Source organism: Streptomyces sp. NPDC054047 (assembly GCF_055585065.1).
The window spans coordinates 305,428-349,949 of record NZ_JBVJKV010000012.1 but is presented as its reverse complement, the minus strand read 5'-3'; the positions used below and the strand labels follow the sequence as shown (position 1 = coordinate 349,949).

Annotated in this window: 34 protein-coding genes and 1 pseudogene (1 of these 35 running past the window's edge); 23 read left to right on the top strand and 12 right to left on the bottom strand. The window is 69.8% G+C overall.

Translation table 11 applies throughout. The annotated features are described in order from the left end of the window. The first annotated feature begins 283 nt into the window (after nt 1–283). Nucleotides 284–427 carry a hypothetical protein gene (locus ACZ6ZP_RS35575; RefSeq protein ID WP_383822225.1) on the top strand — a complete coding sequence of 48 codons (144 nt, stop codon included), beginning with the start codon at nt 284–286 and terminating at the stop codon, nt 425–427. Between the two features lie 1,119 nt (nt 428–1,546). Here the strand turns inward: ACZ6ZP_RS35575 and ACZ6ZP_RS35570 are convergent. Together ACZ6ZP_RS35570 and ACZ6ZP_RS35565 are read right to left on the bottom strand one after the other, a co-directional pair. Then, a complete protein-coding gene (locus ACZ6ZP_RS35570) occupies nt 1,547–1,990 on the bottom strand; it encodes an ATP-binding protein (RefSeq protein ID WP_469409932.1) in 444 nt (147 codons plus the stop codon). Between the two features lie 98 nt (nt 1,991–2,088). Beyond that, the gene (locus ACZ6ZP_RS35565; protein ID WP_469409930.1) at nt 2,089–2,829 is read right to left on the bottom strand and encodes a GntR family transcriptional regulator; all 741 of its coding nucleotides are present in this window, start codon (nt 2,827–2,829) and stop codon (nt 2,089–2,091) included. Between the two features lie 81 nt (nt 2,830–2,910). Between ACZ6ZP_RS35565 and ACZ6ZP_RS35560 the strand changes: the two genes are divergently transcribed. Further along, entirely contained in the window at nt 2,911–4,041 is a 1,131-nt protein-coding gene (locus ACZ6ZP_RS35560) for a DUF1152 domain-containing protein (protein ID WP_469409928.1), read from the top strand. Between the two features lie 324 nt (nt 4,042–4,365). Beyond that, a complete protein-coding gene (locus ACZ6ZP_RS35555; protein WP_469409925.1) occupies nt 4,366–4,815 on the top strand; it encodes a DUF6228 family protein in 450 nt (149 codons plus the stop codon). Nucleotides 4,816–4,840: 25 nt separating this feature from the next. Here the strand turns inward: ACZ6ZP_RS35555 and ACZ6ZP_RS35550 are convergent. Beyond that, nucleotides 4,841–5,698, bottom strand: a pseudogene (locus tag ACZ6ZP_RS35550) (IS5 family transposase). A gap of 597 nt (nt 5,699–6,295) precedes the next feature. Further along, nucleotides 6,296–6,502 (bottom strand): hypothetical protein, encoded by a 207-nt coding sequence (locus ACZ6ZP_RS35545; protein WP_469409923.1) that lies wholly within the window; start codon nt 6,500–6,502, stop codon nt 6,296–6,298. Between the two features lie 299 nt (nt 6,503–6,801). On the opposite strand from ACZ6ZP_RS35545, the gene ACZ6ZP_RS35540 reads away from it, so the two are divergent. The 10 genes from ACZ6ZP_RS35540 (at nt 6,802) to ACZ6ZP_RS35495 (ending at nt 17,647) form a co-directional block, all read left to right on the top strand. After that, nucleotides 6,802–7,161 (top strand): sigma factor-like helix-turn-helix DNA-binding protein, encoded by a 360-nt coding sequence (locus ACZ6ZP_RS35540; RefSeq protein ID WP_469409921.1) that lies wholly within the window; start codon nt 6,802–6,804, stop codon nt 7,159–7,161. Between the two features lie 90 nt (nt 7,162–7,251). After that, on the top strand, nt 7,252–7,788 hold the full coding sequence (locus ACZ6ZP_RS35535) for a hypothetical protein (protein WP_469409919.1): 537 nt from the start codon (nt 7,252–7,254) through the stop codon (nt 7,786–7,788). Between the two features lie 543 nt (nt 7,789–8,331). After that, on the top strand, nt 8,332–8,466 hold the full coding sequence (locus ACZ6ZP_RS35530) for a hypothetical protein (protein ID WP_469409917.1): 135 nt from the start codon (nt 8,332–8,334) through the stop codon (nt 8,464–8,466). A 354-nt stretch (nt 8,467–8,820) separates the two neighbouring features. Then, complete coding sequence (locus tag ACZ6ZP_RS35525) at nt 8,821–9,168, top strand: hypothetical protein (protein ID WP_469409915.1); 348 nt, start codon at nt 8,821–8,823, stop codon at nt 9,166–9,168. An 87-nt stretch (nt 9,169–9,255) separates the two neighbouring features. Then, nucleotides 9,256–9,939, top strand: coding sequence for an ABC transporter ATP-binding protein (locus ACZ6ZP_RS35520; protein ID WP_351162799.1), 684 nt, complete (start codon nt 9,256–9,258; stop codon nt 9,937–9,939). Continuing rightward, on the top strand, nt 9,939–12,098 hold the full coding sequence (locus tag ACZ6ZP_RS35515) for a permease (protein ID WP_361466247.1): 2,160 nt from the start codon (nt 9,939–9,941) through the stop codon (nt 12,096–12,098). The genes ACZ6ZP_RS35520 and ACZ6ZP_RS35515 overlap by 1 nt, the downstream gene beginning before the upstream one ends. A 186-nt stretch (nt 12,099–12,284) precedes the next feature. After that, on the top strand, nt 12,285–13,487 hold the full coding sequence (locus tag ACZ6ZP_RS35510) for a serine hydrolase domain-containing protein (RefSeq protein WP_469409912.1): 1,203 nt from the start codon (nt 12,285–12,287) through the stop codon (nt 13,485–13,487). A gap of 339 nt (nt 13,488–13,826) precedes the next feature. Beyond that, nucleotides 13,827–15,872, top strand: a complete 2,046-nt coding sequence (locus tag ACZ6ZP_RS35505) for a transglycosylase domain-containing protein (RefSeq protein WP_469409909.1) — start codon at nt 13,827–13,829, stop codon at nt 15,870–15,872. A gap of 115 nt (nt 15,873–15,987) precedes the next feature. Further along, complete coding sequence (locus tag ACZ6ZP_RS35500) at nt 15,988–16,638, top strand: hypothetical protein (protein WP_469409907.1); 651 nt, start codon at nt 15,988–15,990, stop codon at nt 16,636–16,638. 70 nt (nt 16,639–16,708) lie between these two features. Then, the gene (locus ACZ6ZP_RS35495; protein ID WP_366462326.1) at nt 16,709–17,647 is read left to right on the top strand and encodes a MerR family transcriptional regulator; all 939 of its coding nucleotides are present in this window, start codon (nt 16,709–16,711) and stop codon (nt 17,645–17,647) included. Nucleotides 17,648–18,063: 416 nt separating this feature from the next. Here ACZ6ZP_RS35495 and ACZ6ZP_RS35490 read toward each other — a convergent pair whose 3' ends face one another. Both ACZ6ZP_RS35490 and ACZ6ZP_RS35485 read right to left on the bottom strand, forming a co-directional pair. Then, on the bottom strand, nt 18,064–19,926 hold the full coding sequence (locus ACZ6ZP_RS35490) for an MFS transporter (RefSeq protein ID WP_469409905.1): 1,863 nt from the start codon (nt 19,924–19,926) through the stop codon (nt 18,064–18,066). A gap of 259 nt (nt 19,927–20,185) precedes the next feature. Then, nucleotides 20,186–22,951 carry a D-alanyl-D-alanine carboxypeptidase gene (locus ACZ6ZP_RS35485; RefSeq protein WP_469409903.1) on the bottom strand — a complete coding sequence of 922 codons (2,766 nt, stop codon included), beginning with the start codon at nt 22,949–22,951 and terminating at the stop codon, nt 20,186–20,188. 168 nt (nt 22,952–23,119) lie between these two features. Here ACZ6ZP_RS35485 and ACZ6ZP_RS35480 point away from each other — a divergent pair, with 168 nt between their 5' ends. The 3 genes from ACZ6ZP_RS35480 to ACZ6ZP_RS35470 all read left to right on the top strand — a co-directional run bounded on the left by ACZ6ZP_RS35480 (nt 23,120) and on the right by ACZ6ZP_RS35470 (nt 25,553). Next, nucleotides 23,120–23,902 (top strand): GOLPH3/VPS74 family protein, encoded by a 783-nt coding sequence (locus ACZ6ZP_RS35480; protein WP_351162783.1) that lies wholly within the window; start codon nt 23,120–23,122, stop codon nt 23,900–23,902. A 356-nt stretch (nt 23,903–24,258) separates the two neighbouring features. Next, complete coding sequence (locus tag ACZ6ZP_RS35475; protein WP_249589348.1) at nt 24,259–25,116, top strand: helix-turn-helix domain-containing protein; 858 nt, start codon at nt 24,259–24,261, stop codon at nt 25,114–25,116. 227 nt (nt 25,117–25,343) lie between these two features. Continuing rightward, nucleotides 25,344–25,553, top strand: a complete 210-nt coding sequence (locus ACZ6ZP_RS35470) for a DUF397 domain-containing protein (RefSeq protein WP_351162781.1) — start codon at nt 25,344–25,346, stop codon at nt 25,551–25,553. A gap of 251 nt (nt 25,554–25,804) precedes the next feature. Here ACZ6ZP_RS35470 and ACZ6ZP_RS35465 read toward each other — a convergent pair whose 3' ends face one another. Next, nucleotides 25,805–26,689 (bottom strand): hypothetical protein, encoded by an 885-nt coding sequence (locus ACZ6ZP_RS35465; RefSeq protein ID WP_366462324.1) that lies wholly within the window; start codon nt 26,687–26,689, stop codon nt 25,805–25,807. An 89-nt stretch (nt 26,690–26,778) separates the two neighbouring features. Here ACZ6ZP_RS35465 and ACZ6ZP_RS35460 point away from each other — a divergent pair, with 89 nt between their 5' ends. Next, nucleotides 26,779–27,567 carry an SDR family oxidoreductase gene (locus tag ACZ6ZP_RS35460; protein WP_351162778.1) on the top strand — a complete coding sequence of 263 codons (789 nt, stop codon included), beginning with the start codon at nt 26,779–26,781 and terminating at the stop codon, nt 27,565–27,567. Between the two features lie 328 nt (nt 27,568–27,895). After that, nucleotides 27,896–29,473: a sodium:solute symporter family protein gene (locus ACZ6ZP_RS35455; protein ID WP_351162776.1), complete on the top strand. Its 1,578-nt coding sequence runs from the start codon at nt 27,896–27,898 to the stop codon at nt 29,471–29,473. A 101-nt stretch (nt 29,474–29,574) separates the two neighbouring features. Here the strand turns inward: ACZ6ZP_RS35455 and ACZ6ZP_RS35450 are convergent, their stop codons facing one another. Continuing rightward, nucleotides 29,575–30,693: an ADP-ribosylglycohydrolase family protein gene (locus ACZ6ZP_RS35450; protein WP_351162774.1), complete on the bottom strand. Its 1,119-nt coding sequence runs from the start codon at nt 30,691–30,693 to the stop codon at nt 29,575–29,577. A 256-nt stretch (nt 30,694–30,949) separates the two neighbouring features. After that, entirely contained in the window at nt 30,950–34,276 is a 3,327-nt protein-coding gene (locus ACZ6ZP_RS35445) for a tetratricopeptide repeat protein (RefSeq protein WP_469409897.1), read from the bottom strand. Between the two features lie 252 nt (nt 34,277–34,528). Here ACZ6ZP_RS35445 and ACZ6ZP_RS35440 point away from each other — a divergent pair, with 252 nt between their 5' ends. Next, nucleotides 34,529–35,929 (top strand): FG-GAP-like repeat-containing protein, encoded by a 1,401-nt coding sequence (locus ACZ6ZP_RS35440; RefSeq protein ID WP_351162770.1) that lies wholly within the window; start codon nt 34,529–34,531, stop codon nt 35,927–35,929. 33 nt (nt 35,930–35,962) lie between these two features. On the opposite strand, the gene ACZ6ZP_RS35435 is transcribed toward ACZ6ZP_RS35440, so the two are convergent. Both ACZ6ZP_RS35435 and ACZ6ZP_RS35430 read right to left on the bottom strand, forming a co-directional pair. Next, nucleotides 35,963–38,596 carry a bifunctional FO biosynthesis protein CofGH gene (locus ACZ6ZP_RS35435; protein ID WP_361466217.1) on the bottom strand — a complete coding sequence of 878 codons (2,634 nt, stop codon included), beginning with the start codon at nt 38,594–38,596 and terminating at the stop codon, nt 35,963–35,965. A 36-nt stretch (nt 38,597–38,632) separates the two neighbouring features. After that, a complete protein-coding gene (locus ACZ6ZP_RS35430) occupies nt 38,633–39,547 on the bottom strand; it encodes an LLM class F420-dependent oxidoreductase (protein ID WP_469409894.1) in 915 nt (304 codons plus the stop codon). A 223-nt stretch (nt 39,548–39,770) separates the two neighbouring features. Between ACZ6ZP_RS35430 and ACZ6ZP_RS35425 the strand changes: the two genes are divergently transcribed. The 4 genes from ACZ6ZP_RS35425 to ACZ6ZP_RS35410 all read left to right on the top strand — a co-directional run bounded on the left by ACZ6ZP_RS35425 (nt 39,771) and on the right by ACZ6ZP_RS35410 (nt 43,263). Continuing rightward, nucleotides 39,771–40,187 carry an ankyrin repeat domain-containing protein gene (locus tag ACZ6ZP_RS35425; RefSeq protein WP_351162764.1) on the top strand — a complete coding sequence of 139 codons (417 nt, stop codon included), beginning with the start codon at nt 39,771–39,773 and terminating at the stop codon, nt 40,185–40,187. 78 nt (nt 40,188–40,265) lie between these two features. Next, nucleotides 40,266–40,613 (top strand): hypothetical protein, encoded by a 348-nt coding sequence (locus ACZ6ZP_RS35420; protein WP_469409891.1) that lies wholly within the window; start codon nt 40,266–40,268, stop codon nt 40,611–40,613. Between the two features lie 126 nt (nt 40,614–40,739). After that, nucleotides 40,740–42,281 (top strand): CehA/McbA family metallohydrolase, encoded by a 1,542-nt coding sequence (locus ACZ6ZP_RS35415; RefSeq protein WP_361466206.1) that lies wholly within the window; start codon nt 40,740–40,742, stop codon nt 42,279–42,281. A gap of 133 nt (nt 42,282–42,414) precedes the next feature. Next, nucleotides 42,415–43,263: an ATP-grasp domain-containing protein gene (locus ACZ6ZP_RS35410; RefSeq protein WP_469409888.1), complete on the top strand. Its 849-nt coding sequence runs from the start codon at nt 42,415–42,417 to the stop codon at nt 43,261–43,263. A 10-nt stretch (nt 43,264–43,273) separates the two neighbouring features. Here the strand turns inward: ACZ6ZP_RS35410 and ACZ6ZP_RS35405 are convergent, their stop codons facing one another. Next, a protein-coding gene (locus tag ACZ6ZP_RS35405) for an APC family permease (protein WP_351162756.1) crosses the window boundary here: on the bottom strand, nt 43,274–44,522 show its 3' portion. It continues 311 nt past the right edge of the window; only the last 1,249 of its 1,560 coding nucleotides appear in the window; the start codon falls outside the window, past its right edge; it ends in the stop codon at nt 43,274–43,276.

Here is a 44,522-nt window from a genome sequence, read left to right as displayed (position 1 = left end):
AAAGTCTCGGAGCCGACCGCGTTGCCAGGGTGCGGGGCCGCTGAGGGCACCGGGTCGGGGGTGCTGGGGGTGAGCGTGGTCGGCGGGGAGTCAGCCGTGATCGTGGGTGGGTTCAGTGGGGGTGCCTGCCGGTCGGCACCGCTGTCCTGATGCCCAAGGGCAGCACGAACCTGGGAGGGCGCCAAGATCGTTCAGTCGTGGAGTGCTCCATCTTGACGCCCTCCCAGAACCGTGCAGGGCGGAGCCCATCAGGACAACGGCACCGACCTCGAAGGAGCACACCATGACCTGCCCCAACCCCCAGTGCGACAACGGCCTGGTCCCCAACCCGTACTCTGAGGACCCCGAGGACGTCACGCTCTGCCCGGACGAGAATCCCGGCTACGACCCCCGGGACGGCTACGACTACGAGGCGACCCAAGGCTGACAGTGACCCAGGGCCCCGGCGCAGGTCGGGGCCCACAGTCACGCCACCGACCGCCTGCCTGTCTGCAAGCTGCGGGGAGCCGAGGAGTGGAGTGAAGTGGTTCGGCATGATCACTCGCCCCATGGCAGCTCCCGCCCAAAGCCGCTCCACCAACCGCGTGGTCAAGCTAGGCTCGTTTCGGAGCTGTGTTGAGCTCGGCATTGCCGAGTCTCGCACTGTCCCTCTCCGTAGCCGTCATCTGCAAGTTTCTGGCATCGAAGTTGAGTAGCGACGACCAGGACATGGAGACGAACGACGAGGAGAACCGTATGGCTGATGTATCGAAGTTGAGCAGAATGAAGCAGTGGGCCAGCGCCTTTTGCGACGTACTGGGAGACCTTGCAGTTGGCTTCGCGGGCGGGGCAGTGTCGAGCTGAGCACAGCTCCCTTGCCGTGCCACTCTCGTGCCAGAACGGGCGGGAACTCACGGGGAATCGGGGTATCGATGGGTCGCGCGGCAGGACTCCGCCTAAGGCGAGGAACTCGCAGGTCACGTCTGTGATCGCCCAACCTCGCTCCTAAAGCGGGTGTCGCAGGTTCGAATCCTGCCGGGGGCACAGACAGCATCCGTACGGTCTGTACGGGATGCACTGCTTGGGCAAGGGCCCGCGACCTCCTTGGTCGCGGGCCCTTGTGCGTGCCCGGGTGCGGTGGTGCCGGTGATGATCTCCGCCGCGCGGCTGATCTCTGGGAGCCGGTCGGCGGGCAGCTTGATGCTGAGGGGGACGTCGTCGCTGTTGGCTTGCAGGCGGACGGTGAGCTGAGTGATCTCGTACAGCTGCCGCTGGAGACGCTCGGGGGCGCGGGCAAGGAGGGAGTGGACTGCGTCCGCCAACTTACGGCGCAGGCGGGCGCCTTCGCTGCCGTCCACGCGGACGACGTACGCTCTTGGCCGCACCGCGCAGCGGACCGACAGCTCCAAGGCTGCTGCTGCTCAGTTTCACGATCGGGGTGCTCATGGTCGATGTCCACGGCTGCTCCAGCGCCAAAGGGAGTGCGAGAACTGCTGACACCCCAAGAGGCCGCACCACGGACAACGTTTCGACAAGGGACCCAAGCTAGTAGGCCCTTAGCAGCTCCTTAGTCAGGCTTGAAGGCGCGATGCATGAGGAACACCACGGCCGTCCCGCCGTGCCGACTCGGGCCGGACCACCACTCATCGGCCAGCGCGTCGACAAGGAGCAGGCCGCGTCCGTGTGCCTCCGTGGCCTCGGGCGAGCGCAGGCGGACGTGGGCGGGACAGCCGGGATTGTGCACGTCCACGCGCAGCGCTTCGCCTAAGCGGTACCAGCGGACGCGCACCCGCCAGGGCTCATCCGCTTCTCCGTAGAGGATGGCGTTGGTGACCAACTCCGACACCATCAGCTCGCAGTCGTCGATGGAGCAGCCGAGTTGGTACGGCTCGGTGAACTTCCGGAACCAGCGGCGGGCGCGTCCGACCGACTCCGGGAGGGGATAGAGGACCATCCCGCCGAGTGGTTGGAGTAGGGCGTCGTCGCCGGAGTTGTCGTCGGTGCGCGTCATTGCGCTTCCCCTTCCGGTAAGTGGCTAAGGCCACTTACCGGATAGTGGCATTGGCCACTTCGGGCCGCAAGCACTTCCGGGGAAGCGGTACCCGGCACTCACCCCAACGGGTAGCCCTGCTCGAACGCCCAGCGTCCCGGCGGATATACGGCCTCCGCGAACTCCAAGGGGCGGTCCTGCAGGTCGTAGACGACATGGTGAACCACCAGTACGGCAGCGGGCAGTTCGAGCCCAAGCTCGTCACCCTCTTCCTCGGTGGCCAGCCGGGCGCAGACGCGATCTTCGCCGTAGCTGCCGCGACGGCCGGTGGCCTCCTCGACGTAGAGGACCGTCCCTTCGCGGATCCGCTCGGGCTCAAGGAGGCGGGGCGCCCTGCGCCCCAACTCGGCTGGGAACCATGACGTGGAGGCCTCGACGGGCCCCTCTGCCGAGTTGGTCACCCGCCGCCGCTGAACAGCCCGGCACTCCTTGCCGAGTTCGAGCGCTTCGGCCACATGCTCGGGCGCCTCGGCGTACCCGGCCGAGGCGATGACCGCGTACTCCCCCGGCCCGTAGATCCGCCCGGTCTGCCGCGCCCGCCCATAACGCTCGCGGGCCCGCCGGTGAACCTGCTGATCACGTACGTACGTCCCCGAGCCCTGCCGCTTCTCGACCAGCCCTTGATGCCGCAGCGCCTCCAGGGCGCGGGCACTGGTGGGCCGGGAGACGTTCCAGTCGGCGGCCAACTGCCGCTCGGAGGGCACCTCTTCACCGGGCTGCAGATCCCCGCGCAGGATCTGATCACGGAGGAACTGGGCGATCTGCAGGTACTTGGGCAAGGCCTCAGCGATCTCGGGCACGCGACATTCCCTTCACCGACTGGCTAAAACCAGTGGCCACTATAGGTGCGCACCCAAGAGCCGCACCCCTACTCTGTTCTCGTGAAACGGCTCATTGTGGCGGCCGGAGGCGGCGGCGACGCGGTAGCGGCGGCGATGCTGCACGCCGCCCTGTACGGGGACGACGGGGAGCCGGCGCTGATCCTGACGTACTCCTGGGACCGCCTGATCGTCGACCCGGTCCCGGGCCCGCGCTCCCCCGCCGACTTCACCGGCCTGCACCAACTCACCCCGCACGTCTGGGCAGCCCCCGGCACCGCGACCCTGAAGCCACCCCACGCGGCGACACTCCCACGCCTCGCGGCCGAGCTCCCCCACACCTTCGCGCTGATCGACCCGTACGCCGGGGCGGCAGGCATCACCCGCCAACTCAACGAACTGATCGCCCACTTCACCCCGGAGACGATCGACCTCCTGGACGTCGGCGGCGACATCCTGGCCCACGGTGACGAACCCACGCTGCGCAGCCCGCTGGCCGACGCCCTCACCCTGGCCGCCTGCGCCCGCGCCGAGGCGCCGGTACGCCTTTTGGTGGCGGGCCCCGGCCTGGACGGCGAGCTCCCCGCGGACGTCCTGCGCCCCCGCCTCGGTCCCTTGCTCACGACCTTCACCCCGGAGCACGCCCAAGCCATCCTCCCGGTCCTGGCCTGGCACCCCTCCGAGGCAACGGCCCTGCTCACCGCCACCGCGCTGGGCGCCCGAGGCCTCTGCGAGATCCGCGACGCCGGACTCCCGGTCCCACTCACCGCCGAGGGCCCCACCGTCCGCCAGGTCGACCTGGCGGGGGCGTTCACCGCCAACCGCCTAGCCCAAGCCATCGCGACCACAATCACGCTCGACGAAGCCGAGGACCGCTGCCGCACCGTCTGCGGCACTTCCGAGATCGACTACGAACGCGCGAAGGCACAGCGCCGAAGCGAGCACCAGCCAACCGATGCCATCCCGCACGACCTCCCAACCCAGATCAAGAACTTCGAACAGGCCGCCGCCGCACGAGGAACCACGTACACAACAGTCCGTCGCCTAGCCGAGGCCCTGGGCCTCACCAACGAAGCACTACCGCACCTCACCCAACTCAACGCCGCGAGCTCCGGCCCCCTCCCGGCCTCTGTGTGGAAGCTCCACCACACAGGGGAGTTGCAGGATGCGCGGGAAGGGCCAGCACGAGCCTGAACTGCGCAGAGTCCCTCAGCGGGGCTACCGCTCTAGCGGGCAACCCAATAGGTACCCCGCTTGGGAAGCCGAAGGGGCGGTCACTCTCTGCTTGCGTCGTCCGGTGAGCAGGCTGACACAGTGATCAGCGCCGATCTGAGCGACTGAACTTTCCCTGCACATATTCAAGCTCACCGATCCGGACGGCAACTAGTCCACCTGCCCTTACAGCTCCTAACGGAATGACCGAGTCAAGGCTGCGCTTGGCTTCCTCTGAAGACCGGCGTCAGGCTGGAGGGGACAAACTCTTGGTCGCACGGGGTGTCGCGCCCGTAGGCTGCACAGGTGATCGAGCAAGAGGAGACCAACCCGGTTGTCCGCGTCGGAGGTGACCGGTATCGAACGATCAGCCTGCGCTTCCACCAGTTGACACGTTCCTTCCCGGAAGAGCGTGATGACCTGATGCGCGACTTCCTCGTGACAGCTCACGGTGAGTCGGCGCGGATCGAGGTCATGGTGAGGACCTGGGACGGTGACGGACTCAACGTCTTCCTTGCCGAACTGGCAGAGGCGTTCCGAGGATGGAACGGCACCAGGACCTGGCGCTCTCTTGAGGATGACTTGACGCTGGCTGCCGAGCACGCAGGATCGCACGTCCGGTTGACGTGGGGGCTACACGACCGTCTCCCCGACGGCGAGTGGCGTTTCGAAATAACGACCATCCATGCTCCTGGAGAAGACATGCGCCGCCTTGCCATCGAGATGCGTACTTTCCTGGAGTCGGACCCGCTGTAGTAAGCGAGGGCAGCTCGTCAGTCGTCTACGGCCGGCACAACACGCCAAGTTGTCGATAGGTGATCAAGCAACAGGCGAGTTTGAGGAATGCTTCGTGGATGTCGGCTCGCCGTTCCCAGCGGATCCGCAGACGTCGGAAGCCGTGCAGCCAGGCAAATGTCCTCTCCACGACCCAGCGGTAGGTGCCCAGTCCGGTGCCGTGCAGGGTGCCGCGGCGGGCGATCGCGGGCACGATGCCGCGGGCGCGGACCTGGCCTCGGTAGATGTCGTGGTCGTAGCCCCGGTCGGCGAACAGGGAGTCCGGCTTGCGGTGGGGGTGGCCGACCCGGCCGCGGACCGGCGGGATTGCGTCGAGCAGGGGCAGGAGCTGGGTGACGTCGTTGCGGTTGCCGCCGGTCAGCAGCACCGCGAAGCGGGGTGCCGTGTCCGTCGGTGATCAAGTGATGCTTGGAACCGGCTCGTCCCCGGTCGACCGGCGATGGGCCCGTGTGCTGCCCCCTTTTAGCGCCCTGACGTGGGAGGAGTCGACCACGCAGCGGGACCAGTCCAGACGTGCGGCCGCGTTCAGTTCGGCCAGCAAGATCTCGTGCAGCCGTTGCCAGACGCCGGCCTCGTTCCAGTCCCGCAGCCTGCGCCAGCACGTCATGCCCGACCCGAAGCCGAGGTCCTTGGGCAGGTACTCCCACTGGATCCCGGTGTGCAGCACGTACAAGATCCCGCACAGCACGTCCCGGTCCGGCAACGGCTTGCGACCTGGATGCCGGAACCTGCGCTCACGTTGCGGCAGCAGCGGCTCCACAAGGTCCCACAGTTCATCCGACACGATCCACGGCGACGTCCCCACACCGAACCGAACGCTCAACTCCCGTGCCGGACACGGCATCCTGGACCGATCCACCTCATTGTGTTAGCCGCTGTTAGGGCCGAATGTCGAGTCTCAGTTGATGGTTGACGGGTCGGCGTCGGGTGATGCTTGACGTCTGCCCTAGACGATCTTCCGGCGGTTGCGCTCGCCGGACTTGCGGACCACCACGTCCTTCCTGGTGACGCGGGGGACAAGCGAACTCGCCGTCAATTCGGCGTGGACTCGACCAAAACCTCACCCCGAAGCCACGCCTCGATGTCGCTGCGCCTCCAGTACAGGCGATACAACAGCCGATGCGGCGATGGAAACGGTCGTCTCTTGGGCCCACCACGAGCCAACCAACCAGTAATGGTCTTCGGGTTCACCCGCACCAATGCCGCGGCTCCAGCTGTGTCGACCCAAACGTCATCATTGGGCAGCTCTGGCAACCCGAGCAAGCGTCCCGCTGGAACCTCCCTGGCTCCGGCCAAAGCCTCAAGTATTGCCTGGTGCTGGGCAGCCAGCGTCACGCTCGGCTCGTTCACTCGGCCCTCGCTCGAAGTGCAGTTTTAAGACTGCACTACAAGCTACACCACCCCATCCCAGGTGATCATTGGTTTTAAACAGCCGGTCTAGTTATTCCTGAGCTGCGCCCGGATCGGCGCCAAGCTCCTGGAACACTGAGGCCACCTGGTCGTCGGGGATCCGCTGAATCAGCTGCCGCTTCAGCTCGCGGTCAGCCCGCTTATTCCTGTAGTCGAGGATGTCGCGAATTACGCATCGCAGCACCCAAGCCACTCCAGGAAGAGATCCCAACGACGCCAGTTCACCAAGGATTTGCACCTGGATCTCCTGGGTTGAGTAGCGACTCCGCCAGCCTGTCGGTGGCCGAGCTGCGCCAGACATCACCAGTCTCACGAGGGAGAAATGGCAACAAAAAAGCCCGAACTCTGCGTTCGGGCAATAAAAAAGACGGAGAACGAAGTCTCCGTCAATGACCTCCGGGCATGCCGGGGCTGCCGACGAGTCTGCGACACCCAGCCGGACAAGTCAATAGAAGGCCCATCACCACAGGTCAGAGTCTTGTCGCGAGTAGACTCAAGACCACTCGACCGCCGATGCTGACAACTACGCTTGTCGCCATGGCGCTACCCATGGACGACCCCATCACGCTCTACATGTACGGACTCGCTTGGGAGAAGGCCGTTGAACGCCTCCCCCAGCCCCCGCAGAGCCCATCAGGACCGGTAACGAGGAATGAGCACCTGGCATTCATTTCGACCCTGACTGACTTCGCTGCAGGGCTGGAAACGAATATCTTGACTGCAACTTACTACGCATGCAGATTCGATGTATCGCAAGCAGACATCGGGCGCACCTGTGGCATTTCCCGTCAGGCCGTCCGTCAACGACTTAAGAAGGCAACTGCTGCCAGAGAGGCCCACGCACGCCAATACTCATACTGGGACTACGACTACGATGACTATCCAGAAGACGAGTAATCCAATGCCCATACTGCGCCCGCACCAACAGCGCGCACTCGCGGCGCCACGCGGTCCGCGACTGTCAGAGGGACACGGTATTACTCCTTCATGCAGATCCTTGACGTCTTGACGAACGTCGCGATCATCGGCGCCTGCCTCTCAGTGGTCTCTGCCGTCGCCGTGACAGTCATTACAACGCGTGCCAACCGGCAACTGGAGGAGCGCAAGCGCGTCGCCCAGTTGGCCACGGACGCGTTCCTTGATGGATGGAAGGCCATCGTAGAAGTCGGTACATGCGCGAACCTCCTGTCCGAACTCCCGCTCAACTCAACAGCAGAGCGACAGGAGGAACTCACGGAACGACAGAGGGTAGCCAACTCTCTTTGGACATCCGCCAAGGTGCGTATGTCCCTATATGGGGGCAGTGACGTGAGTCGCCTCGTAGCCAAGATCGAGGTAGCTGGCGGCTTCGACTCGAACGACCCGGACAAGGTCTACGACCTGGCGTGCATCTTCCTGCAGATCCGGAAGGATCTAGGACTGAACGAAGAGATTGAACCGATCCACATCTTCCAGGCCTTGGTGGGCGATCGCGTGAGCCTCCCCGCCCATGCTCAACTGCACGGTAGATCCATATCCAATTGAGTGAGCGAGCTCGCTGACATCAACAGCCTCGCACTGCGGCGACACGCAACACCCATGGGCGGCACCCACTCACGAGGCGAGCCCCACCCTGACCAAGGAAAGATCGAACTCCTAACTCGGGTGTCAGCGACTCGGCGCACGTCCCGCTCGGCCCCGGCGTGCCACCCCGACGACGGCGGAGATCAGCAGCCGCCGGTCATCCCCGTCCTGTACAGATCCAGTCCGAATCCTGCCGGGGGCACAACGCGTTAAGCCGCTGACCTGGGGTTTATCCCCAAGGGAGAGGCTCTGTTCGGCCTCGGACTCCTCGTCCGGGGCCGTTTGCGTGAGCGGTGTGGGAGCGGACGGAGCGTTGATCTCCGGAATACCTCCCACCGGATCAGCACCATCCGGCACGGAATCCGGGCTGGGATAGTGCACTTCGCACGGCTCGGGCGCTGCCTCGGGAGCGATGTCGTCGGAGGTGGCGCGTGCGCGCGGTGCCAGCCGGGCTGCGGCGTCAGCAATCGCCAGGTCAGCCTCGGGGAGCAGGCTCGCACGCGGATGTCGCTCTCGTCGCGGCTGATGGCGCTCCGCCGCCCCTTCGCCCTGGCCCGCCTCCGCGCCCACTCCTTCAGCCGCAACCAGCCCCTGCCGCACACGGCCGAACATGTCATCAACACCCACAGCCTCGACTGACACGAGTCCGGAAGCCGTCACCCTCAGCACGGTGAAATGGATCACATGGCGTTCGGGGGTTGAAGCGTCAACTAACTGCTGCCGCCGAGAAACGTCCAGGCCACCGGCGCCCAACGCGCTTCGAACGAAGCCTCCCTGCCTCAACTGAGAGGTTCACGTCCGCTTGGTCTGCACCTAACTTGCAGTTAACTCCTGCCACTTGAGTGTCATCCGTGTTTACGTTTGCGGTGTCCTGCAGGGGGGCTCCAGCAGGGACACGCCAGCACAGCACCACACCGGAGTCGTCGGGCACACGCCCCGTGACCGACGCTCCTTCGGCGTGTCCTCAAGTGATCAGTCAAAGGAGAAGGACACATGACGAGAATGAAGATCGTTGCTGCTGCGCTGCTCACGGCGGCACTCGCGGTGCCTACGGCGACCGCCATGGCGGCTGACTCCTACGGCGGCGGCGCCCACGCCTGGGCCCCGGCTGCCGGTGACACCGGGAAGATATCCGTCAAGGACAACAGCAGTGACGGGGACCCGGTGAAGGCCGAGTACTACCGCACGGCCAGCGCGGACACGAAGCGGACCCTGTGGAACCACAGCGGCCCGAGGACGACCACCACCTCCGGTGACGGATCGAAGATCTACAAGTTCAAGGCTTGCGACGAGAACTACGGCAACCCGGACGACTGCGTGCCCAACTGGACCATCCGATAGACCGGTTCTCCACTGCCACTTCTGCCGCACCAGCCCGGGACGGGCTGGTGCGGCGTCCCCTTTTCCTGACACAAAAGGCCAGATTCTGTGAAGCGAAATGATTCGTCCGGGCTCCACGTGAGCGGCCTGTGCTACCAAGTCGAGGGGCGGACTCTCCTCGACAGCGTGGAACTGTCCGTCTCCCCGGGTGAATCGGTCGCGGTGACCGGCCCCAGCGGATCCGGCAAGTCGACGCTGCTGATGTGCGTCCTGGGACTGATCAAACCGCAGGCGGGCTCCATCACCGCCGGGGGCAGGGAGATCACCGGACTCCGGTCCGCGCAGCTCGCGCAGGCACGGCGGGAGACCCTGGGCATGGTGTTCCAGTTCGGCGAACTCCTCCCTGAACTCACCCCGGTGGAGAACGTCGCCCTGCCGATACTGCTCGACGGAGGCCGCCACCAGGACATTTACCGGCGCGCGGAGGAACTCCTGGACGAACTCGGCGTCCCCACCAGTACCACCCCCACTGGCATGCTCTCCGGAGGAGAGCGCCAACGGACGGCCGTGGCCCGTGCCCTGATCACCGAGCCTGCCGTCCTCCTCGCCGACGAGCCCACCGGGGCCCTCGACCCCGAGGCCAAAGACGGAGTCGCACGCCTGCTCTTCACCACAGCCCGTGACCGCGGTTGCGCACTGCTCCTGGTCACGCACGACCCCTCGGTCGCCGACCGGGCCGACCGGCGCCATGAGCTTCGGGGCGGCATCCTGGCCGAGGTCGGAGCCCTCTGATGCGAACGAGCACGCGCGCGACAGGCACACTGATGAGGATCGGCCTGGCCGCAGGGCGCTCCACTCCCGGTGACCGCCTGCGCTGGTGGGGCCTGTTCAGTGCCGCCTTCGCCGTCGCCTTCGTCGCCCTGGCGACCGTGGCCACCGTCGCCACCTTCGACGGCCGCGAGAGCAGGGCAGACGCTCGCGGAGCGGTGATCACCGACAGCAAGCATGCGGAACTGCTGTATCGAGAGGGCGCCGACTCCGTCGGCAGTCGTCCCGTGTCCGTCATCTTCCTCCACCCCCTCACACAGAAGGCTCCCCTCCCTGCCGGTGTGACTCGCTGGCCCAAGCCGGGCGAGGTGCTGCTGTCGCCCGAACTTCTGCGCACCGGTGGCTCGGAGGGGGTCCGCAGCCGGTACGGGTCGTTCGCCGGAACCATCACCACCGATGGCCTTGTCACTCCTTCCGAGCGGATCGCCTACGTCCGGGTGGCGGACACTCCGCCGAAGGACGATGACCGGTGGATGCCTGTGGCCGCCTTCGGTGCCGGCGGCGGAGCGACGGGAGAGATGCCCGATCAGCCGTCGGTGACGTCACCTCTCCTGGCGCTGTGGTCCTTGACCGGACTGCCCGCCCTCGCCCTGACGGTCGTTGCCGCGCGGGTAGGCTCCCGCTCTCGTGACCGGCGCAGCAGTCTGTTGCAGGCCCTCGGCGGGACGTGGCGGCACCGGATGATCGTCAACGTCGGTGAGGCCGCGCTCCCCGCGGCGTTGGGCACCCTCGCTGCACTCGTCCCGTACGCCGTCGCCGCCTTGTGGGACATCCGTCTCGGGCCCACCGGATACATCCTCGACCACCGCGACGTACTGGCCGCATGGCCCACCGCCGTCGGGGCGGCATTCGTATCGCTGCTGGCCGTGCTGAGCATCGTGGTGGCCACGCACCGCGTTCACCGGGACGGCAGGTCCACCCGCCCGTCCTCCTTCACCTCGCGTGTTCCCGCATGGCGCCTGGCCCTCTGTGGCGTCGGTATCGCGCTGGTCCTGACAAGCCAGTACGCGCCCCAAAAAGCGCAACTGGCCGTGTTCACCTGTGGAACCGTCGTGATGTGGGCGTTTCTGTCCTCCGTCGTGGCTCTCGTCACCCGCCACCTGGGCTCCTGGCTCGCCGAGAACGGCAGGCGCAAGGGGCACGCCGGCCGCCTGATCGGCGGACGGTGGACGCACACGCATCCCGGCGTCATCGTGCGCCTGGCTCTGGCCATGGTGATCGGCATCGGGATCGTCGCGCAGATGCAGGTGTGGACCAGCAGGCTCGGAGTGCGCTCGCAGGTAGCCGCCGACACGCACCACCGGATCAAGGACACGGTCATTCAGCTGACCACCGGCGGCATGACCAAGGCGCAGACGGACCAGTTCCGCTCCTCCCTTCCCGCCGGGTCACTCCTACTCGTCCGCGCCTTCCACGATCCAGGCCCACCGAAGGATCCGTGGGTGACGATCGCAGGCTCCTGCCGAGACTTGCGCACCCTGCACGTCGCCTGTCCCGGGGACACGAAGACACCGGCCGGCACCAGCCCTCAAGTGCAAGAGATGCGCCGCTGGTACGGCGACGTCAAGTTCGCCCAGACCGACCAAGTCGCCGTGAAGCCGGACGGCACACAGTCCCTCGTCGTCGTGACACCCGAACCGGGTCACCTCGCCGCGGTGAAGAAGGCCGCGTACACACTTCCCAATCCTTCGGTTCAGGTCGAGACGCTGGGGGGAAACTGGCTGGGATCCTCGCGCGCCCATCTGGCGAACTGGATCCAGCTGTTCGGGGTCACCGGCATCCTCTTCATCCTGGTGGCCGGTGCGGTCAGCGCGGCAGCCGAATTCGTACGCATCCGCCACGCCCTCGCCCCGCTCTCCGTCCTGACGGGCCACCGCCGGGTCTTCCGGTCCGTGAGCTCATGGCACCTGACCGTCCCCTTGCTCATCGCCACGGTCCTGACCGGGGCAGTGACCGCATGGCACTCCGTGTTCTTCATCTCCCTGGTACAGGAGGGGTCCGTGTCTTGGACCGTCCTGGCAGCAGGTATCACGACGTGCGCCGTGGTCTCACTCACCGTCGGATTCCTCGGCGCCCGCGCGGCGGCACGAGAGGCCGACCAGTGGAAGCCCGTCGCGGATTGAGCACAGCCCGATGATTCAACGAAGCGGGCCCAACAGCCCACTTCGCAGCGAGTGTGGGAGGAGCTGGGGATAACCCCAGGTGGGTGGGCCCGGTGGCCGGATGGTTTTGGGGATCTTGAGGGCGCAGGCTGGGCGTGCCCGGTCGCAGATCGGTGCAACCGGACCGTTCCACAGGGGAGTTCATCCATGTCTGATCGTTCTCAGTCGTCCCAGCCCGTCCGCCGTCCGTCGTCCGGGCGGCGGCGCGGCATCGCGCTCGTGGCCGTGGTCGCCGCCGCTCTGGCCGTGGGCGGTGCCTTGCCCGCCTCCGCCGGGCCGCAGCAGTCGCACGGTCCGCGTGATGTCGTACGCACGGGCATGGAGCGGCTCGTGAGCGACGACGGGTTTCCCGCCGCTCTGGCCGCCACCGTCGGCCGTGACGGGCGCAGTCGCGACTACACCGCCGGTGTCGCCGACTTGAGCACCAAGGCGAAGGTGCCCGTCGACGGGCAGGTGCGGGCCGGCAGCAACACCAAGTCCTTCACCGCCACCGTCGTCCTTCAGCTGGTCGGCGAGGGGAAGGTCAAGCTCGGTGCGCGCGTCGAGAAGTATCTGCCGGGGCTGCTGCGCGGCGACGGCATCGACGGTCGAGACATCACCGTCCGCCAGCTCCTCCAGCACACCAGCGGGCTGCCCAACTACACCGACTTCATCCTGGAGGACGTCTTCGACAAGGACCGCCACACCTACCGCCAGCCCCGCGAGCTGATCGACATCGCGCTGGAGCACAAGGCGAACTTCGCCCCCGGAGCCAGCGTGGCGTACAGCAACACCAACTACATCGTCGCCGGGCTGCTCATCGAGAAGGTCACCGGCCGGCCCCTCGCCGAGCAGATCACCGAGCGGATCATCGACCGCATCGGGCTGCGCCACACCTACTTCCCGGGCGTCGGCGAGGAGGGCATACGCGAAGCGCACCCCCGCGGTTACCACGCGCCGAAGCCCGGCGCCCCGCTCGACGAGATCACCGAACTCGACCCCTCCTGGGGCTGGGCGGCCGGGCAGCTCATCTCCACGCCCAGTGACCTGAACCGCTTCTTCTCGGCGCTGATCGGCGGCGAGCTGCTGAAGCCCGCGCAACTCGCCCAGATGCGCTCCACCGTCAAGGTCCCCGCGGACGCGGGCTACGGCCCCGGCGTCCGGTTCGGACTGGGGCTGACCAGCACCCCGCTGAGCTGCGGCGGCCTCGTATGGGGCCACGGCGGCGACACTCCCGGCTACCACACGTCCCCCGGCGTCACCGATGACGGCCGCGCCGCCACGATCGCCGTCACCGCCGACCTGCCGCCCACCGCCAAGGGCTTCGCCAACGTCGACAAGCTCCTCGACACCGCGCTGTGCAGGAAGTGACCGGCCGAAAGGGCAGCCCCGCTCCGAGGGCGAACGCGGGTTCCCGGCGCTTTCGCGAATTCAACCTGTGTCGAGCCTTCCGGCCTGGGAACACGTGAGACAACCCCGGTGGCAGCGGTCCGTGCAGGTCCTGGCCCGGCCATGCCACCGGCCCTGGGGCTCCCATGGATGCCGGCACACTCCCGCAGCGTCGGCTCCCATGGTTGAGGCGGGCCGGCCGTGGCCAAGGGGAGCCGCTGCGGCCGGGCCCCGCCACCACTTCCCTCACTGGGACGCTGTTACATCCCCCTAATACGCCCCCGGCCAACCCCCACCCCCACCTCCCCCCTCTCCTCCACCATGGGGACACACACTCAGGGAAAGCCCGCGCGCAAGCCCAAACGCCCCCGCGTCCGCCCCCGCGCACGCGCCCGCAAGCCACGCCGCCGTCTCGTCGACTATCCCCGGCACGGCAGACTCGGGCTCCGGCGGTGGCTTCCCTCCTGGCGGCAGTGGGGCGCGGCCGTCACCCTCACCATCGCCTCCCTCGCCTGCCTCTTCGCCCTCGTGTACGCCTCCGTCGACATCCCCGACGAGAACGCCGCCGCCCGGCGCGAAGCCAACGTCTACTACTGGGCCGACGGCACCCAGATGGTGAGCACCGGTGACGTGAACCGGCAGAACGTACGGCTCTCGGAGATTCCCGACGCCGTCGAGAACGCCGTCATCGCCGCCGAGAACGACACCTTCTACAGCGACTCGGGCGTCTCGCCCACGGGCCTCGCCCGCGCCGCCGTCAACATGGTCCGCGGCCAGGAGACCCAGGGCGGCTCCACCATCACCCAGCAGTACGTGAAGAACACCTACCTCTCCCAGGACCAGACCGTGACCCGGAAGGTCAAGGAGTTCGTCATCGCGCTGAAGGTGGACCGGAAGAAGAGCAAGCGCGAGATCCTTCAGGGGTACCTCAACACCAGTTGGTTCGGGCGCGGTGCCTACGGGATCGAGGCCGCCGCCCATGCCTACTACGGCATCCCCGCCCGGCAGTTGAACCCCAGCCAAGGCGCCGCCCTCGCCGCCCTGTTGAAGGGCGCGGAGCAGTACGACCCGTCCGCCAGCCGCGCCAACCACCGTCGCTCCGAGGCCCGTTGGAAGTGGATTCTCGACCGGCAGGTCAGGGCCGGACTCATGAAGGCGGAGGTGCGCGCCAGGTTCGCCACCTACCCCGAGCCCCACAAAGAGTCCCGGACCACCAGCCTCAGCGGGCAGACCGGCTATCTCGTCGACGTCGCGAACAAGTACGTCAAGCAGCACACCGCCCTCACCGACAAGGACCTCGCCCGCGGCGGCTACAAGATCCACACCACCTTCGACAAGGAGAAGGTGCGGCGCCTGAAGGGCGCGGTCGAGCGCGTGCTCGACCGCGACATCGATCCGAAGAAGCGCCCCGCCGACAAGGGCGTGCAGGTGGGCGCCGCCTCCGTGCGTCCGTCCGACGGCGCCATCGTCGCCCTGTACGGAGGGGCCGACGCCACCAAGCATTTCACCAACAACGCCGACACCTCCGGCGTCCCCGTCGGGTCCGCCTTCAAGCCCTTCGTGCTCGCCTCCGCCCTCGAACACGGACTGCGTACGTCGGCCGGTCGGGACACGCGGTGGCAGCCCGCTTCGGCCGGGAGCTTCTACGGCGATGACGGCCTCCTGCGCGAGTCGGCCGCCCCCGACGCCGTCGGCGGGATCTCCCCGGACGGCTCGGGCTCCGCGCACGGCTCGGGCTCCGCGGACGGCTCGACCTTGGCAGACGGGTCGGACTCCGCCCATCCCACCCTGCGCCGGGCCCTCGCGAAGGGCGGCAACGCCACCTACGTACGCCTCGGCAAGGACGTCGGCCTGGAGCGGGTGCGGCGCACCGCCGTGGCCTCCGGGCTGCTGGAGGGCAGCATGGCGCGCCTGGATCGGTCCTTTCCGGTCGGTACGTCGACCCCCAGCGCGATCCGCATGGCCGGCGCCTACAGCACCTTCGTCAACCGCGGCCTGCGGCACGATCCCTACTCGGTGACCAAGGTCGTGAAGGACGACGAGCCGGTCAGCGGGTTCGAAAGGCCGGGCGCGCGGCGGGCGTTGGACCCGGATGTGGCCGACGAGGCCGCCGGTGCCATGCGCGGTGTCGGCGCATCGGCCCTGCGCAGGCCGGTCACCGCCGGGCGCACCGGCGACCAGGACCGCCTCCGCTCGGCGTGGTTCACCGCCACCACCGGGGAGCTGTCGACCGCCGTGACGATGTTCCGGACCAGTCCGGGCAAGGCGCAGCTGATGCCCATGTCCGGTGTGGGCGGGGCGCGTTCGCAGCACGGCAACGTCTTTCCCGTCCGCATCTGGCAGGACTACGTGAAGGGTGAGGGGTGAAGGGTCCCCCAGAGTCAGTGATGATCCTCTGGCTCTCCGCAACTCATCCTTGAGGGCCCCGCACCTCATCCTCGGGGCCCTTCCCCAACCGTCGGCGGGCTGTCATCGTTCCGATATGTATCCCTATGGGCCACCGCCCGGGCCGCCGCCACGCATCGACGCGCGGCAACTGCGGCCCCGGCGGCGGTGGTTCGTCGTCGCGGGGGTGATCGCGGCGATCTGTGTGGGCATCGGCATCGCGAGCTTCGTCATGACGCTGACCTCCACGGTGGATTCCGTCGACGACGGCAAGGCGTTCGTGAGCGGGCGGTCCGTCACGGTGCGCATCGGTCCCGAGGACGACGCCGCCATCTACGTACGCAGCCCCTTCGCCGCACGTGCGCACTGCGAGGTCGTCTCCGGCCCCTCCGGCTCCGCGCCGCGCGTCACCACGCCCGACGGCAGTTTCACCGTGACCAAGGGCAGCGTCGAGTGGCAGCGGGTGTTCGTGCTGAAGTCGGACACGGCAGCGGACTACCGCGTGACGTGCGACGACCCGCGCGGCATCCTCACCTTCGCGCCCGGTGACGACGCCGACCTCGCGTCCTTCGTCGGCGGCATCGTCGTGACCGTCGTCGTGCCGCTCCTCGGCCTGCTCGCGGGCGCGGGGATCGCGATCATCGTGGGGGTACGGCGCGGCAGGCACCGCCGGTGGCTGGAGGCGCAGGCGTACTACGGCCCCCGGGGCGCGCCTCCCGTGCCGCCCCGACCGTCCGGCACCGGTTGACCTTCCCCCTGGGGCAGAGCCCATCGTCACGCGTGCCGGGCCGAGGGGCCCGGTGACGGAGGATGCCCTCATGGACGCGCACGCGCAGGAATCCGCACAGGCAGACGGACCGGAAGGAGGGCCGGGATATGAGCCGGAAGACGCACCGGCGGGCGACGAACCGCTGCTCACCATCGGCGACTTCGCCGCCCGCGCACGGCTCTCGCCCAAGGCACTGCGCCTGTACGACCGCCTGGGCCTGCTGACCCCCGCGTACGTCGACGAGTCCACCGGCTACCGCCACTACCGCGCGACGCAGGTGGAGAGCGCCCGCATGGTCGTCCTGCTGCGCCGCCTGGGCATGCCGCTCGCGGACATCGCCGTGACGGTACGGCTCGACGGCGAGCAGGCGGGGCGGGCGGTCACCGCCTACTGGGCGGGCGTCGAGGAGCGGCACGCGGAGCAGCGCACGCTCGTGGGGTACCTCCGTGGACGACTGTCTGGAAGAGGTTCCGAGATGTACGGGAAAGAGTTCGAGGTCAAGACCGTCGACGTGCCGGAGCAGTACGTCATCTGCGAGAGCAGGCACCTGCTCGCCGAGGAGCTGCCGGTCTGGATCGACGCGTCCACGCGACGCCTGGAGGAGGCGGCCGAGAGCGAGTGCGGCGGCATGGCGGACTCGCCGTTCGTCGTCTACCACGCCGAGGTCACCCAGGACAGCGACGGCCCCGCGGAGGCGTGCGTGCCGGTCAGGGACGCGGAAGCCGCGAGGGCGTGGGCGCGCAGGACGGGCGACCGGCGGGGCACGAGCTCCCGTGTGGAGCCCGCCCACCGGATCGCCTACACCCGCATCACCAAGGCCCAGGTCTCCTACCCGCAGATCCTCGGCGCGTTCGAGGCGGTGGAGGCGTGGGTGGCCCGCGAGGGCCTGAAGGTCACGGGCCCGTGCCGCGAGATCTACTTCGTGGAATGGGACACGGCAGGCCCGGACGACCAGGTGTGCGACGTGGCGTTCCCGGTGAGCGAGTAAGCACCTCGACGCCCCGAGACTCGGGGCGCGGGTTTCTCACCCCCTCCGTGCTCCAGTAGCCCGGGCACCCTCCCCCCGGCCCCCCGGCGAGCCAGCGGCCGGGAAGCCGGGAGGCCGGACGACTCACCGCCCCGGCAGCCGGGCGGCCGGGTTTCGCAGGTGACGGATGCTCCGGAGCCCGGAAGCCTCGGGGCGCGGGTGTCCGGGGGTCTGAACACCCCAGTGGTAGGGCAGCCCGGGTGCCCACCGTCCCCATAACCCGGGGAGCCAGCGCCCCAGCAACCCCGAGTGACTCGCCGTCCCGGGGGCCCGAAGGCCCGAGCGCCGGGAGCCCGGGGCCCCGGTGCCGGGTGGTCCTGCCTCGGTGGGGCTGGGCCCGGGGGCCCGCCGTTCTGGCCGCTTCGGTTGGCGCCCGGCTAGCGCGCGCTTTCGCGCAGTTCCTCCGGGCAGGCCGTGCCGCGTGGGAGTTGGTAGGGGGCGCCGAGGCGGTAGGTGCCGGGGCCGGGGGCCAGGAGTTCGGTCCACTTGTCGCCCTCGGCGTCTTCCTTCGCCTCCATGAGGCAGCCGTTGACGTTGTCGAACTCCTTGGGGGCGTCCTCGTCCGTCTCGCGCCGGCGCTTGGACTCCTCGGTCTCCTTCGGGCGCTCGACGCCCTTGCCGTCGGCGTCCACGATGCTGAGCCACGGCGAGTACGGGACGCGGATCAGGACGCGGCCCGCCTTCTTCACCTCGATCGTCATGCCGCCCGCCTCGGCCCGGTCGACGACCGCGGGCGGCTCGGCGAGCGGGGTCGGGTCGGTGACCTCGTACAGCTGCCAGTTCGAGTCGACCCACACCTGCTTCAGATACGGCAGGCCCTTCTCGACCAGCTGGGACTCGCGCTTGCCGCCGTCCCCGTCAGGCTCGCCCTTGGGCAGCACGACGTAGTGCACGGACCAGCGCTGGAGCCACTCGTGGTAGTTCGCGGAGTTGAGGGTGTCGTCGTAGAAGAGGGGGTTGCGCTCCATGTCCGCCTGCCGGTTCCAGCCGCGGGCGAGGTTCACGTACGGCGCGAGCGCGGACGCCTCTCGGTGGCTGCGCGCGGGCACGACCTCGACGCGGCCCTTCTCGGCGCCGACCTCCTGCAGCTCGTTCACCAGCGGCGCGAGCTCACGCGTCCAGGAGGCCTGGGGCGTGGTGTGCACTATGTCGTCGACCGCCTTGAACCCGACCCAGCCGGTGAAGGCGACGAGCGCCAGGACGATCGTGTACCACTTGCGGGACTTCTTCACCGTGAACGGCAGCGCGGCCAGCAGCGCGACGCCCCCGAAGGACATCGCGAGGCGGGTGATGTTGGAGCCGATCTGCGAGCTGATCAGCCAGACGCCGAGCACGAAGGCCGCGTACACGGCGGTGGTGATCCGCACGGTCTTCCAGTGCTTCGGTACGAGGAAGAAGACCAGGCCGGAGCAGATCAGCGGCAGCGAGGCCGACCCGAACGACATCGGCTGCGTGCCGGAGAACGGGAAGAGCCACGCGGAGATGCCCACGACGGCGGCGGGCGCGAGCCCGAGGGCGTACGCCCCGGGGTAGCGCTTGCTGAGGAACAGCGCGACGGCGACCAGGCCCACGAAGAGTCCGGCCACCGGGCTCCCCATGGTCGCGAGCGCGGCGAACGGCGCGGCGACCAGGGCCTTCGCCCACCGCTTGTAGCGCCAGCGGTAGGGCCAGCAGAAGACGGCGGCGACGGCCATCAGCGCGAACATCTGGCCGAGGCCGTACGTCACGCGGCCCGACACCGCGTTGCAGAACAGCGCGAAGACACCCGCGAACGCGGGCCACAGCGGCTGCTTCACCGCACGGCTGCGGATCAGGATCATCGTGAGCAGCGCGGCGGATACCGTGCCGGCGATCATCATCGTGGTCCGGACGCCGAGCACCGACATCAGATACGGCGAGACGACGCTGTACGACACCGGGTGCATCCCGCCGTACCAGGCGAGGTTGTACGCGGAGTCGGGGTGCCGGCCGACGAACTCGGCCCAGGCGTCCTGCGCGGCGAGGTCTCCGCCGCTGTTGGCGAAGGTGAAGAACCACACGACGTGCAGGACGGCCGCGACGACCGTCGTGACGGTCACGGGGTGGCGCAGGAACCGGTGCCATGCGGAGGCCCGTTCGGGCGCCGCGGGCTGGGTGCGGCGCTGGGCGGGCAGCTGTATTCGCGCCCCGGTGCGGGTGCCGCCACCGGTGCCGGAATCAGGATCGGCGTCGTCGGCTCGCGTCGGCTCCGCTGTGGCCACTTACGGCACTCCCCGTGTCGTTCTCTGTCCGTCCGGGGGGCGTGCCAGGGGGTCCGTCCCGGAACACCCCGTCACACAGCCCCGGCGTACTACCCCCGAACTTAGGACGCTAGCACGCACAGCACGGACGGAGCCCGGGGTGGGGGCTCCCTCCGCGCGGGTCCGGCGGAGTTCGGCCAAGGCGCGGGTGCGGGCGGCGGCTTGTGCCACCGCCCGCACCCGGTGCGTATGCCTGGTGCGTACGCCTGCCGCGTATGCCTCAGCCGACGCGCTGGAGCTTGGCTCCGAAGCCCGGCTCCGCGAGGTCCTTCTGGAGCGCGACGGGCACCTCGACGGCGCCGTCCTTGCCGTCGCCGACGCTCAGGACCCCGACCTTGGTACCGGCCTTCGCCGAGTGCGGGATGGTTTCGCCGCCGTCCTCGCCGAGCTTCAGCTTCACGGTCAGGCCCGACCAGCCCGCGGCGGAGACGTCCTTGGTGGCGACGACCGGGGTCGTGCCGCCCAGGCCGTCGTCGACCTCGCCGACGACATCGCCCTTCTTCACGATCGTCTTGGCGGTGAGCGCGCCCTGACCGGCCTCGATCAGCTTGCGGGTGACCCCGGTGACCTGGTCGATGTTGGCCACGCCGTCCTGCCCGTACTGGCCGAGGGCGGCGCCGATGATCGTGCGGGTCTCGCCGCCGACCTTCTTCTCCGCGGCGAAGAGGATGTTGCCGCCCGCCGCGGTGGTGGTGCCGGTCTTGATGCCGATGGCGACCGTCGGGACGAGCCCGAAGAAGTTGTTCTGCTTGTCGCCGTTGAGGTCCTTGTAGCTGGGCTGGCGCGAGATCTCGTTGAAGACCGGGTCCTCCATCGCGGCCCGGCCCAGCTTCACGAGGTCCTCGGCGGTCGAGACGGTCGTCTTGTCCAGGCCGCTGGGGTCCGTGTAGTGGGTGTTCTTCATGCCGAGTTCCTTGGCGGTCTTGTTCATCTTCGCGACGAACTCGTCCTCGGAATCGCTCTTGGTGTCCCAGCGGGCGAGCAGCTTGGCGATGTTGTTCGCGGACGGCAGCATGACCGCCTGCAGCGCCTCGTACTGCTTGATCTTCTGGCCCTCGGAGACCTTGACGACCGACTCGTTGCCCGCCTTGCCGGTCTCGTAGTGCTTCTCCGCGGCGGCGTCGACCGGGATGTCCGGGCCGTTGTTGCCCGGCTTCAGGGGGTGGTCACGCAGGACGAGGTAGACCGTCATGACCTTGGCGATGCTCGCGATCGGCACGGGCTTCTGGTCGCCGGACGTGCCGAACGTCCCGATGCCGTTCACGTCCATCGCCGCCTGGCCCTTGCTGGGCCACGGCATGGACGGCTTGCCTCCCTCGAAGGTGACCGTCTCCTTCGCGGTGAGCGTGAGGGTGGGCGTCGGCAGCGGGCGCACAGCCTGTACGACCGCAAAGACGACCACCATGAGCAGCACCAGCGGCGTCCAGATCTTGACCCTCCGCACGGCGGTGCGGACCGGGGTCTCCGGCGGCGGCGGGGTGTTGGTCAGCTCGGCGAGCAGGTCGAGCGCGGGCCGCGGGGGGAGCGGCTGCTGGGTGGTGCGCTCGGGGCCCACGCTGCCGGGCTCGGCGGCCTTCTCCTTCTCGGGCGCGGTCGCTCCGGCCGCGGTCGCTCCGGCCGCGGGGGCCGCCGCCTTGGCCGGGGGCAGCGCGCCGCTGGACGGTGCGTTGTCCAGGGGCTTGAGCGCGACGAACTTGCTGGTGCGCTCGGCGGCACCTTCCGGCTTGGCGGAGGGCTTTGCTTCCGGCTTTGCTTCCGGCTTTGCGGCGGGCTTGTCCTCGGGCTTCTTGGCCCCCGGCTTGTGGTCGCCGATCTTGAGCATGGTGGTCGGCTGGTCGACCGCCTTCGGGGGCAACGCCTTGAAGACGGCGGTGGCCTGGTCGACTCCGCCGGAGGGGTGTTCCGGGGCCTTGGCCTTGGGCTCGCCCTCGGCCTTGCTCCCGGCCTTCTCGTCGGCGTCGGCGTCGCTGTCGGCCGCGTCGGCTTCACGCGTCTCGTCGGCGTCGTCCGACGAACCTTCCGAGGCGTCGGCGGCGGCACCCGGCTCAGCGTCGGGGGAATCCTTCTCGTCGCCGTCGGCGCCCTGCGCCGCAGCCGCAGCCGCTGTCGCAGCCACGCCAGAGGCGGTCGCCTCGGACTTGAGGTCGTCAGCGTCACCGGCCTCATCGGAGTCGCCGGAGTCGCTGGAGTCGCCGGAGTCGCCGGAGTCGCCGGACGCAGCCGAAGCGTCGGACCCGCTCTCCCCTGCGCCAGCCACGTCCTCCTCGGAGGCATCCGTCTCGGCCTTGCCATCAGCCGGGGCCTCGGCGTCGGGGGAATCCTTCCGCGCGCCGGCCGCAGCCGCAGCCACGCCCGAGGCAGTCGCCTCGGACTTGGGGTCGCCAGCGTCACCGGCCTCATCGGAGTCGCCGGACGCAGCCGAAGCGTCGGAGGCCGCACCGGCGCCGGAGGAGCCCTCCTCCGAGGAGCTCTCCTCGCCGGTCGCAGCCGCCTTCTCCGCGGGCTTCCCGGCATCCGCGGCCTCGGGGGCCTCCTCGTCCGCCGAGGCCACCCACGCCGCCACTGCGGCCCGCAGCCGCGCGTCGCCCTTCTCCGCGCCCTTGGGCTCGCCCTCGGCGCTCGCGGCGCCCTCGGCGGGGCCCTCAGAGCCCTCGGACTCCGCGGAGCCCTTGGAGTCCCCGGAACCCGCGGTCCCGGACGCCGCCGCCGCTTCCGCGACCGCCTTCGTCGAGAAGACCGCCGTCGCCCGGTCCTGGCGCTGCTCCTCGCTCGCCGGGGATTCCTTCGCCGGGGACTCCTCCCGCGCCGCGGGGACCTCGCGGGCCACCGCCAGACGCGGGTCGCGTTCCTCCGGTGCCGGCACGGACGGTTCTGCCCCAGTCGGTTTCCCCGACGACTTCCGCTGCTTCGACCTGTCGGGGGTCTCGCCCGCCACCGATGCCTCCTCGTACGCCATGCCGCTCGCGTTGCCGTTGCGCCAAAACATGGCCGGACCCGCTGTCCGAACCATGTACCAGTGTCCTGTGTGGGGGCTTAACCCCCGTGGTAGACGAGAACGACATACCTACTGGTTCCCGTACTTACCGGTCACGCACTCTCGACAGACCAATGTGAGAGGGGTCACCCTGTCATTCATCCACGCGGGGAGGCATGGATGGGCAGGAGCCGCAGAACAATTCCGGAGGAGCTTCTGCTGCTCGCTTTGGACCCGGCCACGGGTACCACAGCGCAGCCGCAGTCGCTCGACCTCGGTCTGGCCGGAGCACAGCTAGTGGAGCTGGCGCTGGCCGGACGGATAGCCCCAGACGGGGATCGTATCGCCGTGGTGATGCCACGGCCGACCGGAGATCCGACTCTGGACTCCGCACTGGAACTGCTGCGCAGGCGCGGCAGCCCGGTTCGGGCAGTCCACTGGATTGGCGGGCCCCGACTGGGGCTGCGCCAGATTTACCTCGCGCACCTGGAGCGGTGCGGCATGGTGCATGCCGTTTCGGGCCAGATGTGCGGAGTGCTGCCGACGACTCGCTACCAAGCGACGGACACGGCAATCAGCCGGGACATCAGGTCCCGGCTGGACAGTGCGATCCGCACCGGCGTACCGCCGGACCCGCGGACCGCGGCGCTCGCCGCGCTCGCTCACGCAGTGGGACTCGGCAAGCACCTCTACCCCGGCAACGAGGGGCGTTCATCGCGCTCCCGTCTCCGGGACCTGATCAGGCACGACCCGATGGGCGGCCTCGTGGCGCACGCCGTGATGGACGTCCAGAACGGTGTGGCCGCTCAGCCACGCCGCAGCCCGGCCCCAGCGGGACCGGGCGGGCCGGGCGGACCAGGTGGACACGGCGGTGGCCGACAGCCGGCCAGGACCGCGCCGGAACCCGGCGGGGTTCCGATGCAGCCGCGCCGCGGGTCCATGGCACGTGCCGTGGCCCACTAGCCGGTCGGCATCGATCGACGCACCGCAGTAAAGACTCACCGCAGCACCGCAGTATCGGCAACAGCAACGCCGCACCGCAGTCCCCCAGACCCGGTACGGGAGCCGCTGGGCCGCGCGGGGCACTGGCACCGGAGCGTCCGGACGACGACACCGGTACCTCCGCCCCGCGCGGCCGCATGTCGTGGCGCCGCGCAGCCGGGCCGCACCCCTCACCACCAGTCCTCATGTCCGTCTTCGCGTCGCATTGCGGTTCGCACCGCACATCGGCTGTTTCCCAGCGGTGCGCGACGCGTTGGTGGCACTCTGCTGAACAGCAGATACGCAAAGTAGAGGCATGTAGTCGGAGGTGCACGTCCGTGGCGTCCAGTGTCAATCCCACCGTCAGGCGACGCCGGTTGGGCCAGGAGCTCCGCAGGCTCCGCGAGCTCAAGGGCATGACGGCCGAGGAGGTCGCCGAGCGCCTGCTGGTCTCGCAGTCGAAGATCAGCCGCCTCGAGAACGGCCGCCGTTCGATCAGTCAGCGCGATGTACGCGATCTCTGCGGGGTCTACGAGGTGGAGGACCACCGCATCGTCGACTCGCTCATGCAAATGGCCAAGGACTCCCGCCAGCAGGGCTGGTGGCACTCCTTCGGGGACATCCCGTACAGCGTCTACATCGGTCTGGAGACGGACGCGGCCTCCTTGCGCGTGTACGACCCGCAGGTCGTCCCCGGCCTGCTGCAGACCCGTCCGTACGCGGAGGCGCTCATCACCGGCGCGCTGCCGGAGACCACGCCGACGGACATCGAGAAGCGCGTCCAGGTCCGTGTCCGCCGCCAGGAGCGCATCAGCGCGCCGGAGAATCCACTGCGTCTGTGGACCGTCCTGGACGAGTCCGCGCTGCGCCGCGTGGTCGGCTCCCGGCATCTCATGCGCGACCAGCTCGAACACCTCGTGGAGCAGTCACAACTGCCGCACGTGACCGTCCAGGTGATTCCCTTCGAGATGGGCGCGCACCCCGGCCTCAACGGCCAGTACGCCATTCTCGAATTCCCGGACGCCGCGGATTCCAGCGTGGTCTACATCGAGGGCGTGACGAGCGATCTCTATCTGGAGAAAGCGAACGACGTCCAGCAGTACAGCGTGATGTACGAACATCTGCGGGCACAGGCCCTGAACGTGGACCAATCACGCCAACTCATCGCAGACATCGCGAAAGAGTACGCACGCTAGATCGCCCAGCGCGTATATGACCGCCCCGCACGCGAGCGCGCCGCACGGTACACCTTGCCCTCGGCGGGGCGGAAGACCCCACTGGAATATGCCATCCGGTTGAGTGAACGCTCCCTTCACTCAGCGATGTTGGCGAGTAGCGTCATTCACGCCATCAAGCAACACCTGTTGGCGCAGCCGCTCTTGGCGGTGACCGCAACTCAACAACTGGGCAAACCGGAGTAACCATGGCAATTCATCAGGGCGCTACGAATACGTGGGTCAAGTCCTCGTATTCCACGGGAAACGGCGCATGCGTCGAGGTCAAGTCACCGATTTCAACGGCCATTTCGGTCAGGGACTCAAAGGTCACCGAGGGCCCCGTCCTCGCCTTTCCCTCCGACTCGTGGCGCGCGTTCGTCTCCGAGGTCGGCCGGGAGACGTCACACCTCGGCTGATAGGCACCACGTCGCGCATCAGCACCACAGGATCAGCGAGAGATCAACAACCGCATAAGCAGAACCGATTGAGCCCTCTCGACTGGCCCGCCGTCCCGGCCGAGGGGGCTCGGCCCTACGCGCGGTCTACGCGCGGTCTACGCGCGGTCTACGCGCGGTCTACGCGCGGTCTACGCGCGGTCTACGCGCGGTCTACGCGCGGACCGTGCGCCGCCGAGCCAGCGGACGGACCAGTGAAGTGAACTGATCGGCTACCGCAGTTGATCGACGTACAGGTCCGTCCCCGGCACCGTGGGAATGAACGGCGCCACCAGCTCCACCCGCCCGAGGCCCGACTCCGCAACCGCATCCGCCCGCCCGGCGAAGTGCTCCTGCCAGCACTCCCGCGGATCGGCCTGCAGGAACCAGAGCAGCGTCAGCCGCGTGTCGACCCCCTCGACCTGCTTCACGTACGTCATGCGGTCCCCCGGCAGCGGCGTCGGCCGGAAGATCGTCACCATCGCGGCCGGTGACCCGGCCAGGGCGCGCGGCAGCTGCTTGGCCCGCAGCCATTCGAGCAGCTCCTCCCGCCGCTCGCCCGACTCGGCGTCGACGACCTCCAGGACGAGGCCCTGGTAGGGGTGGTCCAGCGCGTGGAAGTCGCGGGGCCCGGCCGCCCCGTCGCGGTAGACGGTGGCCTCGTGGTCCTGGAAGGCCGTGAAGACGTGCGTGCGGTCCTGGTAGACGCGGCCGTCGCGGTTGAGGCGCTTGTTGATGCCGACGGTCCACTTCATGTGCTCGTCGTAGCGGCCCTCGGTGACCCAGTACGTGGAGAGGTAGCAGCCCGCGGTCACCGGCTGGGCGACGGCGGACTTCTCCGGGATGCGCAGGAGTTGGAGCTCGCGGGGTGCGACCCAGCGGCGGCCCGCGTACATCCAGGGCATCGCCATCGCACCCGCGTAGTAGTGGTCGTCCTCGTACCAGCGGTTGTACGCGTACTCGTGGCCCGGGTGCGGCTCGACCATGGTGATCAGGGCGTGGCCCGGGTGCACGCCGTAGGGCCCGACGCCGGCCAGCTCCCCGTACACCTCGCTGCGGGTGTTCTCACGCGTGTTCTCCCGGGTCTCGCCCGTGTTCTCGCGGGTGTCGTCGCTCATGCCTCTCCCCTTTCCCCTCTTCCTTCCTCCGGTGGACGCCCATACTCTGACGCCCCGTCAGCAAAACTGCCAGAGCCGGGAGGCGCCCCATGCGCTCGCTCCTCGAAGGAAAGACCGTCGTCGTCTCGGGTGTCGGTGCCGGTCTCGGTCACCAGGTGGCGGCCGCCGTCGTGCGCGACGGGGGCCGGGCCGTCCTCGGGGCGCGCACGGAGGCGAACCTCGCCAAGTCGGCGGCGGAGATCGATCCCGAGGGCACGCGGACGGCGTACCGCGCGACCGACATCACCGACGAGGCCCAGTGCGAGGCCCTGGCCGACCTGGCGCGCGAGCGCTTCGGCGGGATCGACGCGGTCGTCCACGTGGCCGCCTGGGACAGCTACTTCGGGGGCGTGCGGGACGCCGACTTCGACACCTGGCAGCAGGTCATCGACGTCAATCTGCTCGGCACGCTGCGGATGACGCGGGCCTGCCTGCCCGCGCTCAAGGAGCGCGGCGGCTCGGTGGTGTTCATCGGCACGCAGTCGGCCGTCGCGGCGCCCTCGCAGGTGCGGCAGGCGGCGTACGCGGCCTCGAAGGGCGCGTTGACGTCGGCGATGTACTCGCTGGCGCACGAGGTGGGACCTGACCGCATCCGGGTCAACACGGTGCTGCCCGGCTGGATGTGGGGCCCGCCGGTCGAGGCCTACGTCCAGTTCACCGCGCACACCGAGGGAGTGCCGGAGGAGGAGGTGCGGGGGCGCCTGGCGGAGCGGATGGCACTGCCGGACCTCGCCACGGACGGGGACGTGGCGGACGCGGCGGTCTTCCTCGCGTCGGACCGGGCGCGGGCGATCACGGGGCAGTCGCTTCTGGTGAACGCGGGCGAGCTGATGCGGTAGGCGTCGACCGCCGCGCGGAACAGGCCACGGCTGTACGGGACTCGGGTCCCGTACAGCCGTTTTCGCGTGTTTTCAGACCCCCTTCAGAACCTCTTCAGAACCTCTTCAGAGCCCCTTCAGAAGGTCATCCAGAATCAAGGATGTGAACGAAGGTCAGCAAACAGAACGATTTTACTCGCTCTTGACCTTACGGGCGGTTGTCCGCGGCGTCCGCCCGAACCCACCATGAGCGGGCACTTCAAGGCCGCCCACGTCCCGTATGACACGAAACTGGCGAAGTGCACGGCATTTCAGCGCAGTTCACAAGGCGGACCCCTGGAGGGGGCACATGAACAGTCTCGACTGGGCCGTGCTCATCGGCTACTTCGGCATCATGGTCGCGATCGGCGTCTGGTCCCACAAGCGCGTGGACAACGTGAGCGACTTCTTCACCGCGGGCGGCAAGATGCCCTGGTGGCTGTCCGGCATCTCGCACCACATGTCCGGCTACAGCGCGGTGATGTTCACCGGGTACGCGGGCATCGCGTACACCTACGGCGTCACGTCCTTCATCACCTGGTCGTTCCCGATCGCGCTCGGCATCGCCATCGGCTCGAAGCTCTTCGCACCCCGCATCAACCGGCTGCGCTCACGGCTGCACGTGGCCTCGCCGCTGGAGTACCTCAAGAACCGCTACAACCTGAAGACCCAGCAGGCGCTCGCCTGGTCCGGCATGCTCCTGAAGATCGTGGACGTGGCCGCCAAGTGGGCCGCCATCTCCACGCTGCTCTCCGTCTTCACCGGCATCTCGATCAACCAGGGCATCCTGATCACCGGCGTGATCACGGCCATCTACTGCACGATCGGCGGCCTGTGGGCCGACGCGCTCACCGAGCTGGGCCAGTTCATCATCCAGCTCCTGGCCGGTGTCGCGATGTTCGTGGCCGTGGTGTCCAAGCTCGGCGACCACGGCGGATTCTTCGGGGTCTGGGACGAGCCCGAACTCGCGGGCCACGGCCAGCCGTTGGTCGGGCCGTACGGGACGGTCTTCCTGCTGGCATTCCTGTTCATCAAGCTCTTCGAGTACAACGGCGGCATGCTCAACCAGGCCCAGCGCTACATGGCCACGGCGACCCCCCGCGAGGCCGCGCGCTCGGCCCGGCTCTCGGCGATCCTGTGGCTGGTGTGGCCGGTCGTCCTCTTCTTCCCGATGTGGATGTCCCCGCTCCTGGTGGACGCGAAGAAGCCCGACGGCTCGGACTCGTACGCCCTGATGACCGAACAGCTGCTGCCGCACGGCCTGTTGGGTCTGGTAATCGTCGGCTTCTTCTCGCACACGATGGCCATGTGCTCGTCCGACGCGAACGCGATCGCGGCGGTCTTCACGCGGGACGTGGCGCCGGTGGTGTCCAAGGCGGCCAGGAGCTGGAACGACCGCAAGGGCCTCATCGCGGCCCGTCTGACGACGGTGGTCTTCCTGGGCCTGTCGATGGCGGTGGCGACGCAGGTCAACTCCCCCGCCTTCAAGGACATCATCACGGTCGTCATCAAGTGGGTGGCGGGCCTCATGGGTCCGATCGCGATCCCGATGATGCTGGGTCTGCTGCGCACGTTCCGCAAGTCGGGGCCGACCGCGGCGCTGACCAGCTGGTCGATGGGTCTGCTCGCCTTCTGGCTGGTCAACTACCCGATCAACTGGAGCGTCGAGGGCGGGGTGCCGCTGGAGTACCAGGTCTCGATCCCGCTGGCGGTCTCGCTGATCCTCTACATCCTGGTCGGCCACCTGAAGCCGGAGGACACTCCGGAGCGGGACGCGATCATCGAGAAGATCAACACGGACGACGACGGCTCCGCAGGCGCCGCGGTTGTTCCGCCCCGGCCGGGAGAGGCCGACGGGGTGGTCACCCCGCAGGGCCGGCTGCCGTAGACCACCGGCTTCCTGCCGCAGACCACCGGCTTCGCCGAGTTCGCCCTCAAACGCCGGACAGGCTGTTCGCAGCCTGTCCGGCGCTCTCCGTCGTCAGGTCCTCACGCCCGCGGATACCGCGCCAGCCACCCCGGCGAGGAAACGGCGGGCCCGTGCAGCGCGGGCCCCTGCGTCATCTCCATCGCGAAGTCGTCGGCCAGCTCAAGCATCGTCGCGCGCCCCTCCAGCTCGGTGAGCCAGCCCGGGGGCAGCGCGGTCTCCCCGTGCAGCGCGCCAAGCAGTGCCCCGCAGATGCCTCCCGCGGCGGCGGACGCGCCCCCGTGGTTGACGGCAAGGCGCAGTCCGTGGCGGATGTCCTCGCCCACGAGGGCGCAGTAGACGGCGGCGGCGAGCGCGCCCTCCGCGCCGCCGTCCCCCATCAGCTCCTCCACCCGGGAGGGCGTGGGCATCCCCTGCCGCACGGCACCCAGCGCGTGCTTCAGCGCGTCGGTGACGGGCTGGTGGCCGGGCCGGGCGGCAAGGAGCGCGAGGGCCCGCTGGATGGCGCCGTCCAGGGACTCTCCGCGGGCGAGACCGTGTACGAGGATGGTGTGCGCGCCGGCCGCCAGGTAGGCGGTGGGATGTCCGTGCGTCTGCACGGCGCACTCCACGGCGAGCTGGAGCACCAGCTGCGGCTCCCAGCCGACCAGGAGACCGAAGGGCGCGGACCGCGTGACGGCCTCGGCGCCCTTTTCCTCGGGGTTCTTGGGGGCTTCGAGCGTCCCCATGTTCTCGTCCCCGAGCCCGGTCAGGCAGGCGCGGGCAGGCGAGCGGCGCGAGTAGAGCCACTCCTCACGGGCCAGCCAGCCGTCTTCCTTGCGCCGCTCGTCGGGCCCCCAGTCGCTCTGGGTGGCCGCCCAGCGGCGGTAGGCGCGGTGCAGATCGGTGGGCGGGTGCCAGGCGCCGGTGTCGCGCCGGACCTGGGCGCGTATGAGTCCGTCGACGGTGAAGAGGGTGAGCTGTGTGGCGGCGGTGACGGCGCCGCGCCTGCCGTGAGCGGGGGCGGGCTCGGTCAGCCCTTCCGCACCGTGGGCCTCCCGTATCCCGTCGAGGCTCAGCGAGTCGACGGGGGCGCCGAGCGCGTCGCCGACGGCGGCCCCGAGCAGCGTGCCGCGGACCCGGCTGCGGAAATCCTGCTGCTCGGCGCGGCCCCAGACTCCGGTGGCTGCTGCGGTGCTCACGGCACCTCCTTCCCTGCTCTCCGCCTGCACTTCTGCGCAGCACTGTAATCGACCGGGAACGGTCGGTTCGGAGGCGAAGGGATATCTGAAGAGTCACCCCTGAGATCACTTTTGACCGGTCTTCACGGGGCCTCTTCATCGGCCTCCGGAGGGCCGCGAAACGTCCATGCCACGGCCACACGGGGGTGGGCCGGTCCGGCCGCCCGGCCAGGTCCGGCCGATCGTGGTCCGGCCGCCCCTGGTCCGGCTTCCTCACCTACGCGACAGGGCCGGACTCCGCGTATAGCGCCTGGAAGGCGTCCCGCGCCGCGACGACCCTGGACAGGCGCGGGGCCAGGCGGTGCCGGTCGGCTCCGGGGGCGCGCAGGAGTTCGGCGAGCAGGTCGGCCAGCTCGGCCAGGTCGTCCCACTCGCGCGGTACGGCAAGGACGCGTGCGAGCCCGTGGTCGAGCGCGGTCCAGTCCTCGAGGCCCGCGGCGGTCAGCGCGGCCGCGAAGTCGCGATCCGCGGGATGCAGATCCGCACGGGCCACCAGCCGGGCGGCCTCCCGCCACAGCGGACCGGCAGCGGTCACTCCGTCGGAACCGCTCATCGCCAGGGCGAGGTCGCACGTGCCCAGCACCTCGTCCCGCGCGCGGAGCCTGCGGGCCGCGTCGCGGGCGTGGGCCCATCTCCCCGCCCTGCGGTGCGCCTTGCCCACTTCCTCCAGGAAATTCGGATCCTCGTGCCCGGCCGCGTCCACCGCGCACAGTTCGGCCATCGCCTCACGGTTCCGGCCGGACCAATGGTGGATCTCGGCGGCCCTGCGGTGGGCCCATGCCGAAGCGGACCCGGTCTCGGCGCAGCGGGCGAGATCGGCCAGGGCCTGTTCGGCCCTTCCGGTGACCATCAGGGTGGCCGCCCGCTGACGCAGGGCCCCGCCGTTCCCGGCATCGATCAGGAGCGCGCCGTCGAGATCGGCCAAGGCCTCGCGGTAGAGGCCGAGTTCGCGCAGGACGGCACTGCGGTGGACGAGCACCCACGCGCTGCCCGGATTGCGCCCGATCTCACGGTCCAGGTCGGCGCGCGCCTCGTCGAGGCGCCCCAGGGAGCGCAGCGCGTTCCCCCGGCAGGTCAGGAACCAGCCCGAGTCGGGCGACAGGGTGTGGGCACGGTCCGCGTCGGCGAACGCTTCCTCGTGGGCTCCCAGGGCGGTGTGAACCACGCTGCGCTGGGCCAGCGCCCAGGCGTAGCCGGGGGACAGCTCCACGGCACGGTCGAGGTCCGCCAGCGCCCGGTCATGGCGGTTCAGGCGGCCATGCGTCACACCGCGGCTCGCATACGCGGACGCATAGGCGTCGTTGAGCCCAAGGGCCCGGTCGTACTCCGCGAGGGCCTCCGCGTAGTCGCCCGCGATCCGCAGCGCGTCACCCCGCGCGCACGCCACCGTCGCCGATTCCGGGGCCAGTTGGACCGCCCGGTCCAGGTCGGCCATCTGCTGCGTGTGCTCGTCGCGGTCACGCCGCAGCCGCGCTCGCCGGACCAACGCCCATACGTATTCGGGGTCGAGCTCCAACGCCCGGTTCAGGTCGGCGAGGGCTTCGTCGTGCTCTCCGGCGCTGTGCCAGGTGGCACCCCGGGACGCCCAGGGGAACGCGTCCGTCGGCTGGAGCTCGATCGCCCGTCCCAGGTCCCTGAGGGCCTCACCGAAGTGGCCGAGCGACCGGTGGAACTCGCCTCGAATCCTGAGGGCTTGGACGTAGTCCGGCGCGAGGTCGAGTGCCCGGTCGAGTTCGGTGATCGCGGCGGCGAGGTCGCCCTGCCTCGCGCGGGTCGAGCCCTTGCCGTAGTAGGCCCGCGCCAGCTCCGGATCGAGTGCGAGAGCCCGGTCGTACTCGGCCAGCGCCTCCTCGTACGCCCCGTTGTTGCGATGGTCGCGCCCCCGCAGCATCCGCGCCACCGCCTGGCCGCGGTCATCGAGTCCGGCGCGGTCGGCGAGCAGCCCCAGGGCGGCGATGCACGACCCTTCCGCCAGCGCGTCCAGCAGGTCCCGCCCCCACTTGCCGGCCGCCGCGGCACCGGCGTCCGCTCCCGCGTCCAGCAGGACCTGCACCCAGCGCCGGGCGATGACCTCGCCCTTGTCGCAGGCGTTCACGACGTCCCGCAGCACCACGGGCAACGCCGCCCGTGACCCCGCGCACAGCAGGTGGTACGACTCCGCGAGCCGCAGCTCCCGCCACGGCTCGTCCTTCCACAGCTCCGCCGGTTCAAGGACCGTCTCCGCCTCGCGCCGCCACCCGGCGAACGTCTCCGCGAGCCGCGCGTGCGCCTCCGTCCACCCCCGTGGCGAGCGATTGCGCTGCAGCCGCAGCATCGGCGCCCGCACCACGTCGTGGTACCGCACCCGATCGCCCCGGTCGCTCACGAACGGCAGCCCCCGCAGCCAGCCGAAGAGTCCGGGCACCTCACCGTCCGTGCAGATCCCGCCCACCGCCGCACGGAACACGTCCGCGTCGAAGCTCCTGGGCAGCGCGCACGCCAGCGCCGCCGAGCGGCGCACGGGGTCCCGCTCCCACTTCAGGAAGCGCTCCACCGCGGTGGCGCTGGGATCGCCCACGTCGTCCGGGGCGGCGGGCCTGCCCTCGGCGAGGGTGGAGACGAGGACGGGCAGGCCCCCGGAGAGCCGCAGCACCTCCTCCACCACCGGCTCCGCCACCACCCCCTTCCCGGCGAGCAGTCCCCGCGCCTCCAACTCCGTGAAGGGGCCCAGTGGCACGTCCGTCACGAAGTCCGCGTAGCCGCCCCAGCGGGCCGTGTCGAAGGGGTGGTGGCCCGCCGTCACCACGACCACGTTCGCGGGGAACGCGCCGTGCCGGTCGGTCGTCATCACGTCGTGCAGCCAGCCGTCCAGGAACGGCGCTGTCCTCTCGTACGTGTCGAAGAACAGGACGACCCACGGCGCGGCCTTCGCGGCATCGGCCAGTTCGGCCAGGAGAACCGGCGTGAGGACCCGCTCCGGGGACAGGACCAGCTGCACGTCGTCCTGGTTGCCGAGGCGTGCGCTCAGCCCGGCGCGCAACCGGTCCGCGCCCTGGGCCAGTCGAGCCGGGTCCACCGCTCCGGCGAAGGCTCCGACACCCGGCAGCAGACCGAGGCCGACCAGGCTCGCGCGAGCCGCCGTCATGCTGCCCGCCGAGGGCGGGGGCGGCGCGCCCGTGCCGGGCTCCTGCCCCGGGTCGAGCATCGCCTCCACCGATGCCGACTCCGCTTCGTGACGGCGCTCGCGGTGGGCCGTCAGGAGCCGGTTCAGCTCCTTGCAGCGGCGGCCCTGGAGGGCGAACTGGGCGCTGATCGCCGCCATCGCCTCGGGCACGCTGCCCACCGCTTCGTCCAGGTAGGCGGTCAAGGCGCCCCGCTCGCGCGCCAGTTGCTCCCACTCCCGGACCAGGGACGTCTTGCCGACGCCGCCGATCCCGTGGACGTGGAAGAGGAAGCGGTGCCGGTCGTCACCGGGCGGCACGTCGAAGTTCGCGCGGAACGCGTCGAGTTCGCCCCGGCGCCCGACGAACCCCGCCCGCCTCCGGCGGCGTATCAGCTCCTGCATGGACGGCTGTGCCGCCCCGCCCGACGCCACCACAGGCCTCACCCTCCCCGCGTACCCGACTGACCGCCCAAGTCGTGCCCTGCCCACAGTCTTTCACCGGCCGCGGACCGCCGGGCCGAAACCGAACGGCCGAAATCCGTGGCACCTGAAGGTAAATGTCCGGGGCCGGTAACAAGAACCTGCGGTGTACAACCACTACCGCCGGATGCCTGTCTTCCCTCACGTCACAGAAGTTTCCCCACAGGAGGACCAGTGCGTCGCTCACTCATAGCCGCCGTCGCGGTGACCGCGCTCGCGACCCCGTTCGCCGTCGTGGCCACCGCGGGTGCCGCAACCGCGGCCCCCAACGCGGCGGGCAAGCCCGTGACCGACTTCAACCATGACGGATACGCCGACCTCGCCGTCTCCGCGTACCGCGGCGCCGTGAACGGCACCGCCGGCGCAGGCTACGTATCGATCGTCTACGGCTCGGCGTCCGGCGCCGACACCGCGCACGCCAAGCAGATCGACCGCACCACCGCGGGTGTGCCCGGCGACCCCGAGGAGGGCGGCGGCTTCGGCGGGAGCACCGAGGCGGCCGACCTGGACGGGGACGGATACACCGACCTCATCCTGAACAACGGCCCCAAGGACGTGGTGGTCTGGGGCTCCGCGAGCGGCCTGACCCAGGGCACCGAGCTGCCGGGCGAGTACATCCAGACCCTGAAGGCGGGCGACTTCAACGGCGACGGCAAGACCGACCTCGTCGCCAACTCCTCGTCCACGCTCGAGGTGCGCTACGGCCCGTTCACCCGCGCCGGGAAGCCCGCCTCCACCTCGTCCGTCGAGAACGGAGACGACGGGCCCAAGGAGCTCATGGTCGGCGACGTGACCGGTGACGGCGCCGACGACCTCGTCACCAGCCACGACTTCGAGGAGATGCAGTACTCCTCGCGCCTGTGGAAGGGCAGCAAGGAAGGCCTCTCCAAGACCTCGACGCCGGTCAAGAAGTTCACGACGAACGGCGTCATCGCCGACGTGGACAAGGACGGCTACGGCGACCTCGTGGCCCGCGAGGTCGACGAGGTGTCCGAGATGCAGGTGTACGACGCGGGCGCCGTCCGGGTCGTCTACGGCTCCGCGTCCGGCTTCTCCAGCCGCACCGCGAAGATCACCCAGGACACCGCAGGCGTCCCCGGCGTGGGCGAGCAGGGCGACCCCGACCTGAACGACCGGGGCGACCAGTTCGGCTACTCGCTCTCCGCGGGTGACGTCACCGGCGACGGCTACCCGGACATCGCGGTCGGCGTGCCCGGCGAGGACGTCGACTCCGCCGGGGACACGGGCGCCGTCGTCCTGCTCAAGGGCGGCGCGAACGGCCTGACCGGCACCGGCGCCCAGGCCTTCAACCAGACCACGGCCGGCGTCCCCGGCGTCTCGGAGTCCGGCGACAACTTCGGCACCGAGGTCAAGCTCTCCGACGTGAACAAGGACGGCCTCGCCGACCTGACCGTGGGCGCCCCGCTGGAGGACGGCACGACCAAGGACTCCGGCGCCGCCTGGCTGTTCCGCGGCGCGAAGACGGGCCTGACGACGACCGGCATCACGTCGTTCAGCCCGTCCTCGCTCGGCACCCCGGAGGCGGGAGCCCGCTTCGGCGGCGAGCTCTCCTGACCCCGCCCCCGAAGGGCTGACACGTCCCCCGAGTCAGTCCAGGACGGGAAGCAGCTCCGGGAGGTGGCCGTCCGACGCGGCGGCCGCCTCCTGGCGCTCCAGCGGCACCTCTCCGTACAGCGTCGTCCGCGGCTTCGCCGGACGCCCCGCCTCCTCCGCGATCGCGATCAGATCCTTCACGGAGCGGTACGAGCCGTAACTGGAGCCCGCCATCCGGGAGATGGTCTCCTCCATCAGCGTGCCGCCCAGGTCGTTCGCGCCCGAGCGCAGCATCTCCGCCGCCCCCTCCGTGCCCAGCTTCACCCAGCTGGTCTGGATGTTCGGGATGTACGGGTGCAGCAGGAGCCGCGCCATCGCCACCACCGCGCGGTTGTCGCGGGTGGTCGGCCCGGGGCGCGCGATGCCCGCCAGATACACCGGCGCGTTCGTGTGGATGAAGGGCAGCGTCACGAACTCCGTGAACCCCTCCACCCCCTTGGCCAGCGCATCCCGCTGCATCGCGGCCAGCGTGCGGAAGTGCCCGAGCCAGTGCCTGGGCTGGTCCACGTGCCCGTACATCATCGTGGAGGACGAGCGGATGCCCAGCTCGTGCGCCGTGCTGACCACCTCGATCCACGTCGCCGTCGGCAGCTTGCCCTTGGTCAGGACCCAGCGCACCTCGTCGTCGAGGATCTCCGCGGCCGTGCCGGGGATCGAGTCAAGCCCCGCCTCCTTCGCGGCGCTGAGCCAGTCCCGTATCGAAAGACCGGTCCGCGTCGCGCCGTTCACGACCTCCATCGGCGAGAAGGCGTGCACGTGCATGCCCGGCACGCGCTCCTTCACCGCCCGCGCGATGTCGAAGTACGCGGTGCCCGGCAGGTCCGGGTGGATGCCGCCCTGCATGCACACCTCGGTGGCGCCCACCTCCCACGCCTGCGCGGCCCGGTCGGCGACCTGGTCCAGGGAGAGCGTGTACGCGTCCGCGTCCGTCCTGCGCTGGGCGAAGGCGCAGAAGCGGCAGCCGGTGTAGCAGACGTTCGTGAAGTTGATGTTGCGCGTGACGATGTACGTGACGTCGTCGCCGACCACGGACTTGCGCAGGTCGTCCGCGATGCCGCACAGCGCGTCGAGCGCGGGCCCGTCCGCGTGCAGCAGGGCCAGCGCCTGCTCGTCCGTCAGGCGCGTCGGATCGTCGGCCGCCGTCTTCAGGGCCGCCCGTACGTCGCCGTCGATGCGCGAGGGGACCATGCCGGGCGCGGCCTGCTCGCGCAGGGCGTCCCAGTCGCCGTACACCTCGTCGAAGTCGTCGCGGCGGTCCGAGGTGCGGCCCGTCGTGTCGATCGTGCGGTGCAGGTCCGTGCGGCCGGACGAGGCGACGTACCCCTCGTCGGGCTCCTGCCAGGGCAGGCCGCTCGGCCGGGCGTCCTCGTTCGCCAGACCCGTCTCCGGGTCGACCAGCGCGCGCACGTGCGGCAGGAGACGCGGGTCGAGCCAGGGCTCGCCGCGCTCGATGAACTCCGGGTAGATCGTGAGCCGTTCGCGCAGCGTGAAGCCCGCCTCCGCGGTCTTCCGCGCCAGCTCGTCGATGTGCGGCCAGGGGCGCTCGGGGTTCACGTGGTCGGGCGTCAGCGGCGACACCCCGCCCCAGTCGTCGATGCCCGCGCCGATGAGCAGCGCGTACTCCGCGTCCACCAGGTTCGGCGGCGCCTGGATGCGGGCGCTCGGGCCCAGGATGTGCCGGGCCACCGCGATGCACGCGGCGAGCTCCTCCAGCTCCGCGTCCGGCATGCCGCGCATGGCCGTGTCCGGCTTGGCGCGGAAGTTCTGCACGATGACTTCCTGGATGCCGTGGTACGAACGCTGCGTCGAGCGCAGGCGGAAGAGCGCGTCCGCCCGCTCCTCGTACGTCTCGCCGATCCCGATCAGGACGCCCGTGGTGAAGGGCACGTTCGAACGGCCCGCGTCCTCCAGGACCCGCAGCCTGACCGCGGGCTCCTTGTCGGGCGAGCCGTGGTGCGGGCCGCCCGGCTCGCTCCACAGCCGCGTCGCCGTCGTCTCCAGCATCATGCCCATGGACGGCGCCACCGGCTTGAGCCGCTGCAGGTCGGTCCAGGTCATGACGCCCGGGTTGAGGTGCGGGAGCAGGCCCGTCTCCTCCAGGACGCGGATCGCCATCGCGCGGACGTAGGCGAGCGTGTCGTCGTAGCCCTCCGCCTCCAGCCACTCGCGCGCCTCGGGCCAGCGGTCCTCGGGCCGGTCGCCGAGCGTGAACAGGGCTTCCTTGCAGCCCATTTCGGCGCCGCGCCGCGCGATGTCGATGACCTCGTCGGGCGAGAGGAACATCCCGTGGCCCTCGCGCCGCAGCTTGCCGGGCACGGTCACGAAGGTGCAGTAGTGGCACTTGTCGCGACAGAGCCGCGTCAGCGGGATGAAGACCTTCTTCGAGTACGTGATGACACCCGGCCGCCCCACCGCCGCGAGCCCCGCGTCACGCACCCGCGCGGCGGACGCGGCGACGTCCTTCAGGTCGTCGCCGCGCGCCTGGAGCAGCACGGCCGCCTCCGCGGTGTCGAGCGCGACGCCGTCCCTGGCGCGTTTGAGGGCGCGGCGCATGGCGTTGGCGGTGGGTCGGGCCGGCTCGGGGGCCGGCTCCTGATGGCCTGGGTCCTGCGGCGCGCTGTTGGTCATGCGTCCGAGCATACGAGCGACCTCTCGCAGAAACAGCTACAGGTCATTGCTGGTTGCCGGGCCCGTTGCCGGACTGCTGGTCGGGGCAGGTGCGAGGGGCACGTATCGCTGGAACCCGTCGAGCGCCTTGAGGACCTCCGCCTCCCCGAGCGCCGGGAGCTGCACGATGACCTCGTCGACGCCGAGCTCCTCGTAGTGGGCGAGTTTCCCCTCGGTCGGCTCGACCGCGGAGAGCGCCACATACAGGCCGGCGGGGTCGCGGCCCGCGTCCGCCCAGGCGCCGCGGAGCGCGGGGAGCGCCTCGCGAAGGCCGCCGCCGCCGATGGGCAGCCAGCCGTCGGCGTACTCCGCGATGTGCGCGAACAGCTTGGGCCCGGCGGCTCCGCCGACGAGGGTGCGGGGCCCGTACAGCGGCCCGCCCTTGCGCGGGCGCGGCGCACGCACCGGCTTCGGGTGGACCTCGCTGGCCCGAACACTCCCGAACTCCCCCTCGTACGCCGTCGGTTCCTCGGACCACAGGGCCCGCATGACCGCCATCCGGTCCCGCACGAGCGCACGCCGCGTGCGCCACTCGACGCCGTGGTCGGCGGCCTCCTCCTTGTTCCAGCCATAGCCGACGCCGAGGGTGAAACGGCCGCCGGAGAGATGGTCGAGGGTCGCGATCTGCTTGGCGAGGTCGATGGGGTCGTGCTGCCCGACCAGCGTGATGTTCGTGCCGAGGCCGAGCCGGTCGGTGACGGCCGCGGCCTGGGCGAGGGCGACGAAGGGGTTGAGCATGCGGGCGCACTCGGGCGGGAGTTCACCGCCGGGATAGGGGGTCTCGCGGGACACCGGGATGTGCGAGTGCTCGGGCAGGTAGAGCGCCGCGAAGCCCCGCCGCTCCAGCTCCCGGGCCAGGCGGACCGGGGTGATCGTCTCGTCGGTGAGGTAGAGGGTGGCGGCAACGCGCATGAGCTGGCCTCCGGTCACGTCTGCGTACGGCGCCGTGCCACTCCCGTACGTCGTCACGTCGTCAAATCGTCTGTCGTCACGTCGTCTGTCGTCGCGCCTTCACGTCGTCCTCGTACGGGAGCCGGGCTCACTTACTAGCCGCCGGCGCCACAGGTGTCCATGCCGCGTACGGGGAGCGATAAATCCGACGGCCTCGCGCGCCCGCCGAACTACCCTGCCCCTCATGAGCAGACGACGCCGCAAGAAGCGGACGCGGCAACTGGTCCTGGCGGCGGAGCTCGGCCGCACCACCGAGGTGAAGGCGCTGCTGCGTGCGGGCGCGGACCCGCGGACCCCCGACCAGGACGGCACGACACCGCTCTACGGCGCCTCCGTCCACGGCACGGCGCCCATCGTCAAGGCGCTCCTCGAAGCGGGGGCCGACCCCGACGCGGAGAGCGGCCACGGCGACCAGGGCACACCGCTGTGCGCGGCAGCGTGCTGGGGCCACACCGAAGCCGTGCGCGAACTTCTCGCCCACGGCGCGGACCCCGGCCTCCGCGAGGACCGGGGCAGAGGCAACTCCCCGCTGTACTGGGCGACGCACGGCTCCCACACGGAGACGGCTGACGTGCTTCGGGCAGCGGGCGCGAGCACCTAGGCGCGGGGCGCCGCGTGGCCTAGGATCCGCCGGAATCGACAGAATCGACAGAATCCGCGGAATCGGGGGGATTTCACCATGCGACTTCGTTTCGCGACCGTCCTGCTGCTGCTCGGGGCGCTGCTGGGGGGCACGGCGTCCGCCGGCGCGTACGCGGCCACTCCGCGGACGGCGGCGGCCTCGGCGGCAGCCGCATCGCACACGTCGACCGCGTCGACCGCGTCGACCGCGCACGCGGCCGGCACCAGTGCCGCCAGGACGACCACCAAGGCGGCGGACGAGGCGCAGTCCAAGCCCAAGAAGAAGAAAAAGAAGAAGTCCAAGGGCGGGACCGGACTGATCATCGGGATCATCGCCGTCATCGCGGTCATCATCATCGTCGTGATCGCCCTCCGCCGCGTGCGCAAGGCCCGGCACCGCCCGTAAGCCCGGCACCATCCGTAAGTCCGTCACCGCCCGTAGGTGCGTCAATTGCCTTCCCTTGCCGGGAAGTTCACGGCTGAATACCAGGGTTGCCCTTCAGTCCCATCCGACACCCTGGGGAGCCGACACATGTGCGAGGACGAACACCGCCCGGCCAGACCCGTCAACACACCCCTGAACCGGCGCGGTCTGCTCGTGACGGGAGCCGCCGCCGCGCTTACGTTGAACAGCGTGAGCTTCGCGAGCGCCGCAGGGCGTGCATCCGGAAGTGGCGACGAGACCAAGGTGGTGCGCGGGACGCTGCCCACCGGGTCACCCGACTTCGTGTACCTGCCGGTCGAAGTCCCCGAAGGCGTACGCGAGATCCACGTCGCGTACACCTACGAGAAGGTCACCGTCCCGGCGGGCACGCCCGGCAACGCGCTCGACATCGGCATCTTCGACCAGCGCGGCACGGCGCTCGGCGGCAAGGGATTCCGGGGCTGGTCGGGCGGCGCGCGCACGGAGTTCTTCATCCGCGCCGAGGAGGCGACGCCCGGCTACATCCCGGGCCCCGTCAAGGCGGGCACCTGGAACATCGCGCTGGGCCCGTACACGGTCGCACCGCAGGGCCTGCCCTACGAGGTCACGATCACCCTCAAGTACGGGGCACCCGGCAAGACGCCCAGGCCCGTCTACCCGCCGGAGCGGGCGAAAGGGCGGGGCCGCGCCTGGTACCGAGGCGACTGCCACCTGCACTCCTGGTACTCGGACGGCAGGCGCACCCCGGCCGAGATCGCGGCGCTCGCGCGGGCGGCGGGCCTGGACTTCATCAACACCTCCGAGCACAACACGCACTCCGCGCACGCCCATTGGGCCGACCAGGCCGGCGACGACCTCCTCGTCATGCTGGGCGAGGAGGTCACCACCCGCAACGGCCACCTGGTCGCCCTCGGCACGGACCCCGGCACGTTCATCGACTGGCGCTACCGCGCCCGCGACAACCGCTTCGGCAAGTACGCCCGCGAGATCCGCGACGCGGGCGGCCTCGTCGTCCCCGCCCACCCGCACGCCACCTGCATCGGCTGCAACTGGAAGTTCGGCTTCGGGGAAGCGGACGCCGTGGAGGTGTGGAACGGCGCGTACACCCCGGACGACGAGGTGTCCCTGGCCGACTGGGACGGCACGCTCGTCGCGGCCGTCCGCGGCCGCAAGCCCTGGATCCCGGCCATGGGCAACAGCGACGCCCACCGCGACCCCGACCCCGTCGGCACCCCGCAGACGGTGGTCCTCGCCGACGACCTGACCCGCGAGGCCATCCAGGCGGGCATCCGCGCGGGCCACAGCTATGTCGCCGAGTCCAAGAACGTCACGCTCAAGTTCACCGCCACCGGCGGCAGGGGCAAGCAGGCGGGCATCGGCGAGCGCCTCTACGTCGAGCAGGACGCCCCCGTGACGGTCCGCCTGGACGTCACGGGCGCCCCCGGCTGCACGATCCGCTTCGTGACGGACCAGGGCGTCCTCTTCACCGCCCCCGCGCTTCCCGCGTCGGGGTCCGGCACGGCGGAGTGGCGCACGACGCCTTCGTACGCGGCGTACGTACGGGCCGAGGTCCGCCACGCACCGGTGACGACGGGCCTCCCCGGCCCCCTGGCGGCGTTCACGAACCCGGTGTTCCTGGGCCGCAGCTAGGCGGCGGACCCCGCGGGTGTGCCGCGCAGGGGGCTCCTCGACCTCCGGGGAGCCCCCCTCCTTAGAGTCGAGGACTCACCTCAGCACACCCGCACACCCGCGCACCCAGGCCCCCGCGCACCAGGAGAGACCCATGCCGCCCACCAGGCCCCGCGTCCTGTTCGTCACCGACCTCACCTACCAGGCGCGGGGCCGCCGGTACTGCGACGAGGACATCGCCCTCTCCTCCGCCCTGCGCGAGGAGTTCGACCTCGCGCTGTGCCACCCGCTGGACGCCAGGGCCCTGATGGACTCCTTCGACGCCGTACTGATCCGCAACAGCGGCCCGGTCCTGAACCACCAGTCGTCGTTCGACGCCTTCCGCACCCAGGCACTGGCCTGCGGCACCCGCGTCCACAACCAGCTCACGGGCAGGGCGGACATGGCGGGCAAGCAGTACCTCGTCGACCTGACGGCGGAGGGCCACCCGGTGATCCCCACGGTCGACCGCCTCGCGGACGTGGAGAAGCTCCCGGACACGACCGAGTACGTGATCAAGCCCAAGAAGGGCGCGGACTCGATAGGCCTGAAGATCCTCACCCGCCCCGAACTGGAGACCCACGTCCCCTCGGGGGACACACCACCCGAGGACGAGTTCCTCATCCAGCCCCGCATCGACTTCACGTACGAGGTGTCGTTCTACTTCATCGACGACACCTTCCAGTACGCCCTGCACGCCCCGCACCCCGACAGGCGGTGGGTCCTGGAGCCCTACACCCCGACCCCCACGGACCTGGCCTTCGCCCGCCGCTTCATCGCCTGGAACACGATCGACCACGGCATCCAACGAGTCGACGCCTGCCGCACCAGGTCGGGCGACCTCCTCCTGGTCGAACTGGAAGACCTCAACCCGTACCTGTCCCTGGACCTCATCCCCCAGAAACACCGCGACGCCTTCATCACCAACCTGAAGACGTCGCTGCACAAGCTGCTGGCGGGCTGAGGAGCGGGCGTCAGTCCGCGACGACCAGTGCCGGGGTGTCCCGCTTCAGGACCTCGCCCCGGAAGAACGCCGGGCTCTTGCGGCCCATCACCAGCATGATCACCACGCCGAGGAGCAGCAGGCCCACGCCGATCACGAAGACGGAGCCGACGCCGAAGACGGAGGAGCCGCTGCCGTAGGCGGGGTTCCACATGTCCACGAGCGTCTTGACGAAGACCGCGGTCAGCAGGATGCCGCCGAACACCGGGAAGAAGCCCTTGAAGGCGAAGTCGCGCGCGGACGAGAACAGCTCGCGGCGGAAGTACCAGGCGCAGGCGAAGGCCGTCAGCGCGTAGTAGAAGCAGATCATGAGGCCGAGGGCGTAGATCGTGTCGACCAGGACGTGCTCGGAGACCAGCGTCATGACCGTGTAGAAGACGCCGGTCGCGACGCCCGCGACGACCGTCGCTCGGCCCGGGGTCTTGAACCGGGGGTGCACGCGCGCGTAGGACGCGGGCAGTGCCTCGTACGTCGACATCGCGAGGACCGTGCGGGCCACCGGGATGAACGTGGTCTGCAGGCTCGCGGCGGCCGATGCGAGGACGGCGACGAAGAGCAGGATGCCCAGGCCGTTGCCCATGATGGGCCCGGCGAGGGCGGCGAAGACGTTGTCGGAGGTGTCCGGGTTGGCGAGGCCGAGGCCCGTGGTTCCGGAGCCGACGGCCATCTGGGCGGCGATCCCGGTGGCGAGGTAGGAGCCGATCAGGACGACCATCGAGATGAGCGCCGCGCGGCCCGGGGTCTTCTCGCTGCCGGTGGTCTCCTCATTGGCGGTCAGGCACGCGTCCCATCCCCAGAACATGAAGATCGACAGGGAGAGACCGGCCGTGAAGGCGCCGAAGGACTGGACGGAGAACGGGTTCAGCCAGGACCAGGAGAAGTCCATGGACCCGGCGATGTCGCCGCTGCGGGCCTTGCCCAGGGCCATCACGACGAAGAGCGCGAGGACCACCAGCTGAAGCCCCACCAGGAGGTACTGCACCCCCTTGGTCGCCGTCATCCCCCGATAGCTGATCGCCGTCGCCGCCGCGATCAGGGCGAGGCACGTGAGGATGTGGACGGCCTTGTTGTCGTCCAGGGCGGCCACCGAGTCGCTGCTCGTGATCTCGCCGGCCAGGAGCCAGAAGTACGAGGTGGCCACGCCCGCCAGGTTCGACAGGACGATGATCGTGGCGATGACCAGGCCCCAGCCGCACATCCAGCCGATCCGGGGGCCGAAG

Excerpts from the sequence above, each read along its gene's own strand:
- ACZ6ZP_RS35455 (WP_351162776.1), top strand. The coding sequence starts at position 27,896 with ATGAACAGTCTCGACTGGGCCGTGCTCATCGGCTACTTCGGCATCATG.
- ACZ6ZP_RS35425 (WP_351162764.1), top strand. The coding sequence starts at position 39,771 with ATGAGCAGACGACGCCGCAAGAAGCGGACGCGGCAACTGGTCCTGGCG.
- ACZ6ZP_RS35465 (WP_366462324.1), bottom strand. The coding sequence starts at position 26,689 with ATGAGCGACGACACCCGCGAGAACACGGGCGAGACCCGGGAGAACACG.
- ACZ6ZP_RS35480 (WP_351162783.1), top strand. The coding sequence starts at position 23,120 with ATGGGCAGGAGCCGCAGAACAATTCCGGAGGAGCTTCTGCTGCTCGCT.
- ACZ6ZP_RS35535 (WP_469409919.1), top strand. The coding sequence starts at position 7,252 with ATGCAGATCCTTGACGTCTTGACGAACGTCGCGATCATCGGCGCCTGC.
- ACZ6ZP_RS35510 (WP_469409912.1), top strand. The coding sequence starts at position 12,285 with ATGTCTGATCGTTCTCAGTCGTCCCAGCCCGTCCGCCGTCCGTCGTCC.
- ACZ6ZP_RS35470 (WP_351162781.1), top strand. The coding sequence starts at position 25,344 with ATGGCAATTCATCAGGGCGCTACGAATACGTGGGTCAAGTCCTCGTAT.
- ACZ6ZP_RS35445 (WP_469409897.1), bottom strand. The coding sequence starts at position 34,276 with ATGCAGGAGCTGATACGCCGCCGGAGGCGGGCGGGGTTCGTCGGGCGC.
- ACZ6ZP_RS35430 (WP_469409894.1), bottom strand. The coding sequence starts at position 39,547 with ATGCGCGTTGCCGCCACCCTCTACCTCACCGACGAGACGATCACCCCG.
- ACZ6ZP_RS35570 (WP_469409932.1), bottom strand. The coding sequence starts at position 1,990 with ATGACGCGCACCGACGACAACTCCGGCGACGACGCCCTACTCCAACCA.
- ACZ6ZP_RS35460 (WP_351162778.1), top strand. The coding sequence starts at position 26,779 with ATGCGCTCGCTCCTCGAAGGAAAGACCGTCGTCGTCTCGGGTGTCGGT.
- ACZ6ZP_RS35500 (WP_469409907.1), top strand. The coding sequence starts at position 15,988 with ATGTATCCCTATGGGCCACCGCCCGGGCCGCCGCCACGCATCGACGCG.
- ACZ6ZP_RS35495 (WP_366462326.1), top strand. The coding sequence starts at position 16,709 with ATGGACGCGCACGCGCAGGAATCCGCACAGGCAGACGGACCGGAAGGA.
- ACZ6ZP_RS35575 (WP_383822225.1), top strand. The coding sequence starts at position 284 with ATGACCTGCCCCAACCCCCAGTGCGACAACGGCCTGGTCCCCAACCCG.
- ACZ6ZP_RS35525 (WP_469409915.1), top strand. The coding sequence starts at position 8,821 with ATGACGAGAATGAAGATCGTTGCTGCTGCGCTGCTCACGGCGGCACTC.
- ACZ6ZP_RS35410 (WP_469409888.1), top strand. The coding sequence starts at position 42,415 with ATGCCGCCCACCAGGCCCCGCGTCCTGTTCGTCACCGACCTCACCTAC.
- ACZ6ZP_RS35485 (WP_469409903.1), bottom strand. The coding sequence starts at position 22,951 with ATGTTTTGGCGCAACGGCAACGCGAGCGGCATGGCGTACGAGGAGGCA.
- ACZ6ZP_RS35540 (WP_469409921.1), top strand. The coding sequence starts at position 6,802 with ATGGCGCTACCCATGGACGACCCCATCACGCTCTACATGTACGGACTC.
- ACZ6ZP_RS35530 (WP_469409917.1), top strand. The coding sequence starts at position 8,332 with ATGTCGCTCTCGTCGCGGCTGATGGCGCTCCGCCGCCCCTTCGCCCTG.
- ACZ6ZP_RS35420 (WP_469409891.1), top strand. The coding sequence starts at position 40,266 with ATGCGACTTCGTTTCGCGACCGTCCTGCTGCTGCTCGGGGCGCTGCTG.
- ACZ6ZP_RS35515 (WP_361466247.1), top strand. The coding sequence starts at position 9,939 with ATGCGAACGAGCACGCGCGCGACAGGCACACTGATGAGGATCGGCCTG.
- ACZ6ZP_RS35505 (WP_469409909.1), top strand. The coding sequence starts at position 13,827 with ATGGGGACACACACTCAGGGAAAGCCCGCGCGCAAGCCCAAACGCCCC.
- ACZ6ZP_RS35415 (WP_361466206.1), top strand. The coding sequence starts at position 40,740 with ATGTGCGAGGACGAACACCGCCCGGCCAGACCCGTCAACACACCCCTG.
- ACZ6ZP_RS35435 (WP_361466217.1), bottom strand. The coding sequence starts at position 38,596 with ATGACCAACAGCGCGCCGCAGGACCCAGGCCATCAGGAGCCGGCCCCC.